Consider the following 57,039-nt stretch of genomic DNA (forward strand, 5'->3'; position numbering starts at 1 on the left):
GCGGCTCATGAAAGTGGCGGCCTGAAATATGATGTGCAGATGGGTGGCGGACCCGCGCGTTCCTACTACCAGATCGAGCCCAATACGCTGCAGGACCTGTATGACAATTACCTCGCTTACAGGCCCGAACTCCAAGCCAAGCTGGATAAATATATGCCGCCGGGCAACCCGCCGCTTGATGAGGCACTTCTCGACGTTACCTATGCTACTGCGGCGGCGCGGCTCATTTACTACCGAAAGCCCGCAAGTATTCCGGCGGTGGACGATGAAGACGGCCTTGCCAACTATTGGAAGCAATATTGGAATACGGCCCAGGGGGCCGGCACGGTTGAGCAGTTTCTGGATGATTGGGAGCGCTATAAGCCTGCGGCGTATGCCTGACCCCACAGCATATACCGGCCTTAGGGCGGGGATGGGGTAGGGCCGCACCGAACGGCGGCCCCTGGTCCCTTGAAAGGGTTGGTCAATAAGGCTTTCAGCCGTCCAGGCTGCCGATGACCAGCATGACCCGGAGGATGTCAGCGCGGGGAATCCGGATTTCTTCTGCCGGGTTATATTGCTGCAGGACCAGCGTGTCGCCGTCCCAGCGGTCAAACTGTTTGATGAAGCCCCGGTGCCCCTGCGTTTCCACGAGCACATAGCGCCCGCGTCGCGGTGTCTTGCTGGGGTGGACATAGGCCAGGTCCTTGTCCTTGTATTTCGGCACCATGGAATTGCCGGTGACATATACTGCGAAGGCGTCCCGGACGCCCTGGAGGTCAGCGGGCCTGAAGGTCCAGTCGATTGCGCCGTCTTCTATCACGATGTTGCCATCACTCCCACCTTGGGCACGGCCGAGCACGGGAAGGTCACGGCGGCCGCCGAACAATGTACTGTTGGCCGGTCTGGAACGGAAACTCCGGGTGGCCTTGATCTCTATGCTTGCTTCTGTTCGCGACAAAAGTGTGGCTCTGGTGTGGTGTAGGGAAGGCGGGGCATCGCTTTGGCCAAGGTGCCTGTCGGTTGGAAGGGGGTGGAATTCAGGTGGTTTTGCCATACTCGTTCTCCTTTTGTTCTATTATGCAGATTGGCCGACCAGAATAAAGCGTAAAAGTTGTTATTTGGAAATTTCATGGCGGTAAAACCTGCCCGGCTGCGTGTTGCGGTTGTTGCGCCCCGCTGGGCGGCCTGATACGCTCACCTTCACGCTGAGGGGCGGCTTGTATTTTTCTGAAAGAGACCATGGACGACAGGGCTTTGATCGATACGCACCGGTTATCAGGGCTGTTATCCGCTGTGGCGCCGGTTGCTTTGGAAATAGACCCGGATGACAAGGTCCTTTGGCTGCAGGGGGATCCTGCGCCGTTTCTCTCCGTCCCGGCCGAGTCCATTTCCACCCAGCGTTTTAGTGACCTTATTGATCCCACGGATATGCCGATCTGGCGGCTTCTGCGCCACCGGATGCGCCGTGCCGACAAGGCGGGTCCGGTTCCGCTGCATCTGATTCTGGATGGCACCAAGGCGGTTGCCGAGGTTCATGCCGTGCGCGTGGCGGAAGCCCCTGCGGGGACCCTGCTTCTGGCCCTCAGTCCATACCATGGTGTCTTGTCGATGGGGGATAGGCGTCGGCCTGCCTCAAGCCTGGGCCGGCAGTTCGCGCAGGAAGATTTTGCCACCCTTGCCAAACGGTTGGAGGCTTATGCCAAGACCAGCGGTATCAATGCTGCGGAAGCCCTGATCAAATTGGCAGGGCTCGATGGCGGGCGCAAGGGGGAGGCGGATGCCCAGCTTTTCGCGCTTTACCGGCTGTTGCATGATGCGGCTTCTGAAGCGGCGGCGGAGACTGAGGGCATGGAAAAACAAGCCCAGGCGCCGGTCGGGACGGACCGTCAGGGGCTGGAGTGGGCCTCCAAAGGCGCATCCCCCACCGACGTGCAGAAAGCCGTGCGCGGCGCTTATGTGCGGGGCTCGCGCGAAACCAATTATGTCACCGTTGCGGGGGAAGATGGTATTTCGGAAGCCGAAGCGGTGAAGGCGGCGGTCTATGCCATGAAGAAGGCGGCCGGGAAGGGCAACCCCCATACGATGGAGGCGCTGACCGGCGGCTATGAAAAACGGCTCGATACGGTCAAGGGCCAGCTGCGGGTCTTCAAACGCATCGTGATGCAGGAGCAGTTCCATATTGCCCTGCAGCCGATTGTCGATATTGAGACCGGGGCCTTGCATCATTTCGAAGCGCTCGCCCGTTTCGATGAGCAGCATTTTAAAGGTACGCCGTTCGAGTTCATGCGCTTCGCTGAAGATATCGGCGTGATCCATGAATTCGACCTGGCCATGACCCAGAAGGTGGTGTCGCTGATCAAGCGTCTGCGCCGGATCGGCTACCGGATTGGGGCCGCGGTCAATATCTCGGGCCATTCTATCCAGTCACCGGCGTTTCTCCGGCATTTTTTCGGCATGCTGGAGGATTGCAGCGATATCCGCGATCATCTGATGTTCGAGTTGACGGAATCGAGCCAGATCGACGACCTGGAGGCCACCAACCGCGTCCTGCGCCGCATCCGGGATTTCGGTCATAAGGTCAGCCTGGATGACTTCGGCGCGGGGGCGGCTGGGCTCCAGTATCTCCGGGTTCTCAAGGTGGATTACGTAAAGATCGATGGCGTTTATATCCGCAAGGGTATCGAAAACCCGCAAAACCGCTCCTTCCTGCGCTCGATGGCCGATCTGTGTACCGGCCTCGGTATCGAAACGGTCGGCGAATGCGTTGAGAATGAAGAACAGCGCGACTTCCTGAAGGAAATCGGTGTCAAATATGCCCAGGGCTGGCTGTATGGCAAGCCTGTGCTGGTTGAGGACCTCCTCCAGGTCCTGGAACAATAGACTGCTGCTATCGTAGGCTTCCTCTCCCCAAGATTCATCCATATGTGACGGCCTGGTCCATGGCTTGGCACGCCCTTTGCTTATTTTAGGCTGAGTAGACGCCCCGAAAATGGGTGCCGAACAGAATAAGCAAGGCGAAGAATTGCACTAAGCATATGGCAGAAAAGACAAAAAATAGAATTCTGAACGCAGCGGTCCGCCCGGTAAGGGTGTCCCTGTCGGTTGCTTTTGCCGGTGTTTGCCCTGGTGAGGCGGCACATGTTGCCGTGATGGAGGAGTGGGTCTATGTCATCGCTCAATAACATTATCTCCACGTCGCTCAGCGGCCTGTTCGCCAACCAGTCGGCCATGCGGGTGACGTCCAACAACATTGCCAACGTCAATACCGAGAACTACGCCCGCCAGCGCGTGCAGATGCAGTCGAATGTCCTGCAGGGCGAATCCATGGGGGTCAGCGTCACCGATGTGCAGCGGGTGGTCGACTCGTTCCTGGAAACGGCGCTCAGGACTGCCAGTTCCAACACGGAAGAATATTCCATTCAGCGCGAGTTCCATGACCGCCTTCAGGGTATTCTGGGTGACCCGTCGTCCAAAAGTTCACTGTCCTCGCGGCTGGACAGCGTGTTCCAGACCGTCGGCCAAATGACCACCAGCCCGGCTGATGTGCTTCTGCGCCAACAGACCCTGTCCGACCTCAACAGTTTCATGGGGCAGATGGACCAGTTCCAGACCTCGATCCAGAGCCTGCGCGGCGATGCCAGCCAGCAGGTGTCGGAGACGGTCAAGCAGGTCAATAAAGACCTGCAGCGGATTTACGAGTTGAACCCGCTCCTGATTAAACAGCATGTCACCGGCGGTGAAACAGGTGGTCTTGAAGGCCAGCTTGCTGAGACGCTGGCGGACCTGTCCAAATATATGGATATCAAAGTCAAGCGCGGCGATGATGGCAGCGTTGCCGTTTCCACCGGTTCCGGCCTGCCGCTTGTGGATACACAGCTGAGCCAGCTGTCCTATGACGCGCCGGGCGTGGTCGATTCAAGCACCGTGTTCCCGCTGGTTGAGGTATCCCGTGTTGACCCGACGACTTTGGCGCCGACGTCCAGCCCGAAGGATGCTTCCTCATACATTCAGTCCGGCAAGCTGGCTGGGCTGATCGATATGCGTGACAACCAGCTGACCAACCTTGCCCTGTCACTGGGTGAGCTTGCGGCCAATGTCGCCGACCAGTTCAATGAAGTTCAAAACAAATTTTCCTCGGTTCCGGCGCCCAGCAGCCTGACCGGCAAGACGACGCTGGTAAACGGTGCCGACCCGACCAATTTCACCGGCAAGGTGACCTTCGCCGTAACTGACAGCAGCAATAAGCTTGTTGCCTCCACCACGGTTGATTTCGACACCGCGCCACCCGCGAACTTCAATGCGCTTATCGCCCAGGTGAATGCGGGCCTTGGCGGTGCCGGGACGCTCAGCCTCACCAACGGTGTGATGTCCTTGAAGGCAGCGTCTGCAAGCAATGGCGTCGTCATCGCGGATGACCCCACGGCCCCGAGCCAGCGTGCGGGCCGCGGTTTCTCGCACTTCTTCGGGATGAACGACCTGGTGACCGCGGACGCGACCGGCATCTATGAGACCGGTATCAGCGGCACCGAAGCCCATAATATGACCGCGGGCCAGAGCATGGCGTTCCGGGTGACCGATGGCAGCGGCCGTTCGCTCGGCACCGTGACGGTTCCGGTAACGGGCACCACCTATAATGACATGGTCACCGAGCTCAATAGCGTGACCGGCCTCGGCGCCTATTTCAACTTCTCGCTCGATGCCAAGGGCAAGCTTACCTATACGCCGAACAGCAGCCATGACGGCGCCAAGCTGGAACTTGTGAGCGACACCACCAAGATCGGCTCCACGAACCTGAGCTTCTCGCATGCTTTCGGCCTTGGCGACGCCTATCATGTCAAGGCCGCCAGCAAAATGGCCGTGCGCGCCGACATTGTCGAAAACCCGAACCTGATGTCCTCGGCGTCCCTGAACCTGACCGGTGTCGTGGGGGATGTGGTGCTGACCGACGGGGAGCAGGGCGGCGCACTGGCGTTCCAGGAAATCCAGAACAAGCTGGTGAACTTCTCATCCGCCGGGGACCTGAAACTCGCGAAGCTGACCTTGCCCCAATATGTTGCCCGCTTCCTCGGCAACGCCGGGCAGCAGGCGAAACGGGCCCAGAACCTGGAAGATGACAACAAGGCGCTCCAGACCGAGATTGCCCAGCGCAACTCGGACGTGTCCGGCGTGAATATGGACGAAGAGCTCGCCAACCTGGTCGTCTACCAAAATGCTTACGGGGCCGCAGCCCGTGTTCTTTCCACCGTGCAGCAGCTGTATGACACGCTGCTGAGGGCAGTCTAAGGAGGCAGCGTTATGAGCCGTGTTTCCAGCTTTGGCCAACAGCAGGTCCTGATCACCTCGATCATGCAGAACCAGCAGCGCGTGTTCGATGCGCAGCGTCAGATATCGACCGGCAAAAAGAGCGAAGACTATGCCGGGCTCGGGGGCGATACCGGAACGGCGCTTGGGGCGCGCTCCTTTAAGTCAAGGGTGGATACCTATCAGGCGACGATCGCGACCGTGCGCGGCAAGCTCAACGCCAACGACGTACAGGTCGGCGGCATGATCGATGCCATGAGCAAGCTGAAGGAAACGATCCAGACCACGCTGGCCAACAACCAGGCGGAAGGGGTTTCGGACGTCCTGAACCAAAGCTTCAACTTCATGGTCAGCGCCCTCAATACCAACTATGACGGCACGTATCTGTTCTCGGGCGCCAAGACCGGGACCAAGCCTGTGAATGTGACAAGCCTGCAGCAGTTGGCGGCTCTGCCAGCCACGGGTGACGCCTTCGATAACGGTAAGACCCCGATGAAAGCGAAGATCGCTGACGGTGTCGACCTCCAGTTTGGTCTTCTGGCAAGTGATGTCGGGCAGGGGGCGTTCGACCAGATGCTCTCGCTCTATAATTATGATCAGGGCGCCAACGGGCCGTTCAATGGCAAGCTGACGGATGCCCAGCGCACTTTCCTGCAGGGGAAGGTCTCCGCGATGAGTACCGCCATCGAAAATATGCGCCAGTATCAGGTGAAAAATGGTCTCGCCAACGACCGGGTCGATGTTGTCGATCAGCAGCATACCGATACCTCGGTATTCCTGCAGAGCTTCATTTCCGATATCGAGGACGTCAACGTCGCCGAGGCGGTCAGCCGGCTCAATAACGACCAGACGGCGCTTGAGGCTTCCTACAAAACCATCGGGTCGCTGTCGCAGCTCACGCTTCTCAAATTCCTCTAGGCCGTGCCCGCGCTTAGGTCCCGGGTGTGGACACGCCGCGCGTGTTCGCCATTGCATTTTGGCGGGCCATGGCTAGATTGGGACTCCATTAGCCGGGGAATGTCGAATGCCGATTACGTCCGATGAATTTTGCCAGGCCATGCGCCGCCTTGGGGGTGCCGTCAATATCGTGACGGCGGCCGATGGCGATGTATGGGCGGGGCTGACCGCAACCGCGGTGACGTCGCTGTCCGCAGAACCGCCCAAGCTTCTCGCCTGCATCAACCGTCAGGGGCTGACCTATGAGACCCTCTCACATGGCCGGGTGATGGGGGTGAATGTGCTCGGGGTTTCCCACAAGGAACTGGCGATGCGGTTCGCCGGGCTTGACGGCGTTGAGGAGACGGACCGGTTCAACGATGCTGGCCTGTGGACAACGGCCCACACAGGCGCGCCGCTTCTCAAAAGCGCGCTGGTCAGCTTTGATTGCAGCGTCGAAAGCATTCTGGATGCTGGCAGCCACGGCATCGTTATCGGCAATATCGAGGCCGTGCGCATGGAAGGCGAGGCAATCGCCGACCCGCTTTGCTATCTTGACGGCAAATGGATGACGCTGGCGCCGCTGGACTGATTTGCCCGCCTTTTCGCTGCGCCGGGTCGCATTTGGCTCATTTTTTCAAAAAAAATCACATAATCGAATCGCTATATGTTGACTCTGCGAATCATTGTGATTCGATATATAGTGGTTTTACAGGGTTTTAGCGGACATCCGGTGGGGTGCTGAAACCTAAGGTGTTGATTCCTATTCAGGATTCTATATCCTTGTGAAAAATTAGCAGAAATAGGGGTGTCGGCCCTGGGGCTGGAAGACAAGTGTCGGTGAGCAAAGAACTCGAACAGTTGCTACTGTTGGCAAAGAGCAAGTCATCTGAGGCGCGTGCCCGGCTGGCGCAGAATATTACTGACCTTTTTCTGTCGGATGATGGCCGTCTGAGCGAGCATGAGCGGGCGCTGATGTCGGATATTCTCGGCAAACTCGTCGGGCAGGTGGAACGCGATATCCGGCGTGAGCTTTCGAAAGCACTGGCGACATCAGGCGTGGAACTCCCGGATATCGTCAAGATGCTGGCGAACGACGAGATCGAGATCGCCCGGCCGCTTCTGGAGAAAAGCATGCTCCTCAAGGACCCTGACCTTATTGAAATCATTCGGATGCGCACGGACGAGCACCGCATGGCCATCGCCATGCGCGAAGACGTGTCCGAGCCGGTGTCGAACGCGCTGATGGAATATGGCGGTGAGGATGTGCTTGAAACGCTCCTCAACAACCACGACGCCCAGATCTCCAAGCGCGCCATGGAATATATGGTGGCGGAATCGCGCCGGGTGGACCGGTTCCAGGAACCGCTTCTGCGCCGGGCCGACCTGCCGGGCGACTTGGCCTACCGCATGTATTGGTGGGTGTCCGCCGCGCTTCGGAAGCGCATCCTGCAGGATTATAAGGTGGACCCGCTTCTGTTCGAACAGGCGGTCAAGCGTGCCGCCAATGTAGCGATGGTGGAGCAGGGCGAGGAACAGAGCGCCTACGTCCGTGCCCAGAAGCTGGTGCGGCGCATGGCCGAAAACGGTGAGCTGACGGTCCAGTTTCTCCTGAATGCGCTTAGGCAGCAGCGGGTGGCGGTGTTTGTCGCCGGTGTGGCCGAACTTGCGGGTATCAATTTCAAGACCGCGTGGCGCATCTTCTCGGACAAGGGCGGCGAAAGCTTCGCGGTGCTTGCGAAGGCGATCGGCGTCGACCGGAACCAGTTTACCAGTATTTACCTGCTTGTTGTGCAGGCGCGCGAGGGCGGCGCGGTAAAATCGCCCGGTGTATTGAAGGATATTTTGGCGCTTTTCGATCAGACGTCGGAAGCAAATGCCAAAGGGGCGCTTCAGGTGTGGCAACGGGACAGCGCCTACCAGGAAGCGATAGAAGAATTGGATAAGGTGAGCTAGGGCTTGGGAATAATGGCCCTTCGGCCGCCTACCTGCTCGGGGGAGAGAACAGTCATGGATGCGCAAAGTTCCAAGAACGGCGGCAAGGTCGTCGATCTCGCGGATCGGCGTGGCGAAACGGCCGAGGGGGCCTTTGGTGCCAGCATCAGCCGCGGTGCTCGCCACAGGGCACCTGCCAACGAACAGGTGCTGGGCCTGGTTGCCCGTATCCTGGTCGATGAAAGCCTGCCTTTCTATGTCGCCACGCTTGATGGCACCGTCATTCACGTCAACGACCATTATTCCACGCTGGACAAGAACCTGGGCGACATCACGCTGGCGCCGGGTGAAGCCAAGATGGCGGGCCAGCATCAGGTGCCGTCGCTCAAGCCGGTGATCGAAGATGTGTTGGCAAGCGAGACCACGGTCCGCGCCGAAGAGATCGTCGCCATCAAGGGGCGTGAACGCATTTTCCTTGGCCGTCATACGCCGGTGCGCAACGAGCGGGGTGATATTGTCGCGGTCGCGGGCACCTATGAGGACGTGACCGTCCAGGTGCGCGGGATCGAGGAAGCCAACCGCACCCAGGCCCGCTTCCAGGATTTCGCCCGCGCAAGCTCGGACTGGTTTTTCGAGTGCGATGCCGATATGCGCATCCGCTCCCTGTCGGAACGTTTCACCGCGATTGTCGGCCAGCCTGCGTCGCTGTTCATTGGCTCGAAGTTCGAGCAGTTCGGGCGCTTTGAGGAAAACCTCGAAGGCCGCATGGATGGTCCGCAGTCGATCCGCGCCAAGAAGCCGTTCCGGGAACAGCTTTTCGTTATTTCCGAGCCGTCCGGCGGTGAGCTGATGTTCCACCTGTCCGCTGTGCCGGTTTTCGACCGCCAAAGCGGGGATTTCCGCGGCTACCGCGGTGTCGGCATGGATGTTACGGTCCGCTACAAGCAGGCCGATGAAGCCGCCGATATCCGCAAGAACCTGGAAACGCTGCTAAAAGAACTGACGCGCAAGAACATGGCGCTCGATGAAGCAACCGAGCAGGCGACAACGGCGCTCCGGGCCAAGAACGAATTCCTCGCGGCCATGAGCCATGAGCTCAGGACGCCGCTCAATGCCATCATCGGCTTTGCCGAGGCGTTTGAGCAGGAAACCTTTGGCCGCCTTGAGGGCGCCTATCAGTCCTACGCCACCGATATCCGCAAGTCCGGCCAGCACCTTCTGGGGCTGATCAACGATATTCTCGATGTCGCGGTGATCGAAAGCGGCGGGCTGAGCCTGCAGGTGGATGATCTGTCGCTCGAGCAGGTGATCAGCAAGGCTGTTCATATGAATATGGATGCCGCGCACAAGAAGGGCCTGGATACCAAGGCGCTCGCGGTGACCTCCGACCTTTGGGTGCGCGCAGATGACCGGCGTACGACGCAGATTTTCGTCAACCTGCTGTCGAATGCCATCAAGTTCACGCCTGAAGGCGGCCAGATCGGCATCGAGATCAGCCACAAGCCGGATGACGCGCAGGTCCAAGTCACCGTCTGGGATACCGGCATCGGCATTTCGGAGGAACATCAGGGCGCTGTTTTCGTCAAGTTCCATCAGGTGACGGAACATATCTATTCACGCAAGCAGGAAGGCACCGGCCTTGGTCTCCATATCTCGCGGGAACTGGCCCGCAAGATGGAAGGCGACATTCTGCTGGAAAGTGCTGAAGGCGAAGGCAGCCGTTTCACCGTGCTTCTGCCGGTGGCGGACGGTTCCGCGCTTGAAGGTGATTTTATCTAAAGAATAAAAAGCCCCAGATAAGGGACGGGAGTTGGGCCCCACGCCGCACAAGACGGCGAGGGGCCCAATTTTATTGGGGCTTATTTGTTGCCCAGCGTCTTCTTGATGAAGGCGCGGATGTTGGTGAGGAGCTTCTCGCGTGAAGGCTCATGCACATACATCATATGGCCGGCATCATAATAGCTGAAGGACACACGGCTGGTGTCGATGCCGTTGGAATTGAACGTGTTTTCCGCGGCGAAGAAGGGCGTGGCGAAATCGTAGTAGCCGCAGGCCACCATGACATCCAGGTCCTTGTTCTCCCGCATCGCGGTGCCGACATAAGGCGCTACGTTCGGGTACCCGGCGGCATAGAAGGGCTTCTTCTCGGTCCAGTTCCGGCCAGGCTTGTCCGACAGGACATCATAATTGCGGGTGAAGGTCACACCCAGGCCCTGGTGGAGATACTGGTTGATCGCAGCCGTGTAAGCGGCGTTGATGCCGTAGCCCGACGGGTCGTTGTCGAAGGTGGCACCGGTGCCGTCATAGTCCTTGCCCATGTAGCGGCTATCGAGGCGGCCAAGCGTGACACCGTCATTGCGCATCAGTTCTTTCAGGTAGCGCATGTAATGAACGCGCAGGTTGGCGTTGATCACATACTGCTTGCTGAGGCCGGTATAGGCCGCCACTTTGCCGGCGATCTCATCGAACTTGGCCTTGGTGAGGCGGTTGCCCTGACGGAGCGCAGTGGCATATTCGCCGTTCGCGAAGGCGCGGACATCGTCCATATAGGCCTCAAGCGTGCGGCCTTTCTTGTCCACCTTGCCGTGGTACCAGGCGGTTGCGGCCATGGTCGGCAGGTAGGAAATGTAAGGCGCATCGTTGCCCGGTTCGGCAATCGCGGTGCGGAAATCCAGGATCGACGAGATGAAAACAACGCCGTTGATGGAAATGTTGGTCCAGCCACCCTGAAGCGCGTTCAGGAGCGCCGCCGCCCGCGTGGTGCCGTAGCTTTCGCCCGACAAGAACTTGGGTGAATTCCAGCGCTGGTGCTTCACAAGCCACAGGCGGATAAATTCAGCGACCGATTTGGCATCCTTGTCGATGCCCCAGAAGTCCTTGCCCTTGCCTTCGCCGATGGCGTGGCTGTAGCCGGTGCCGACGGGGTCGATGAACACCAGATCGGCCACATCGAGGATCGACTGCGGGTTGGCGGTGATGTCATAGGGCGCTGCGCCGTCATCGGTGGCGTCAGACGGGACAACCACGCGTTCCGGGCCATAAAGCCCGAGGTGCAGCCACAGGGAGGCTGAGCCAGGGCCGCCGTTGAAAATGAAGAAGACCGGGCGGTGCCTGGTGTCCTTCTCGCCTTCCCGGATATAGCTGACCGAGAAGATGGACGCGACCGGTTTCTGGTCTTCATTCTTGATGTAGGTTTCTTCGGCGATGGCTTTATATTTGAGCTTAACGCCCCCGAAAGTGCCGGTCTTTTCGGAAACGAAACTTTTTGGTTCTGGTACTGGTGCTGCCTTGTCCTTCGGCGCATCGGCGGCGAAGGTCGGCAGGCTGACGGCGAGAACCGCCAACCCCGGTATGAGCTTCTTGAGGAATGTCATCCCTTATCTCCCCTTACTGTGACGTGTAGGTTCATTGTCCCCCCAAATTCAGGACTCGAACTGTTCGGTAAAGATCCGTTCAGCGAGAGAATGCTCGGCATCGAAAAGAAGGTTCAGCGATACGTCGCGCGCTTCTTCGATGAATACATGGCGCACATCGCGCACTTCATGCATGTCGGCCACGGCGGACACCGGGCGCTTCTGCGGGTGAATGACGGTCAGCTCCACATTGACGCTGCTGGGCAGCAGCGCGCCGCGCCAGCGCCGGGGACGGAAGGCCGACAGCGGCGTCAGCGCCAGCAGGTCCGCCCCCATCGGGATGATCGGCCCGTGGGCGGACAGGTTATAGGCCGTGCTGCCCGCCGGGGTCGCCACAAGGACGCCGTCGCCCACCAGTTCGGGCAGGCGGACCTTGCCGTCGATGGCGATGCGGATTTTCGCGGCCTGGCGCGTTTCACGGAGGAGTGAGACTTCATTCACCGCCAGATATTCGACAATCTCGCCGTCGCAGCGGGTGGCGCGCATCCGCAACGGGTGCAGCGTGAAGCGTTCGGCCTGGCCGATGCGGGCGATGAGGTCGTCATCCTGATATTCATTCATCAGGAAGCCGACGGTACCCTTGTTCATGCCGAAGATCGGTACATTCTGGCCCATATAGGTGTGAAGCGTCTGCAGCATGAAGCCGTCGCCACCGAGCGCGACAATAACGTCGGCTTCGCTGGTCGGGACCGCCTTATAGCGGCTTCTCAGCACCTTTGCGGCCTGGGCTGCTTCCCCGAACTCGCTGGCGATGATGGCAATTTTCATCGGTCGTCTTCTCCCTGTGGGCCACGCAGTATAGGCAAAAATCAAGGTAGGGCGAGTAGTTATTTGGTTTGGAAAGGGGCGCAGGCAAGGGCGCGGGAAGGGAACAGGCCAAAGTTTGGGAAAGGGTGCGTCAGCCCCCGGTCTGGCTCATGTGACGGCCGAGGCTGCCAACCATGCGGCCGTCTTCCATCGCGAAATCGTGACCTTTAGGTTTCTGGCCGATCGCGCGGTCGAGCGCATTCATCAGCGTGGTATGCGGCGTGTCTGACCGGAGCGCAGCACGCAGGTCGACATGGTCATCCTGACCCAGGCACATATAGATACGGCCGGTGCAGGTCACCCGCACGCGGTTGCAGCCGTCACAGAAATTGCCCGTGAGTGGCGTGATAAACCCAAGCCGGTTTTCGGTGCCTTTGATGTCGAAATAGCGCGCGGGGCCGCCGGTCCTGTGGGGGCTGGGGCTCAGTTGCCAGCGCTCGGCATAGGCCGGGAAGATGGTCGTCAGCGGCAGGTAATGGTCCTCCCGCGCGTCTTCCACCTCGCCGAGCGGCATGGTCTCAATCAGCGTGTGGTCGAGCCCTTCTGCCACGCACCAGGCGGTAATGTCCGTGAGCTCATCTGCGTTGATGCCCTTGAGCGCCACGGTGTTGACCTTCACCTTAAGGCCTGCCGATTTGGCGGCCTGAATGCCTTCAAGCACCTGTTCCAGCCGGTCCCGGCGGGTGATCTGGCTGAACAGGTCGGTGCTCAGCGTGTCGAGCGAGACATTGATGCGCCGCACACCCGCGGCATACAGGTCGTCGGCCATGGCGCCAAGCTGGGTGCCGTTGGTGGTCAGCGTCACTTCATCGAGCGTGCCACGCTTCACATGGTCACCGAGCGCGCGGATCAGCCACAGGATATTCTTGCGGACAAGCGGCTCGCCGCCGGTCAGCCGGATACGTCTGACCCCGCGTTCCATGAAGGCTTCCGAGAGCGCGAGCAGTTCCTCAAGCGTCAGCACATCGGGCTTGGGCAGGAAGGTCATATGCTCGGCCATGCAGTAGCTGCAGCGGAGGTCGCACCGGTCAGTCACCGACAGGCGCAGATAGGTGATCCGGCGCCCGAACGGGTCCCGAAGCGGTTTTTCGGCGATATGTGTGGTGCTGTCCGGCATGGCGCTATTGTGACTGGCGTGCGCGCACGGTCAAGTCATTCGTTCGTGAGAAAATGCGACTGAGAGAGAAGGTGGCTGCTCAGCCTTCGGCGTCGAGGAAGCTGCCGAGCGTGTCTTCGGTGGTCTTGAACACCTTGGCGTTGGCCTTGAAGGCGATTTCGCTGGCTTTGAGGTCTGCCATCTGCTGGATCAGGTCACCGCCAAAACCGCCGCCGGGAAGGACGGTTTGCGCGCCAGTGGCCGTCGGGCCTGTGGGCGCCGGGGTCGCACCGGTCGCGGCATCTTCAAGTTTGAAGTTCGCGGCTTCCGAGGTGGATTTCAGGATATTGCGCGCAACATCGTTCGCCCGGCTTTCAGCCTTGAGCATTCCTTGTGCGGCAATGTGAAGAGCGTTGATCACGACTTTCCCCTGACGATCTGTGCGCTAGTATGCGGGAAGAGTTTGAAAAAGGCACTAAGAATTGATTCCAATTTTAGCTATTGCTGCGGCACCATAGGCCGGAAAGGAAATCTCATGGAACTGGATGTGGTTATCGATGTGGTCTGCCCCTGGTGTTTCGTCGGCAAGCGCCAGCTGGACCGGGCGCTGGAAATGCGGCCGGGCGTGGTTACAGCGGTGCGCTGGCACCCGTACCAGCTTGCGCCCGACGCGCCGGTCGAAGGTGTGGACCGCACCACTTATTATGAGAACAAGTTCGGTAACAGCCCCCAGTTCCAGGCCGCGCGGGAGCATCTGAAGTCCCTTGGCCCCACGCTTGGCATAAAGTGGGATTTCGAAAGCCCGTGCCTGATCGCCAACACGCTTGATGCTCACCGTGTCATCCGCTGGGCCAGTTCGCCGGGGGTGCAGGCCGAAGTGGTCGACGCCCTCATGCGCCGCTATTTCGAGGACTGCCAATTCCTGGGTGACCCGGATGTGCTGGTCTCCGCAGCTGAAGAAGCGGGGATGGACGGCGCGCTGGTGCGGGAGCTTCTCGCGTCCGACGCCGACAAGGACACGGTCCGCGCGGAAGTTACGCAGGCGCAGGCCATGGGCATCCAGGGCGTGCCCATGTTCATCTTCAACCGGCAGTCGGCGGTTTCCGGTGCGCAGGAGGCCGATGTGCTCGCCGGTGTCATCGATAAGCTCGCGGCGGCATAAGACTTCACTTTCTTCAAAAAGTCAGAAGGTGCCCGGTGGGGCCAAAAAGCCCACAAGCGGACACCTTCCTTACGCACGACTAGGGGTACTCAGAACATAGGCTCAGGGTGCCTGTGGCCGGTCCCGTCCCGGGGGAATGTAGGGGAGGGGAGAGGGAGGTCAGGACCGGCCGTTCGTCTGGTCTTGGTGCGTAAACTCTTCTTAGAAGCGGGCGATCAGGCCTGCCTTGGTTTGCCAGGACTTCACGCCTTCGCCGTAGGTGGTGTAATCCCCACCTAGTCGGAGGCTGAGGCCGTTCGAGAGCGCGCGCTCATAGCCCGCGCCGAAGCGCCAGCCACCGTTCCGGAACGTGCCGCCCGCGGCATTGGCCGTGGCATCGAACTTGGTTTCGACATAGCCGACCTTGCCGTAGAACAGGTTGTCGCCGTAGGCCTGGCCGAGGATGCCGGAAATGCCCCATTCATAGTCGGTGTTCATGCCGGTGGCGCCGTTCTTGTAACCGGTGTCGCCGAACGTGCCTTCCAGGCCAACAACCATGTCATTCTCGGCCTGCCGGCGCATGCCGATGACACCGCCATAATAGAGGCTGCTGTCATATTTTTGCCCGGCGAGCTTGGTCCAGTCGACGCCGACTTCGGCACCGGCATAGACGCCGTCGAACGGCTTCTGGTCATCGGCGGCCGAAGCAGCGCCCGAAAGAAGCGCGGTGGCGGTAAAGCCCGCCAGAAGCATTTTGGTGATCGTCATCGTGTGTCCTCCGTCTCTGTCATTCCATATGACCCATTCCCGGGCCTTCGGTCGGGCTTGTTTTCGTCGTCCCGATGAACAGAAGGTGGCGCCGGAAAAAGGCAATGAAAGGTACGGTCTAAGGCGGAAAAAAGAACAATTATGGCTTTGTGTGGCGCCCCGATGAACAGCCGTTCAGATAGACGGCGAACGACCTCTCATTGTCATGCTGAACTTGTTTGGCCAAGGCCAGCTTCGCAAACAGCATCCATTCCGCGTGTGATGCGGCAATGGGCCATCCGCCATCTTCTGGGCCCTGAACCAAGTTCAGGGTGACGGTGGGGGCTAGGCGCTAGGCATAAAAAAAACGGCCCCGGAAAGGGCCGTTCAGTTTGGGTAGGAAAGGGTAGGGGGGGCTGACAGGTCAGTCCAGGAAACCGCCTTTGGGGCGTTGGCGGCTGAGGATCACCCAGCCGAGGACGGCGGAAAGCACGCTCGCGCCCAACACGCCGACACGCACGGCGGCAAGCTGGTCCGCGCCCGCGTAGGCGAGGCCACCGATAAAGAGGCTCATGGTGAAGCCGATCCCCGCAAGGTGGCCCGCGCCCCAGATATGGCCGAAGCGCGTGCCCTTGGGCAGCTTGGCTTTAAAGAGGAACATGGCCGCCAGCACGCCGAGGATAACCCCGATTGGCTTGCCGAGGGTCAGGCCCGCAAGTGCGCCGAAGCTGATCGGCTCCATGAGCGAGTTAAGGCCAAGTCCGCTTAAGGAAACACCGGCGTTTGCGAAGGCAAACAGCGGCAGGATCATCAAGGACACCGGCGTATGGAGGTTATGCTCCAGGTCATTGAGCGGCGAATGGCCTTCCTCATCCTTGGTGGCGGGCATGGCAAGGCCAACCGCGACACCGGCCAGCGTGGCATGCACGCCGGATTTCAGCACGGCAATCCAGATGAGCGCGCCGACGAACAGGTAGGCGGAGCTGTTGCGGACGCCCATCCGGTTCATGACAAACAGCGCCACCACGCCCACAAGCGCAAGGCCGAGCGAAATCATCGAAAGGTCGGACGTATAGAAAGCGGCAATGATCACCACCGCGCCAAGGTCATCGAGGATGGCGAGCGTCAGCAGGAATAGTTTCAGCGCGGGCGGAATGCGGTTCGGCCCCATCAGCGCCATGATGCCGACGGCAAAGGCGATATCGGTCGCCGTGGGCACCGCCCAGCCGGCGATATTGGCGCTGTGGCCGTTGTTGACAATCCAGAAAATGAGCGCCGGTACGGCCATGCCGCCAATGGCGGCAAACCCCGGCAAGGTCAGGTTCTTGTGGTCGGAGAGTGCGCCGTCCGTCATCTCGCGCTTGATCTCCAGCCCGACGAGCAGGAAGAAGATGGCCATCAGGCCCTCGTTGATCCAAAGGAGGATCGGTTTCGACAGGCCATATGAGCCCACGGCGATGGTGGCCTTGGTGCTCAGAAGCGCGCCATAGTGCGCGGAAAACGGCGAATTATCGAGCAGGATCGCAAACGCAGCGGCGGCGATGAGCAGCAGTCCGCTTACGGCCTCGGACGATAGTTTGAACGGCATTCTTATCTCCCATGGGTTAGCCCCTATGTGGGTCTGTTTCGTGGGGATACAATAGCAAATCGGACAGGCGCTGTCGCTTTTTTGCGCGGGGCGCGGGGCTCAAGCGGCAGGCACGTCTTCCTCGGCGAGTTGTGCGAGTTTACGGGCGACGGAGGCCACGGTTTTCAGGCGGAGGCTGATCTTGTCCATCGCCGCGAAGCACACCAGCTTGTGGTCAGGCCGGAGCTTGGCCTTCATGCCGGAAGACGAGATAAACTGGACGAGGCCGGACGGGTTGGCGAACCGGTCATCCTTGAAGCTCAGCGTCAGGCCCTTGGCGCCGGCTTCCAGCTTCTCGATACCCGCGCGTTTTGAGTGGCCCTTGATGATCATGATGGCGGCAAGCTGCTTCACCTCACCCGGCAGTGGGCCGAAACGGTCGATCAGCTCGGCACAGAAGGCGTCCACATCCTCACGGCTCGTGAGGTCGGCGAGGCGGCGATAAAGCGCCATCCGCTGCGTGAGGTCCGGCACATAGCTTTCCGGGATCATGACGGTGGCGCCGAGGTTGATCTGCGGCGACCAGTCGGTATCGGCGAAATCTTCCTCGCCCTTGCCTGCGCGGGCTTCCGCCACCGCTTCCTCAAGCATTTTCTGGTAAAGCTCGACCCCGACTTCCTTGATATGGCCGGACTGTTCGTCTCCGAGCAGGTTGCCGGCACCGCGGATGTCCATGTCGTGGCTGGCGATGGTGAAGCCTGCGCCGAGGGTATCCAGCGCCTGCAAGACCTGCAGTCTTTTGTCCGCGCCCTGTGTCAGCACGCGGTTCGCCGGTGTGGTGAGGTAGGCGTAGGCCCGGGTTTTCGAGCGCCCGACCCGGCCCCTGAGCTGGTAAAGCTGGGCAAGGCCGAACATATCAGCCCGGTGCACCACCATGGTGTTGGCGGTGGGGATGTCGATCCCGCTTTCGATGATGGTGGTGGACAGAAGCACATCATAGCGGCCGTCATAGAAGGCGGTCATCACGTCTTCGATGGTGCTGGGTGTCATCTGGCCGTGGGCGACGACGAACTTCACCTCCGGCACATGGTCCTTGAGGAAAGTCTGGATTTCCGCGAGATCGGAAATACGCGGGCAGACGTAGAAGCTCTGGCCGCCGCGGTAATGTTCGCGCAAGAGCGCCTCCCGCACCACAACCGGGTCCATCGGCAGCACGAAGGTGCGCACGGCCAAGCGGTCCACCGGCGGGGTGGCAATGATCGAAAGGTCGCGAAGGCCGCTCATCGCCATCTGCAGCGTGCGCGGGATCGGCGTGGCCGTCAGCGTCAGCACATGGACGTTGGCCTTCAGCGCCTTCAGCTTTTCTTTGTGGGCGACACCGAAATGCTGCTCCTCATCGACGATCAGCATCCCCATGTCCTTGAACTCGATGCCCTTGCCGAGAAGCGCGTGGGTGCCGATGACGATATCCACCGTGCCCTTGCGCATTTCTTCCTTGGTCGCCTTGACGTCCTTGGCGCTCACCAGCCGCGAAAGCTGGGCGATGCGCACGGGCAGGCCCTTGAAGCGTTCGGTGAAATTGAGGAAATGCTGGCGTGCGAGCAGGGTGGTGGGCGCAACCACCGCCACCTGGTGCCCGCCCATGACGGCGAGGAAGGCGGCCCTAAGTGCCACTTCGGTCTTGCCGAAGCCGACATCACCGCAGATCAGCCGGTCCATCGGGCGGCCGGAGGCAAGGTCGGTCGCCACATCGGCGATGGCGCGGAGCTGGTCATCGGTTTCAGTGAAGGGGAAGCGGGCGCAGAATTCTTCATACATGCCATCGGCGGCGGTGATGCGCTGGCCCTGCCTCAGTTCGCGCTCGGCCGCCAGCTTGATCAGCTGGCCCGCCATCTCGCGGATGCGCTCTTTGGCTTTCGCCTTGCGGGCCTGCCACGCGACACCGCCCAGCTTATCCAGCTGCGCGGTGGCATCCTCACCGCCGAAGCGGGACAGCACCTCGATATTCTCGACCGGGACATACAGCTTGTCACCGCCCAAGTAGGTCAGCAGGAGACAGTCGTGCGCCGCGCCGGATACCGTGACGGTCTCCAGCCCCATGAAGCGGCCGATGCCGTGGCTCGCGTGGACGACCAGGTCGCCGGGCGCGAGCGCGCTGGCTTCCTTGAGGAAATTGTCGGCGCGTTTGCTGCGGCGGGCGCGGCTGACCAGCCGGTCCCCCAGAACGTCCTGCTCGGCGATGACGGCGAGGTCTTTGGTTTCAAAGCCATTTTCGAGCGGCAGCACGGTGACGGCAATCGCCGCTTTGGCGGTGTGGCGGATGTCTTCCCATGTGTCAGCGACGCCGACGGGCTTGACCTCATGGTCCTCCAGCACGCCTTTCATGCGGTCGGCGGCGCCTGCGGAGTAGCTCGCGAATACCACGCGCTTGCCCGCGGCGCGCATGGCTTTCACATGCTCCCGCACCGCGTCATAAACATTGACTTCCCGCTGGTTGCGTTCGGGGCCGAAGTCGCGGCCCTGGCGTGCGCCCAGGCTGACCACATGGGGCGCGGGCGGCTCCTCGAACGGGGTCAGGCGGCGGATGTTCAAATCCTCCAGCGTCGCCTTCCAGTCGTCGGTTTCCAGATACAGGCTTTCGGGCGGCACCGGCTTATAGGGCGGGGTCGAATTATCCCGGATGCCCTGTGCGATCTTCCAAGCTTCCTGGCGGGCGTCATAATAATCGCGGATCGCGGTGAAGCGTTCCTCCGCCGCGTCATCGGCCTGATGGTCGAGCGTCAGCACAGGCTCGGTCAGGTAATCGAACAGCGTCGCCAGCTCATCATGGAAGAAGGGCAGCCAGTGTTCGGCGCCCTGATATTTGCGGCCTTCGCTGATGGCCTCATACAGCAGATCGTCGCCCTTCGCGGGCCCGAACGTGTTTACGTAATTGCGCCGGAAACGGTCGATGCCTTCCTTGGCGAGCGAAAACTCGCTCGCGGGCATCAGGTGCAGGTGCGGGGTGGTGCCGGTGGTGCGCTGGTCCAAAGGGTCAAACGTGCGGATGGTATCCAGCTCGTCGCCGAAGAAATCCAGCCGCGCAGGGCAGTCCGCGCCGGAAGGGTACAGGTCCAGAAGTCCGCCGCGGACCGCGAACTCGCCCGGCTCCATCACCTGGCCCGAGCGGGTGTAACCGTTGGCGCTCAGAAACGCGATGACACTATCCATCGCGAGCGTGTCACCGGGGCTCGCCATCAGGGTGGCGTTCTTGACCGCACTGATGGCGGGCACGCGCTGCACGGCGGCGTTGACGGTGGTCAGCACCACGAGGGGCGCGGTCATGCGCCGGGTGCTGAGTTCGGCGAGCGCGGCCATGCGCTGGGCCACGATGTCGGCTTGCGGGCTCACGCGGTCATAGGGCAGGCAGTCCCACGCCGGGAAGGTGATGATGTCCAGCTTGGGCGCGAAAAAGCGGATCGCGGCGGCAAGCGCGGTCAGGCGCTGGCTGTCCCGCGCGATATGCATGACCGCACGCTTGCCGTCCCCAAAAGCCCGCGCCGCCAGGTCAGCCAGCAGCATGGCGTCATAGCCGCCGGGCACGCCGGATGCCAGCATCGGCGTCTTCGCGTTTACAAGCTGATCGAGCGGGTCGAAGGACATAGGGGCGGGGTCCGTTATTCTGCCGGGCTTAGCGGGCCTGCAGGGTCATGAAGTCAAGCTTTTGCAAGCGGTCCATCATCTCACCCTGGAAGGCTTCGGGGACATTCTCACCCTTCGTCACCCAGGCCAGGATTTCATGGTCCTGCTCCTCGAAGATGCGCTCGAACCAGGCGCAGTCGTCTTCCGAAAAGCCTGCGACATTGGCTTCGACAAAATTGCCGAAGATCAGGTCCAGTTCCTTGATGCCCCGGTGCCAGGCGCGGAAGGTCAGCCTGCGGCGGCGATTCTCCAGGTCCAGGTCCTTGTGCGGGTCATAGGTGAGATCGGTCATCGTGGTACCTTTTTTACGCGGTCTTCTTACACGGCCCATTGTCCGGGCGGCACACCATAAGCTATGGTCTCCATCCGATAAAGGGAAACTTCAGGATCGACCGAGGGGGAGTGGCCAGATGCGGCCGGAAGCGCTGTTCCGCTATTTTGCCGACATTGAAAGCCTGCCGGGAATCGGCAAGCGCAACCGACAGGCTTTGGAAAAGCTGGCCGGGCCGCGGCTGATGGACCTGCTGTTTCATCTGCCGACCGGGCTCATCGACCGGCGCTACCGCCCGAAGATCAGCGAGGCCGCGCCAGGTTCCATCGCGACGCTCGAGGTTACCGTCACCGACCACCGCCCCGCGCCGAGCAAGCGCGCGCCCTACAGGGTCCATGCCCGTGATGAAACGGGGGAGATCACGCTGGTCTTTTTCCATGCCCGTGCCGATTGGCTTCAGAAGCAATTGCCGGAAGGCGAAGTGCGGCTGATCAGCGGCAAGGTCGAGCATTATCAGAACCAGGTGCAGATGACGCATCCGGATTATATGGTCGCGCCTGACGCGGTGGATGAGCTGCCACTGCTGGAGGTGGTCTACCCCCTAAGTGCTGGTCTTTCCGGCAAGATACTCCGGAAAGCCATAAGTGTTGCACTTGCAACAGTGCCGGAACTGCCGGAGTGGCATGACCGTGGCGTAGTTGACCGGGACGACTGGCCGTCATTTTTGGAAGCCCTCAAGGCCGTCCACCACCCGGACGGCGCTGATGTCATGGCGCCCGCGCACCCCGCGCGCCGCAGGTTGGCCGCCGATGAACTGCTGGCGACCCAACTCGCGCTCGCGATCGTGCGGGACCATACCCGGCGCAAACGTGGGCGAATCCTCAAGGGCGACGGGCACTTGCGCGCAAAAATCCGCGAGCATCTGCCGTATCAGCTCACCGGCGATCAGGAACGTACGCTCCATGAAATCATCGCCGACCTTGAAAGTGACAAGGCCATGCTGCGCCTCGTACAGGGCGATGTCGGCAGCGGCAAGACTGTAGTCGCGCTCCTCGCCATGGCGGCGGCAGTGGAGGCGGGCGTGCAGTGCGCGCTCCTCAGTCCCACGGAAATCCTTGCGAAACAACACCTTGCCAGCATCACGCCGTTCGCCGAAGCCGCGGGGATGCGCGTCGCGCTCCTGACCGGGCGCACCAAGGGCAAGGCGCGGTCAGCGCTTCTTGAAGCCGTCGCGGCAGGCGAGATCGACATTCTCGTCGGTACCCACGCCATCATCCAGGGCGACGTGGAATTCAAGGACCTCGGCCTCGCCATCATCGATGAGCAGCACCGCTTTGGGGTTCAGCAGCGCCTCGCGCTCGCGGGCAAAGCCAAGGTCGGTATCGATGCGCTCGGCATGACCGCGACCCCCATCCCGCGCACGCTGACGTTGACGATCTATGGCGACATGGATGTCTCGCAGATCCGGGAAAAACCGCCGGGCCGCAAGCCGGTGGATACCCGCGTGGTCGCGCTCGACCGGCTCGCGGACGTTGCCGCCGGTATCGGGCGCGCCGTGAACGCAGGCGCGCGCGCCTACTGGGTGTGTCCGCTGGTGGAGGAAAGCGAACAGCTTGATCTCGCCGCGGCGGAGGAACGTTACGCTAGCCTGAAACAGCTTCTCGGCCCCAAGGTCGGCCTCGTCCACGGCAAGATGAAGGGGCCGGAGAAGGACACGGTCATGGCTGCGTTCCAGAAAGGCGAGACTTCAGTCCTCGTCTCCACCACGGTGATCGAGGTCGGCGTCGATGTGCCCGAAGCCACGATCATGGTGATCGAACATGCCGAACGCTTCGGCCTCGCCCAGCTTCATCAGCTTCGTGGCCGCGTTGGCCGGGGCTCGGACAAGTCCAGCTGTATCCTTCTGCGCGCCAACGAAATCGGTGAGGTCGCCCGCGCGCGCCTCAAGGTCATGCGCGACACCGAAGACGGCTTCCTGATCGCGGAGGAGGACCTGCGCTTGCGCGGTGGCGGTGAAATCCTCGGCACCAAGCAAAGCGGCCTGCCGGAATTCAAGCTGGTCGATTTCGCCGAGCACGCCGACCTCATCGAACTTGCCCGCGACGACGCCCGCCTTATTGTCATGCGGGACCCCAAGCTCGAAAGCGACCGAGGCGAGGCGCTCCGCCATCTCCTCTATCTGTTCGAGCGCGACGAAGGGGTCCGGCTGATGCAATCGGGGTAGGGACGCACGTATGGCGTGGGAAAAAGAGCTTGGGGAAAAGAAGGCGCGTGAGGCCTTCGCCGAGGAAATGGGCGGCGCGGACAAGGTGGCGCGCCAGCACGCCCGCGGCAAGCTGGACGTGCGTGAACGCCTACGCCGCATGGCGGACCCCGGCTCCTTCCGGGAAATCGGCAAGCTCGCGGGCAAGGCGTCGTATGACGAAAACGGCGATGTCGCCGGCTTTTCCCCCGCCAACTTCCTGTTCGGGAAGGCGACGGTGGACCGCAGGCCGGTGGTGCTGGCGGCGGATGATTTCACCGTGCGTGGCGGCGCGGCCGACGCCGCCATTTACCACAAGTCGGTGCTGGCCGAGCAGATGGCGCACGAATATGGCCTGCCGCTCATCCGGCTGATTGACGGCACCGGCGGCGGTGGCTCGGTCAAGACGCTTGAGGACATGGGCCTCACCTACGTGCCGTGGCTGCCGGGGTGGGAGCATGTGGTGGGGAATTTGGAAAGTGTGCCGGTTGTCTCCCTCGCGCTCGGGTCGGTCGCGGGGCTCGGGGCCGCGCGCGTGGTGGCCAGCCACTATAGCGTGATGGTCAAGGGGCTATCGCACATGTTCACGGCAGGGCCCGCCGTGGTGGCGGCGCTCGGTGAAACCCTCGATAAGGAACAGCTGGGCGGGGCTGAAATCCATGCCCGTAATGGTGCGGTGGATGACCTGGTCGACAGCGAAGACGAAGCCTTCGCCGCCGCGCGCAAGTTCCTGTCTTACCTGCCCAGCCGGGCAGGGGAGGCCGCGGCCCGGGGTGATACCTCAGACGGTGTCGAGCGCCGGGATGAGGCGCTGTTGAATGCGGTGCCGGAGGACAAGCGCACGGCTTATTCCATGCGCAAAATCCTTGAGCGGGTGATGGACAAGGGCAGCCTGTTCGAAATGGGCCGCCGCTGGGGACAATCGGCGATCACCGCGTTCGCGCGGCTGGATGGCTGGCCGGTGGCGGTGCTGGCGTCCGACCCCGCCTTCCTCGGCGGCTCCTGGACCGCTGATGCCGCGCGCAAAGTGGAGCGTTTCATAAAGCTCGCCGATCTGTTCCGCCTGCCGGTGGTGCATTTTGTTGATAATCCGGGCTTCATGATCGGGCTTGAAGCCGAAAAGGCGGCGACCATCCGCTTCGGCGTCGATGCGCTCAATGGCGTTTACCGCGCCAGCGTGCCGTGGGCGAGTGTGATCGTGCGTAAGGCTTACGGTGTCGCCGGTGCCGCGATGAGCGACCATACCAAGTTCCAGTACCGCTTCGCCTGGCCGTCGGGCGACTGGGGCAGCCTGCCGCTGGATGGCGGCATCGAAGTCGCCTACAAGGCCGAGCTTGAGGCCGCCGAGGACCCGGAAGCGCACCTCGCGGCCATCCGCGCCCGGCTCGACAAGGTCCGCAGCCCCTTCCGCACGGCGGAGGCCTTCCTGGTCGAAGACATCATCGACCCGCGTGACACCCGCCCGCTGCTGTGCGAGTTCGCCAATCTGGCGCAGGGGAAGCTTTAGAGGGGCGACTTTCCTACTCCCTTAACCGTCACCCTGAACTTGTTTCAGGGTCCATGTGAAAGATGGGTGATAATCCTCTTTGCTTCAAATACACAATGGATGCTGAAACAAGTTCAGCATGACGAGGGGGAGACTGGCGCGTTGACCTTGGGGCTGTGGCGCGTAAAGTAACCGCAGCCAGGGGAGGCATGTATGGTTACTTTAACGAGCGACGCGCCGGTTATCGCGGCTTTTCACAAGCATAAACGCACGGTGAGGAGCCGGGTTCTCAGCCTGTCCCTCTCCCTCCTTATCCTGATCGGCTTTGTGGTGTTCGACACTGTCCTGCGCCCCGGCCAGTCACTGCTCGCCAGTGATCGCTACCACGTGGTGATCTGGGGCTTGGTCATCTATGGGGTTTATCTGGCGCTGGAGCTATCCGGCCTCATCCGCAGGCGCGCCTATGTGGAATTTACCGCCGACCAGTTTCGTTTCGGAACCGCAACGGGTGAGCCCGACCCCTGGTGGCGGGATGTCAAAGCCATTGAGGAACTTGGCGACGGCGACGGGCCGAAGACGGTCCTCATCAACATGACCAACGGCCGCAGCTACCGCATCGACCCGCAGCTCGTTGATTTCGCCGACACCAACATTGCCGCACTTGCCCGCAACTGTTGGAAAGAGGCTGTAGAGAAGGCTAAGGCTTAAGCGATTTAATTTGCTACATCTAATATATATTGGAAGAAGGACCTCACGGGCTGCTTCTGGCGACTTCCAATGATGATATCCGAACCACCCTTGGCAAAAAGCTTGCCAAGCTGACTGTCGGTTAGGTCAGAATGAATGATATCCGTGAGATATCTCTTGAGTGCTTTTCGGTCTTCTGGAGCCATGCCTGAAAGCATGCTTTGGAGCTCTTCTTCGAAGGAAAGCCCTAGAAATCCAAAATCCTGATGGAACCCGCGGCAAAACCGGAACCATACCTCAGGTGCTTTAGTAATCGGGTCTTTCGCCGTCACGCAATCGCCTTCTCATAAACCCGGTAGGTTTTATAGACCTTGCAGCCGATTTCTTCGAGGATGGCGTTCATGCCGTCATTGTCTTCGAGGATCCAGCCGAGCTCGCCGAAGGTGGCGCCGCGGTCGACGACGTTTTTCTGGCTGACCTGGATCATCCACATGGCCATGGCCGCACCCAAGGGGCCTTTCTGGAAGCGCTTGCGCACGCCCATCAGCGGCACGCGGCAGCGGTCTTCCTTGCCGTTCAGCATCCGGTACAGCAGTTTGACCAGCTTGATCGGGCCGATCTTGCCGTCGAGGTCGCGGATCTTGTGGTTCACGTCCGGGATGGTCAGCATGAAGGCGACCGGTTCGCCGTCATATTCGCACAGCATGGTGCGGTAGGGCTTCACCACCGGTTTCAGCGCCTTGGCGCCGTGTTCTACCTCGGCCTCAGTGAAGGGCACATAGCCCCAGTTGTCCGACCAGGCTTCGTTATAGATGTCGAGGACGGTTTTCACTTCCTCGTCGAAATTCTTCATGTCGATCTCACGCAGGGTGAGGCGCTTGTTCTTCTCCGCCATCTTGACGATGCGGCCCGCGCGTTCCGGCGCGGGTTTCAGGAGGTCCAGCTCATAGGCGAACATGTCCTTGGCTTTATCGAAGCCTTGCGCCTTGATCCAGCCGTCATACTGCGGGCGGCCGTGGGGCATCATGAACACAGGCGGGGTGTTGAAGCCGTCCACCAGCGTGCCGACTTCCTCAGCGGATGAGAAGGACCACGGCCCCTGCATCCGAACCATGCCGCGCTCCTTGAGCCAGGCTTCCGCGGTTTCGAGGAGCGCGTCGGCCACTTCCTCATCCAGCGCTTCGAAGTGACCGAAATGACCGAGGTTGGGGCCCCACTTTTCCTGCGCGAGGCTGTCGATCTGTGCCGAGATGCGGCCGACGGGCACGCCGTCCCGCTCCGCGACCCACATCTGCACCTCAGCGTGCTGGAAGTAGGGGTTTTTGCTGGCCTGCAGCACATCCATCCGTTCCATCATCAAGGGCTGGATCCAGTTCGGATCGTCCTTATAGACCGCGCGGGTGGCGTTCACGAAGGCCTTGATGCCGGATTTATCGGTGACTTTACGGATGGTTACAGTACTCACGGCAGAAATTCCCCTGGTCGGATGGTGGTGTTGTCTTTGGATATACCCTTGACGCGGATTTGCAACCTATAAAAGCCGGGTGCCGTTGGGCACGGGCTTCGACGGCGTGATGAGGACGGTGCGGCCGCCTTCCTCCATGGTGGCGAGGGTCAGCACCTCGGACTTCACGCCCGCGACGCGCTTGGGCGGAAAGTTGACGACCGCGAGCACCTGCATCCCCGGCAGGCTTTCAAGGCTGTGTTCCGCCGTGATCTGGGCGGAGGTGAGCTTGGTGCCATAATCGGGGCCGAAGTCGACTTCCAGAACATAAGCCGGTTTGATCGCCTTTTCGTTGGGGCGGGCGCTCAGGATGGTGCCGACGCGGATATCCACCTTGAGGAAATCGCTGAAGTCGATTGTATCGGTCATAGTGTCAGTCTCCGGAAGGTTGGGGGCGGATGAGGCGGCCGAGCTTGCCCAGCGCCGTGGCGTCCGTGTCCGTCAGGCCATGGCGCACCACAAGCCCCAGCGTGAGCATAAGCCCAAGGAGGGCGGCAATAAGACCGTAAGGCGCCGGCCAGTGGTTGCTGGCGGGGATCAGCGCGATCATCCCGGCGGAAAGGAGCGCCGACAGCGCCAGCGGGCGCAGGGTGCCCCTGTCATAGGGCCACAGGCGGAAGAGGGCAGCAGCCTCGATAAGGCTGAGGAGCGCGGTGACATTGAGGCCAACCGCGGCGGCGATGGCGGCGCCGGTCACACCGTGCGCGGGGATCATAAGCGCGCTGACGATCAGGAGCGCTACGATACCCGCAAGGCCGTTCAGCGCGGCGAGCAGGCGGTGGCCAAGGGTTTCGATGATCGCGGACGACGGGCCGGTCGCAGCCTCGATGACCCGGCCGAGGCACAGGATGGCGATGGCGGCAGCCGCGGCCTGGAACTCCGGCCGCATGGTCGCGAGAATATCATGTCGCGCGAGCACGAGCGCGGCCCCGAACGGCAGCGCAAACGTCAGGCTGAGGCGGGTGGCGTAGGCATACATGGCGCTGAGGGCTTTATGGTCGCCTTCGCCCGCGCGTTCGGCGGCCAGGGGCGCCATGACATACTCGAACGTGGTGCGAACGACTTGAAGCGCACTCGCCACCTTGCGCGCGACGGCATAATAGCCGCCCGCGGCCGCGCCCGCAGCGCCCGGCAGCATGAAATTGAGCACCATCACCGGGAATTCGCTGAACAGCTTCTTGGTGATGGTCGCCGGCATCAGCGACAGGCCGGTGGTGCGCAGCTCCTTGGTTGTGGCCCCTGTGATCGGCGCTTTCAGGACTGCTGAGAGGTCGTAATAGCGGGCGATAAGCCGGAGCGCGAGCAGGGCGGCGAGAATGACGCTGACCAGATGCGCGGCGAACAGGCCGTAGGTGCGGGCACCCAAAAGGCCAAGCGAGACGGCGACGATAAGCCTCAGCCCCTGCTCATAGAAGATGCGCACCTTGATCTCCGGCCCGAAGGTGCGGCGCGCGCGGATCGCGGCGGTCGCCACCTCCACAAACGTCCAGAAGGGCAGCACCCAGACATAAAGCCGGATCACGCTGATGAGGTGGGCTTCGTCGGCCTTGGCGGCATTCAGGTGCGGCGCGATCATGGGGGCGAGAAGTGTGGTCACCAGCGCGATCAGGCAGGATGCCAGAAAGCTGGATTTGAGCGCGGTACCGGTGATGCGACTGGCTTCCGCCTCTCCCGCACGCGGGATGAAGCGCTGGAGGCTCATCCCCATGCCCAGGTCGGTCACCGTGGTGGCGACGCGGACATAGCTCCACAGCACCGCGAACAGGCCGAAGGTGGCGCTGCCGTAAACCCAGGTGAAGGCGATGACCGAGCCGACCTCAATGAGCGCGCCCAACCGGCCGAGGAACGCATAGCCCGCGCCACCCGCGACCCGCGCGGTATGGTGGGCGTGGTCCGGCTGGTTGGCCTCCTCCGTCATGGCGGCGGGACTTCCGCGGGCCTCGCGTGCCGGGGTGGTGGCTTACCGCCTTCCTCGGTGTTGAAGAGGACGGCATAGCCGAGCAGCATGAACAGGAAGAAGGGCGCCCAGGCGGCCAGGAACGGCGGCGCGACGCCAAATTCGCCCATCGCCAGCATGAAATTGTCGGCGACGAAGAAGCTGAAGCCTAGCGCCATCCCGAACACCAGGCGGATCGCCAGGCTGCCGGCGCGGTGCACCCCGAAAGCGGCCACAGCGGCCAGAAGCGGCATCAGGAGCGTGGAGGCGGGCCCAGCGAGCTTCTGCCAGAAGGCGGCCATCAGCTTCTCGGTCGGCTGGCCCTGCGCCTTCAACTGTTTGATCACGCCCCACAGCTTGAAGAAGGAGACATAGTTCGGGTTGACGTTCAGGGTCAGGAAGCGTTCCGGCTTAATCGGCGTGTTCCAGTCGGCGATCGGGATGATCGTCACCTTGTGGGTCGCCAAATCCAGGCGCCGCATTTCATGGAGCGTCCATTTGCCGTCCTGATACCAGGCGAAATCGGCCTTCTCGATGGAGGTGAGCTTGCCTTCACCATTGCGCATGAACAGCGAGACTTTATCCAGCACCACACGGTTCCTGAGCTGGTTCACCGCTTCGACCAGCACCAGCGTGTTGCCTTCCTTCAGCCACACCCGGCCGGTGAGGTTGTTGTTGGGCGGCAGGTCGACGGCATAGTCATTGTCCTGCCAGTATTTCAGGTCAGCTGCGGCCTTGACCACCACGGTTTCGTTGAAGGCGAAATGCGCGATGGCGATCAGGAACGAGGCGAGCCCGAGCGGCAGCAGGATACGGTGCGCCGACAAGCCGATCGCCTTCATCACCACCACTTCGCTGTGCTGGTTGAGGGTCGCGAGCGTTAGCAAGGTCGCGAGAAGCGCGGTGAAGGGCGCGAACTGGCTGATAAATTCAGGCGCGCGCATGCTGACGTAGGAGACCAGTGAAACCCATGTCGCCCCCTGGGCTTTCATGATGTCATCGGTATGGGCCAAGAGGTCCAGAAGCTGGAGCACGGTGATCACCCCGACCAGAATGCCGAGAAAACGCCCGACATGCAGCCGCACCATATAACGCGCGAGCGTGCGTGACGGCACGACCAGACGGCGGAGCTGGCGTAAAGTTTCCCTCACAGGCGGGCCTCCCGGGTGGGAAGGGTAACGTGCGTTGGTTCGGTGTGATGCGTAAAATAGACCATAGGATGGCGCTACACTGGTTCCGGGACGGTTTCAAGGGGCATTTGCCTGCGCCTAGGCGTATCGGCGACTTCACGCTTGCGGAGACCTGTGGGTCTCTCTCATGGCGGCGGTGAGGCGGCAGGGGCTTCGAAATCGGTGGGGCAACATAATTTTGCCACCATCCCCGGGCAAGCAGAGGGGGAGGCCGGGCTCACCCCTAATTGGCGTTTTTCCGACGCTAGGGTTTGAGAAATTGGCCATTTGCCGCTATGAAGGGGGCATCGTTGCAATAATGTGACGACGTGGCCCCTCATGGGCCTGTTTGTTTATGTGTGGAGCAACACCCGTCATGCAACTCGATAGGACCAGCATAAAGACCGGCGCGGCCGTTCCGCTTGTCGCTATCATTTCGAATCCGTTGAGCACCAGCAACACGGACCGGATGGAGGGCATCCGCCGTGTCATCGACGAAAGCGCGAATGTCGTGCATTTCGAGCTGGACGGCATGGAGACGGTTGATGAGGCGCTGCAGCTTTTTGCGCGCGCGAACCCCGCAATTCTGATCATCAACGGTGGCGACGGAACCATCGGCGCCGTGCTTGCCGCTATTTTGCACCGCAACCCGTTTGACGTGGTACCGCCGATCGCGTTCCTGCCCGGCGGCAAAACCAACATGACGGCGGCTGATCTCGGCTATCGCGGCAAGCCCGAAAGGGTGCTCAGGCGTCTTCTGGATATCGCGCAGCGCGGCACCATCGCCAAGCAACTGGCGACCCGTCATCTGGTGGAGCTTGACCTTGGGGACGGCTCCAACCCGCGCGTCGGCACCTTCTTCGGCACCGCCGGTGTGGTCAAAGGCATCCATTGGTGCCGCCAGAATGCCTATTCCCGTGGCCTGCCGAACGGTGTGGCCCATTTGGCTGTCGTCGGGAAGCTGCTTTTGTCGGCCTTCGGGGTTGGGCGGCCGCTGATGGTTTCCGACCCGATGACGGTGACGGTTTTGGGCGGCGGCCGCTTCACAGGCCAGTTTTCCGCGGTGATCAGTACGACGCTCGACCGGCTTATCCTCGGCCTTAAACCTTACGGCCGTGAAGGCGCGGGCGGTTTGCGCTTTTCCGCGGTGGAAGCGGGCGGCAGCAACCTGATGCGGGCGCTGAAAGGCCTCGTGACCGGGGCTTACGGCAAGAAAACCATCGACGGCGTTCATGTCCGCCGGGCCAATGAAATCCGCATTGAGGGCACAGACCCGGTTACGCTCGATGGCGAAATCTATCATCCCAAACCCGGCCGTGCGCTGACGCTCCGGGGTGACCGTCAGCTGACCTTTGTCTCGCTGAAGTAAGGGGAGACGGGAATGTCGGACCCCACGGCGGCGCTTCACCGCTTTATCCTTCATGAGTGGCAGCGGGATGTCGCGCACGAGGTGATGGCGGCAGCACAGGACATCGCTGCCCGGTATGAGGGCAGTGTCGCCGGTATCCTGTTTTACGGTTCGTGCCTGCGCACAGGCCAGATCGCCGACAAGATTCTCGATTTTTACGTGATTGTGGACAGCTACCGCGCAGCATATGCAAGCAGATGGTTGCGTATAGCTAACCGCCTTATTCCGCCTAACGTTTTCTATCATGAAATCGACGCGGGTGGGGTGACTGTGCGGTCCAAATATGCGGTGCTGTCGCGCGCGGACCTTGCGTTCCGTACGGGGCCTGAATGCCTGAATGTGTCCGTTTGGGCGCGCTTCTGCCAGCCATGCCTGCTTCTGCTGCCGCGCGATGAGGCAACCAAAGAGGCCATCGCGGGGGATGTGGCGCAGGCGGCTGTCACGATGATTGGCAACCTGGTTGATCTGAAACCTTCGCTGAGGCTTTCGCGCCAGCTATGGGTGGCGGCGTTTGAACAGACCTATGCGGCCGAGTTGCGCTCAGAACGCGGCGGCAAGGGCTTGGAAATCTATCTGCTTGACCAGGACCGCTATGACCGCATGACGCCCCTGGTGCTTGATGCCCTTGGGCTTGCCCCTGCGGCGGAGAAGAGCGCGAAGCAGCCTGCAAGGCTGAAGCTTATCGGTCCGCGCCTTACATGGGCCGCGCGGCGGATCAATGGCAAGGTCATCAGTTTCCTGCGGCTGGTGAAGGCCTCGATGACCTTTGACGGTGGCATCGACTATCTGGCCTGGAAGATCCGCCGTCATTCGGGGGTGGAGATTGCTATCACCCCCTGGATGCGGCGCCACCCGGTGCTGGCGGGTGTCAGCCTGTTCTGGGGCCTTCGTAAAAAAGGCGCGTTCAAATAAAAAAGGCGACCGTCAGGCCGCCTTTTCTTCATTCATTATAATCGCTTACGCTTCCGGCTTTAGTTCCAGACCAACCTTGTTGGCAGTGATGACGAAGCGCTTGATGATCTCGTCGATCTGCTCGGGCGTATGCAGGGCGTTAATGCTCACGCGCATCAGGAACATGCCAGCAGGTGTCGCGGGCGGGGCTGCCATATTGGTGTAAACACCTTCCATAAGAAGGTTCTCCCAGAAATGGGTGCCCAGCATGATATCCGGCATATAGACCGCGATGATCGGGCTTTGGGCTTCCGGCGTCGCCAGGTCGAACCCGGCCTTCTTGAGGCCTGCGTGCAACCGGCGGGCATTTTCCCACAGGTGGGCACGGCGGTTGCCGCTGCGCTTGATGGCCTCGATCGCCTTGATGGCTGAGGCCACGATGCTCGGCGGCGGGCTCGCGGTAAAGATATAGGGACGGGAGATGAAGCGGAGCACGTCGAATTTCGGATGGTTCGACACGGCAAAACCGCCAACTGTCCCCACCGATTTCGAGAAGGTACCGACATAGAAGTCGACCAAATGCTCAACGCCCAGCGCTTCGGCGACGCCGCGGCCGTTTTCACCGCAGAAGCCCATGGAATGCGCTTCGTCAACCAGCGTCATGCAGCCGTATTTCTTGGCGACTTCAAGGAGTTCCTTGAGGGGCGCCGCATCACCGAGCATTGAATAGATGCCTTCGACGACAACCAGCTTGCCGGCGTCTTCGGGCAGACGCTTCAGCCGGCGTTCCATCTGCTCGACGTTATTATGCTTGAAGCGGACAATGGTGGCATTGCCCATGGAGCAGCCGTCATAGATGGAGGCGTGGCTGTCGGCATCGATGATGACATAGTCGTCTTTGCCGCCCAGCGCCGAGATCATGCCCAGGTTGGCCTGATAGCCGGTCGAGAAGACCATGCAGTGTTCCATGCCGTAAAAGTCGGCGATGGTCGCTTCGAGAAGCTTATGGTCGGCATAGGTGCCGTTGAGAGAACGCGAACCGGTGGTGCCGGTGCCGAACCTGTCGATGGCATCCTTGGCAGCGGCCATGGCCTCTTCATTGAAGGTCATGCCCATATAGTTGTTGGTACCGGCCAAAATGGTCCGGCGTCCGTCGATCATGGCCTCGGTTTCGGAGAGGATTTCATCCATCACCACCGTGAAGGGGTCGGCTTTTTCAAACGGCAGCGACGCACGCAGCGCCACCATGGAATCAAATTTGTCCAATAAATCCACGATACTCAGCCTTCGTTGACGATTTTCTCGACGGCGTCCGCCACATGCTCGATGGTTTCAAGGTCGGGCAGCATATTCAGCGGCAGGACGATGTCGAACTCGTCCTCGATTTCGGCCACAAGGTCCATGACGGTAAGCGAATCCAACTGCAGGTCAGACGCAAATGTAGTCTGCGGGCCCAATTCTACGCTGCGCTTGTTAAGCGGCGCAATTAATTCGTAAATCTTTTCAAGGGTCTGGGTGCTGGCCATCGTGTCCGCCTATCTGTTTGCTGCTAGCCTACTGGATTAATCACTCGTCTTATATCGGGCTGGACGCCATCATAAAAGCCCGTTTTTTCGGTACCAATCCATGGTGTCCTTTAAACCGGTCTTGAGGTCGAATTGCGGCGACCAGTTGGCGAGGATGGGGCGGCGTGCGCTCCTGACGGTCCAGTCATTATGGCACAGGTAGCGCGCGGTCGGCAGCGTCAGCATCGCCGGGCGCCGGATCATGCTGGCGAAAAGCCCGTTGATGGCGCCGAGCGTGCCAAGCACGGGGAAGGGCACCGGCAGGATACGTGGCCGCCTGTCTTCCTTGCTGCCGAGGGCTTCGGCGACGTCCTTAAGCTGATAGCCGCTGGGCTTCATGTCGTCGATTTCATAGGTCGCGGTGCCGTGTCCGCCTTCGGCCAGAATGGTAAGCGCGCGGGCGAGGTCCTGCGCATGGATCATCGAGAAGCGATTTTTGCTACTGCCGGGCGCGGGCAGCAGGCCAAGCTTGCTGGCCTTCAGAAGCTTCAGGATTTCCTTGTCGCCTGGGCCGTAAATGGCGGGCGGGCGCACATTGACCCACGAGAAGGGCCAGCGGCGGGCGCTGAGCGCCAGTTCCGCGGCGGCCTTGCTGGCGCCATAGTGGGACAGACGCGGTTCGCGGGCGGCAAGGCTGGAGACATTGACCACATGGCGGACGCCGTTCTCGGCGGCTGCTTCCAGGACCAGCTTGGTCCCGCCCAGGTTCACATCGAAGAAGGTATCGCGGTTGAGCGCTTTGGTGAGCCCTGCCACATGCATGAGCGTGTCGGCGTCGCGGGTGAGTTCCAGAAGCGCGATCTTGTCGGAAAGGTCCCCAGGCACCCAGGTGACGCCGTCGCGGGCTTCCTGCGGGCGGCGGGTCAGCGCACGGACTTCATGGCCTGCGTCCAGGAGGCTGTCGATGACATGCCCGCCCAGGAAACCCGTAGCGCCCGTAAGGGCAATGACCTTAGCGGGCGCTTGAGAGGTGTTTTTGTCGCTCATGGTGCTAACTGGCTAAAGCCTGCAAATGACCGGAAAGATACTGGATGCGGGCCTTCGAACGGCTCAGCTTGCCGGAAGACGTGCGCGGCAGCGACCGTGGCGACACCAGTTCGACCATGCAGGTGATGCCGGTCGATTTCTGGATATGCTTGCGCAAATCGTCGACAAACTTGGCGCGCTCGGCCAGGTCCGACAGGCGGCACTGGGCCAGGATAAGCGGAACTTCCTCAGCATTCTCACCGGGGATCGAAATCGCGGCAATGTCACCGTTCTTGACGCCGGGGAGCTGCTCGGCAGCCCACTCGATGTCCTGCGGCCAGTGGTTGCGGCCGTTGACGATGATCATGTCCTTGGCGCGGCCGACGATGAAGATGCAGCCGTCTTTCATGTAACCCATGTCACCGGTGTCCAGCCAGCCTTCGGGGCTGAGGACAGCGCGGGTGGTTTCCGGGTCATTGAAATATTCGCGCATGACCGACGTGCCGCGCACATAAACGCGGCCGACTTTGCCCTCAGTGAGAGCAACATCGTCTTCATTGCGGATTTCAATGTCATACTCTGGCAAGGGACGGCCACAGTTGACCACCTCGCGCAGGCGGGCGTCGCCGCCTTCGGCCTTGTTCACCAGGACGTGGCGGTCACCGACCAGAAGCGCTTCTTCGACCATGTCGATCTGGACGCCTTTGCCTATTTCGCCAAAGCTGACGCCCAGGGTACATTCAGCCAGGCCGTAGCTTGGCAGGAAGGCGGTCTCTTTGAAGCCGATTTCCTTGAACGTGTTGTGGAAGGCGCGCAGGACGTCCGGGCGGATCATGTCACCGCCGATACCGGCAACACGCCAGCTCGACAGGTCCAGGTCTTCCAGTGCGTTGGCGCGCAGGGACGCGCGGCGCGTGCAGATGTCGAAGCCGAAGGTCGGGCTGTAGGCTACCGTGCCTTTGTTCTGGCTCATCACCCGGAGCCAGCTTAAGGGGCGGCGGGCGAATTCCTCAGTCGGGATAAAATCGACCGACACCTGACAGGTCAGGGTGGTCAGGAACGTGCCGACAAGGCCCATGTCATGGTAGAAGGGCAGCCAGGAAACGCAGCGGTCGGTTTCCTGCATGCGGACACCGTGATAGCCCATGCCATGCGTGTTGGCCAGGAGCGACCGGTGGGTTACGGCGACGCCGTGCGGGAAGCGGGTGCTGCCTGACGAATATTGCAGGTAAGCAAGGTCGTCCGGTTCAGGCAGGCGCAGGTCGCCATTGCCTTTCGCTGCCAGGAAGTCGGCGCAGGAACCGGTGAAGCGCAGGTCAAGGTCCTGCGTTGCTTCATCAACGATGTCTTTCATGAAAGAAGGTGCCATCAGGCCGCCGGCGAGACAGCTTTGCATCTGCATGCGAAGCTGCGAGACATAGCCTTCCTTGCCACCGAAGGAGGTCGGCAGGGGCAGTGGTACCGGCAGGACGCTGGCATATTGGCAGCCAACGAAGAAAGTCGCGAAATCGGCGCTGGTTTCGGCGATGAGGGCGATCCGGTCGCCTTTTTCAAAGCCCATGCCCACCAATTTACGGCCGATTGCTTCAGCACGATCACGCAGTTTTGCCCACGGCAGTGCCTCAACGAGGTCGCCACGGGCATTATAAAAGTTAGCACCGCGTACGCCCTTCGCGGCATACTCGATGGCATCAACAAGCGTATCAAAATCCGAGAACCGCCGAGGCAGCGTCGGATCAAGCGTAGGAGTCACTATAGTCATTGCGTCGGCTTCAACCATATTTGCCCCGGCACAGGATAGCCGGACCCTACAAAAACAACAACAAAAAGCCCTGATTTCTCCGGGCTTCCACTAAATCACACCAGCAGCATGTAAAGGCTACGGTCAAAATTCACTTGCCTTTGACCATCTGTAGCCTGTTCACTCGCGAACAGATACATGCCGGAATATAAAGGCTGAATTACAGTCTGCTGTCTAGTGACGCAAGCGAATTCTGGCCCCGATAACTTGGTGAAACTCGGAATATGTGAGGATTGCGGCCAAAAAATGACACCTGACAGCGCTCTCATCATCGACCAGGACCTTGACCGGCTGCGCGCGGAAACGCCGGGCGTCAGCGGGCGTCTGCATCTGGACAATTGCGGCGCCTCCTTGATGCCGACACCGGTTGTCGAGGCCATGACCGCACATTTGAGGCGCGAAGTCGAACTTGGCGGCTATGTTGCGCAGGAGCAACAGTCGGATGCCCACGCGGCGGTTTATGCGTCGCTCGCCAAACTGACAGGCGGCAAGCCGGAGGATTATGCCCTCACCAGCAGTGCGGTCGATGCCTGGAACAAGGCCTTCTATTCGGTGCCTTTCGAGGCGGGCGACAATCTCATCACCGCCTTCAATGAATATTGCAGCAATTTCGTCGCCATCCTGCACCGGGGCAAGGCGGCGGGGGTGGAGGTGCGCGTGGCGCGTGCGGGCGCAGATGGTGCGCTCGATCTTGCCCATCTCGAATCCCTTGTCGACGGCCGGACCAAGCTTATCGCCATTTCGGAAGTGCCGTCCTCAAGCGGGCAGGTGAACCCGGTGAAAGCGGTGGGGGATATCGCCCGGGCCCATGACATCCTGTATCTCTTGGATGCCTGTCAGGCGGTCGGCCAGATGGCGGTGAAGGTGGAAGACATCGGCTGTGACATGCTGACGGCGACGTCCCGCAAGTTCCTGCGCGGGCCTCGGGGTGTCGGCTTCCTCTATGCGAGCGCCCGGGCGCGGGACAGGCTCACCCCGGTGATGCTGACGAACCAGGCCGCGGCCTGGGTTGCCGCAGACCATTATGAACTCCGGCATGATACCCGCCTGTTCGAGGCGTGGGAGCGCAGCATGGTGAATGAGCTCGGCTTCGGCGCGGCGCTCGATTATCTGTTGGGGCTTGGCCCTGACCGTGCCTTTGGGCGGACGCAGAAGATGGCGGCTTATCTGCGCGCCGGCCTGTCGCGCCTCAAAGGCGTGACGATGACCTGCCCGGCGGACGCACAGGCGGCGATCATCACCTTCAATAAGGAAGGATTCGATGCGGCCGAGGTGAAGGCGCGCATGAATGCCATGGGGGTTGGGGTGCAGATCGCCAGTGTGGTCCATACCCGGCTCGACCTTGAACCCCGCGGCATCGACAGCGCGGTCCGGGTTTCCCCGCACTATTATAATACGGTCCAGGAGCTTGACCGTTTCCTTGAGCTTGTTGACGCGCTCAAATGAGCGGGGACGACCAAAAAAGCGGGTCTGCACGCCGCGAACCGCGCCGCAAGGGCAAGGTCAGTGAGGCCTGGCTCGAACGGGCGGCAATTCATTATCTCGGCCGCTACGCCGCCACCGAGGAACGCCTGCGCGATGTGCTCAGCCGTAAGGTCAGGCGCCGCAATGAAGAGGGTGTGCCCCCAAGTGAGGAGCAGCAGGGCTGGATCGATGCGGTTGTCGCCAAATGTGTCGGCTATGGCTATGTCGACGATACGACCTATGCCACCCAGCGAACGCAAAGCCTGCTCAGGAAAGGCAAACCGCCTCGGACCATCCTGCAGGATCTTCGCCACAAGGGGGTCTCGGCGGAGACGGCGGCGGGTGTCCTTGAGGATGCCGAGGAAAGGGCCGATGAAAGCCTGGTTCTGCAAGCTGCGGCCGCGTTCGTGAAGCGCCGCCGTTTTGGCGTGTTCAGGCGACCGGGCAAGGATGCCGACGATCAGCGTCAGAAGGAACTGGCCTCGCTCATGCGGGCTGGGTTCCCTTACGGCATCGCGCAGGAAGTCCTCCAGATGGAGGAAGATGCGCTTATGGCGCTTCTGCCGTAATCCCGTGGCGGGCCATGGCCTCGGGCGTGTCCAGGTCGATCAGGATACCAGGGTCCATCACCGGCACTTCAGACACCAGGGCGGGGTTGTCACGGATGATGGCGCGGCCGCCCCGGTCGCCTTCAATGCCCAGAAGCGCCGGCGCCTGCGTGCGGCGCCACAAGATAGGATGGCCGCGGACCCCTTCGTGAACCGGGATGAATATGTCGATGTCCGGAGCGTTTTCTGCCGCCGTCAGCAACCGCCGGTAGGTGTCGGGGGTGACGAAAGGCATATCGCCGAGGCTGACGAAAAACAGGCTGGTGTCGTCGTGCAGTGCCTCGATCCCCGCCACCAGGCTTGTGGCCATCCCGTCGGCATAGGCGGCATTATGCAAAAAGCTGACATGGCATCTGTTGAGGGCCGTCTGCACCTTTTCGTTTTCATGGCCGGTGACAATAAGCGGCGGTGTTCCGGTACCTTCAAGGGCGGCTTCGGCGGCATGGCAAATGACCGGCCTGCCGTCAAGCGTGGCCAGAAGCTTGTTCACGCTTCCCGCCCGGCGTGACCGGCCCGCCGCCAGCATGATGACCTGTACGCTCCCGGTCATGATGCCCGCCTCACCTGGGTGATTTCAGCCAAAATGGAGATGGCGATCTCCGCCGGGGTTTTTGCGCCGATATTAAGCCCGACAGGCCCGTGAATGCGGGTCAGGCTGTCGTCAGTAGCCCCTTTCCCAGCCAGCCGTTCCAGCCGGGCTGCGTGGGTCTTGCGGCTACCGAGCGCGCCAATATAGAAGGCCGGGCTATGCAGCGCTGCCAGAAGCGCCGCGTCATCAAGCTTTGGATCGTGTGTGAGCGCAACGACGGCGGTTTCCTTGTCCGGCGCGAAGACGCCGAAATAATCGTCGGGCCAGTCCTCGACCGTATTCGCATCGCCAAAGTCGCGGCTTTCGATAAAGGCGGCGCGGGGGTCGATGACGGTAACATCATAGCCGCAACTGCTGGCCATGGGCGCAAGCGTCTGCGCGATATGGACGGCACCGATAATATCGAGTCTCGGTTTGGGCCGAACGGGCAGGAGGAATCGGTCTCCCTCAAGGGTCGGGCGTTCGGGCAGGGCGGTGCCGTTAGCAATTGAAATGGCGTCGAACAGGATGCTGCCGTCTGTGAAGTCGAACGTCAAAAGGCCCATCTGGCGATTACGGCGGGCCTCCAGGGCCGCGGTCAGCGCGGGCATGGCATCGGGGGTGATGGCGAGGACACCGACTTGGATTTCCCCGCCGCAGGCCAGGCCCACGGACCAGGCGTCTTCTTCCGAAACCTTGAAACAGAGCTGGCGCGCGCCGCCCTTGGCCATCTGGTTCACCGCTTCGGCGATCACAGTGCCTTCGACACAGCCGCCCGAGACCGAGCCCTCGAACGTGCCGTCAGCACGGATCGTCATCAGGCTGCCGACCATCCTGGGGGCTGAGCCCCACGTCGCCAGCACCAACGCAAGCGCGGTCTTGTAGCCAGCAGCTTGCCAGCGGATCAAGCTTTCCAGTTCGGTTTGCATTCGGCCCCCGTGTCCGATGCCTCAATGGCGTTTCATGCTGGGACAGACGGTACCTGTAGCGGGGACCGCCCGCAAGGGTATCTATCGTCAGTAGGTGGCTGACAGGCAGTTTGTCTTGATTTGAAGTCTGACGGGCGATACAAGCGTGCCTTGATATTGCCACCTTTTCGGGGGGCGACTTGTAAATGAGGGAACCGCTATGTCGCTGTTTGCGAATCCGGCAGGGAGGAATTTCCTAGGGAATTCAGCCGAGTGGTACAAATACACCATCCTCGGCTTCCTTATTCTGAACCCGCTGCTGTTTTTCTTTGTCGATCCGTTCATCGCCGGCTGGGTGCTGGTGATCGAATTCATCTTCACCCTGGCGATGGCACTGAAATGCTATCCGCTGCAACCGGGCGGTCTGTTGGCGCTCGAAGCCATCATGATCGGCATGACATCGCCGGCCAAGGTGCTGCACGAGGTTGAAGGTGGTCTTGAGGTTATCCTGCTGCTGGTCTTCATGGTTGCAGGTATCTACTTCATGAAGCCGATGCTGCTCTTCGTCTTCACCAAACTGGTGGTGAAGGTCCGCAGCAAGGTCGTGCTGTCGCTGATGTTCTCCATCGCAGGGGCCGTGCTTTCGGCCTTCCTGGATGCGCTCACGGTGACTGCGGTGGTGATTGCCATTTCTGTTGGCTTCTACTCGATCTACCACAAGGTGGCATCGGGCAAGCACTTCAGTCATGAACATGACCATCAGGATGATGAGCTGCTCGAGCCGCTGAGCGGCAACGACCTGGAAGGCTTCCGGGCTTTCCTGCGTAGCCTGATGATGCACGCTGCCGTCGGTACCGCGCTCGGTGGTGTCATGACCCTGGTGGGTGAGCCGCAGAACCTGATGATCGGTAGCCATGCGCACTGGAACTTTACCGAGTTCTTCTTCCGCATGTCACCGGTTACCGTTCCGGTCCTCTTCACCGGTCTTGCAACCTGTATTGCTCTGGAGATGACCGGCTGGTTCGGCTATGGCGCCAAGCTGCCGGATCGGGTCCTGAATATTCTGAAAGAATATGACGAGTATGAAGAATCCCGCCTGACCAAGCGTGACCGTGTCTCGCTCGCGACGCAGGCCGTGGTTGCTGTGTGGCTCGTTGTCTGCCTCATCATGCATATGCCGCCGGGCCTTGTCGGTCTGTCGGTTATCGTGCTGGCTTCCTCGCTGACCGGGGTTACCGAAGAGCACCAGATCGGCCATGCTTTCCAGGAAGCGCTGCCGTTCACCTCGCTCCTCGTGGTGTTCCTGGCCATTGTCGGCGTGATTGGCGATCAGCAGTTGTTCCACCCGATCATCCATTGGGTGCTGAGCCTCAGCGGTCATGGCCAGATCACGGCTTTCTATGTGGCAAACGGCGTTCTATCCTCAATCTCGGATAACGTGTTTGTTGCAACCGTTTACATCAGTGAGGCCATTAAGGCCCTTGAGAATGGCGTCATTACCCGTGACGTGTTCGACCTGATGGCCGTAGCGATCAACACCGGGACCAACATTCCGTCTGTGGCAACGCCGAACGGTCAGGCTGCGTTCCTGTTCCTGCTGACCAGTGCGCTCGCCCCGCTGATCCGTCTCAGCTACATGCGGATGGTTGTCATGGCATTGCCGTACACCATCACCATGTCGGTCGTTGGTTACCTTGCGGTCGCACACCTGTTGCTTCCTGTGTCGGCAAAGTTGTATGATGCTCACTTAATCGGGCATCACCACGATATGCCGACGGACTTTGGTGAGAGCGAAGGTCACTAAAAAACCTGTCCTCTTACAAAGAGTTGGACCGACGCGCCCGTGACAAAACTGTTGCGGGCGCGTCTTTTTGTGACTAGCATTATCAAAATTAGATTATTTTGTGTGCGTGTTTTGAGTGGTTTCCAAAGGGGGGAATGGTATGGACGGCCGTAATACGATCTGTTCTGAGGAACGGCCCGAGGAAATTTGCCGGGAAATTGTGGGCCGGGTCAAATGGTTTGACGCGGTTAAGGGCTACGGGTTTGTCGTCCCGGATGACGACGATGGTGATGTCCTTCTGCATTTTTCCGTCCTGCGGGATGTTGGCCGCCGGTCCGTGCCTGAAGGCACGACCGTTATTTGTGATGCCGTGGCACGCATGAAGGGCCGCCAGGCCACCAAAGTGCATTCACTGGATCTCTCGACCGCTGTCGCGCCGGAAGACCTTGGGCGGTCTTCTTTCTCGCATCCGGGCATGGACATTGATGTCTCGCCGGATTTTGAAGACGTGATCGTCAAATGGTTCAACCGCACCAAGGGCTATGGCTTCGTCTCCAGGGGCGAAGGCACGCAGGATATCTTCGTGCATATTGAAACGCTCCGCCGCGCGGGGCTGACTGATCTTGAACCGGCCCAGGCCGTGCGCGTGCGCATCGGTACCGGTGAACGGGGGCCGCTTGTTGCGCAAATCGCCCTGCCGGGCGATGCCTGAGGAATGACATCTATGTCTCTGTTTGAAGTTTCCAAAAGGGCGGGCGTGAAGCTCGCCCTCATTGCATTCATGGCCCTCATGGGGCTTAGGTCCGCTTATGCCGCAGGGGAAGCGTCCCCGCTTGACGTGGAAAGCGCAGATGGCACCAAGCATCACTTCACCGTGGAGCTGGCGCTTAACTGGGAAGATCAGGCGAAGGGCCTGATGTACCGGAAGCATCTGGACCCCAACAAGGGGATGCTGTTCGTATTCGATGAGCCGGATCATCTGTCCTTCTGGATGCGCAACTGCCTGATCCCGCTTGATATGCTTTTCATCCGCGCGAACGGCACGATTGCCAATATCGTGGCCAACGCAGAGCCGGGTACCGACACACCGCGTAAGAGCCGGGGGCGGGCAATTGCGGTTCTGGAAATTCCCGGTGGCCGCGCGGCCGAACTTGGCATCAAGCCGGGCGATATCGTCAGGCATCCGCTCCTCGGGACCGCGGAAAAGAACTGATGGCACGCGCGCCCTCTTTGGGGCCGCGCACGGCCACCCCTGACATGGTGGCCGCCGCCAACCCGCCCGAGGGCTATGTTCCCATCCAGTCCAACTCGGCCTTCGGTTGGGAAAACGGGCCGATCTTCCATAAATCCGACCCCGAACGTTACTTGCGCGGTTTCCGTGTGGCGGAGCGCCATATCAACGCCGGCGGCGTCTGCCACGGCGGCATGGTGATGACCTTCGCCGATGTGCTTCTGGCCTCCGCCGCGCTCAAGCTCGTTGACCCGCCGATGGTGACCGTGCGCATGACCACCGATTTTATCGGCCCCGCCTACCTGGGGGACTGGGTGGAGGGGGAGGCAAGCGCGGAACTGATGGACGATAACCTGATTGCCGTGCGCGGTGATGTCCGGGTCGGGGATAGGGCTGTCGCGGCTATAAGCGGTCTTTTCAAAAAGCTCAACCGTCGCCCTGACGGGAAATGACGCGCATACCCCGGTGGCGGAAACCCGGGGTTTAGCGGGGTTGATCGGTCGAAAGTTCATTTTCTCTCTTGCCAAGGGCGGCGTTAAACTCTACCAACACCGCCGTCGGGGAGTGGCGCAGCCTGGTAGCGCATCTGTTTTGGGAACAGAGGGTCGCAGGTTCGAATCCTGTCTCCCCGACCATTTTAAGAAAAGGGACTGGACCGGTTAATCGGTCCGTCCCTTTTTTTGTCTGTGTTTTGTCTCTGGGCAAAATGCCTCTTGGAAGATTAGCAGTTCGGTTGCGTGTCAATTTGTGCTGTATTGCAACTCTACAAAGAAATCCGATGCGTGAGAGAGTTTGGAGCCCTCGCCCTCGAGGGCCTGTCTGACGCACCGGGCTAGAGGTTTATCTTTTCAAGGATCATATCAATGTCCCAGTCGCAGAAGCTGCTGCCGCCCTGGCTTTTGGCCTTCGGCAACTTGCCGCTTGGCATCAACAGTGCCGTTTGCTTGATCACCATCCCGGATATGCTGGCCGCCGCCCATGTGCCGGAGGGCCAGATCGCCACGGCGACCTCGCTGTTCCTCTCGACCGGTTTCATCTCCATCCTGTTGGCGCCGCTCCTCGACTGGCGTCTGCCCCGGCGGACCTATGCGATCGGTTTCGCGGTCCTCAATGCCGTGTGCAACTTTTTCATCCCGCTGGCGGTGTCCAACATTCCGCTCCTGACCGTCCTGATGTTCCTGTCCGGTATGGCCAACGCCATGTGCATCAGCGCCATGGGCGGCTGGTTCTCCGACCTGGTGCCCAAGGAAAAGAAAGACGCGCTGGGGGCCTGGTTCACGGTAATCAATTTCGGTGCCGGGGGCATCCTGGCCGCGCTGATCATGTATCTCCTGCATGAGCTGCCGTCGCCGCTCGGTGAGGCTGCCACTGCTGTGTTGAGCCTCCTGGTCGTGATACTTTTCTATGTCACCCCGTGCCCGCCGGCCGACAAGACGCTGGCATCGGAAAGCTTCCGCAACTTCGCCCGCGATGTCTCAGGCCTGTTCCGCCGCAAGGAAGTGCTGTGGGTGATGCTGATCTTCATCGCACCGTCCGCCTCCTTTGCGCTCACTAACACCTTGTCCGGCTTTGGCCATATCTACCATATCTCCGATGAGATGGTCGGGGTGCTCGGCGGGGCTGGCGTGGCCGTGGCCGGGGTTGCCGGTGCGCTTCTGGTGCCCTTGATCACCAAGCGCCTGTCGCCGGTCGCGACCTATCTGCTGGTCGGGCTGATTGGCGCGGTCTTCACCCTTACCCTGATCCCGGCGCCGAAGGACCCGACCTTCTTCGGGGTTGCCATCCTCGGACAGAATCTGTTCCAGGCTGCCGCCTTCGCCGCCGCCAATGTCATCACCCTGCGCGCGATCGGGCATGACAACCCGCTGGCTGCGACCCAATATAGCGTGCTGATCGGCGTGACGATGATCCCGCTCACCTATATGCAGATGGCGGACGGCCATGCCTTTGACTTCGGCGGCCTTGCCGGAACCTTCGCCACCGACGCGCTGGTCAGCGGCGCGGCCTGCCTGATTTTGGGCCTTCTGTACTGGCGCTTTGGCCGCCGGTCTATGCCGGACGTGGAGACGGCTGCGCCGGTACCCGCAAGCCCGGCCGAGTGATGGATTTTTCGATTTCCTTCCTCGCCCGATTGGGATAGGGTGCGCAACCGCCGGAAGCGCCTGATCCGCAGGCCCGGCATAGGATAATCACCAAGCCTGACAGGCCCTATGGCCGTCAGGCCTTTGTTGGAGGATGAGGGCCCGTGAAAGCGCGCATTTACCAACCCGCTAAAAACGCAATGCAGTCCGGCACCGGCAAAACCCACAAGTGGGTGCTGGAGTTCGAACCGGAAACGCCGAAGAAGATCGACCCTGTCATGGGCTGGACCGGCTCGTCCGACATGCGCGGCCAGGTCAAGCTGAAGTTCGAGACGCTCGATGAAGCGCAAGGCTATGCCGACCGCAACGGTATCCCGTTCGAGGTGCTGCCGACCCACAAGAAGAAGCGCCACATCCAGGCCTACGCCGACAACTTCAAATAAGGGCAGGGGTGCCCAAGGCGCCCGCCCCCGGCACGGCCCCGTAGCTCAACTGGATAGAGCACCGGACTTCTAATCCGACGGTTGCAGGTTCGAATCCTGCCGGGGTCGCCACTTTCCGAACGTCAAAATATGAGGGCGGTGCCGTTTGGCAGCGCCCTTTGTCATTTCCGTCCCTTGCAGATCAAGGCGATTTGAACACCCCACCGTTTGACAATGTCCCCCACCATCGTATTCTCGCCGCAGCTTATGGGGAGAAATATATGCTGGTTCTTTTGGCGATTGCCGTTCTGGTCATCGGGCTCGTGCTGCGGCTCAATCCGCTGGCCGTGGTGCTGGCCTCGGCCGCGACGGCGGGGTTTGCGGCGGGCCTTGACCCGGTCGAGCTTCTGGAAAAGTTCGGCCACGCCTTCAACGCCAATAAATATGTCACAGCGGTCTTCCTGGTCATCCCGATGATCGGCATGCTCGAAGACCATGGCCTGCAGGAGCGGGCGCGGGGGGTTATCCTCGGCTTCCGCAACGTGACCCTCGGGCGGCTCTTGCTTCTGTACATGCTGTTCCGTCAGGTGGTGTCGGCAATCGGCCTGACCCAACTGGGTGGCCACCCGACCATGGTGCGCCCGATGCTGGCGCCGATGGCGGAAGCCGCGGCTGAGCGGGACGACAGCAAATTGAGTGACGATGAGGTCAAGGCGCTGAGTGCTGCGACCGACAATATCGGCCTGTTTTTCGGCGAAGATATCTTTCTCGCGATCGGCTCGATCCTCTTGATGAAAGGCATATTGGACAGCTACGGTATCCATGTGGAGCCGTTCGAGCTTTCCCTGTGGGCCATCCCGACGGCGATCGCCGCTTTCCTCATCCACGGTTTCCGGCTGCTGATGCTGGATCGGCACCGCCGTAAAGCGGGCCTCAAGTCCGAGGAGGCGGCGGAATGATCGGGCTCGAACAAGTCTACCAGCTTGCGGGGCTGATGTTCGCGGGCTTTGCCATCCTCAGCCTGAAGGACAGGACCGACAAGCGCCGCTGGTTCAATATGATGCTATGGGCGCTTATCGCCTTCAGCTTCCTGTTCGGGGACTATATCGGCGGGGTCGCCAACGCTTTTCTGGCCATCGCCATTGTCGTGGTCGCCGCCTCGGGGCGCACGGGGGCGGCACCTGACGCCTCGGTTGATGAAACCACCCGGATCGCCGGCGCGAAACGGTTCGGCAACTGGCTGTTCCTGCCCGCACTCATGGTGCCCTTCATTGCGCTGGCCGGCACCATCTTCTTCAAGCTGGTGCCCGGCATTGTCGTCGGGTCTGAGGCGACGCTGGTGTCGCTTGCCCTGGGGGCGCTCCTGGCGGCGCTCGTTTGCGTGCTCTGGTTCCGGGCGGGGGCGGTCGCGCCGTTCCGCGAAGGCGTGCGGCTGATGGACGGCATCGGCTGGGCGGTGCTTCTGCCGCAGATGCTGGCGGCGCTCGGCGTGGTGTTCGCGCTTGCCGGTATGGGCAAGGTGGTGGGTGACCTGCTCGGCTATGTCGATACCGGGGGCAGCCTCCTCGCGCAGGTGGCGCTTTATTGTTGCGGCATGGCGGCCTTCACGGTCCTGATGGGCAATGCCTTCGCTGCCTTCCCGGTGATGTTTACCGCCATTGGCGCGCCGCTCCTGATCCATGGTCATCACGGCAACCCGGCGGCGGTGGCGGCGATCGGCATGCTCGCCGGTTTCTGCGGCACGCTGGTCACGCCGATGGCGGCCAACTTCAACCTCGTGCCCGCGGCGCTTCTGGAGCTGAAGGACAGCTACGGTGTCATCCGGGCGCAACTGCCCACCGCCGCCCTTATGTTGGTGGCGAATATCCTGTTGCTTTATTTTCTGGGGTTCGGACATTGATCACACAGCTAACGCCTGATTTCGCTTCCACCTTCGTGCGCCTCACCATTGGGCATCTGACGCGCGAGTATCCCAACAAGCTCGACCATGTGATGGCGGGGCCCGCGGATGTTCAGTCGCCCTCGGCGCTGCATCCGATTTTTTACGGCAGCTTCGACTGGCACAGCTGCGTACACGGCTGGTGGCAGATCATGCGCCTTCTGCGCACTTACCCGGACCTGCCGGAAGCCGGTGCCATCCGGGACTTGGCGGACAAAATGCTGGTGCCCGAAAAGGTCGCGGGCGAATGCGCTTACCTGGAGCAGCCGAGTAGCCGTGGCTTCGAACGCACCTATGGCTGGGCGTGGCTGTTGGCCCTGCATCATGAGCTCAGCCGCCATGAGGACACCCGCTGGGCCACAGCGCTCGAGCCGCTCGCGCGCATGTTTGCCGCCCGCTTCCATGATTTCCTGCCCAAGCTGACCTATCCGATCCGCCACGGCATTCATTCCAACACCGCCTTCGCCTTCACGCTGGTCCTGGACTGGGCGCACGCCCATGACAAGCCGCTTGCGGCCTTGATGGCGGACCGGGCCATGGCGTGGTTCGAAAAGGACAGGGCGGCGCAGGCGTGGGAACCGTCAGGCGATGAATTCCTGTCACCGACGCTCATGGAAGCAATGCTGATGAGCCGCCTGATGGACGCGCCAGCCTTCGCCCAATGGTTCGCGGCTTTCCTGCCGGACATTACCGATGGGTACCCTGAATGCCTGCTGACGCCCGCCACGGTGTCGGACCGCACAGACGGCAAGATCGCGCATCTGGATGGGCTCAACCTCAGCCGTGCCTGGTGTTGGCGCGGCCTCGGGGCCAAGCTTACAGGTAATGCATCCCTGCAGGCGCTGTCGGCGGAGGCCAGCGAACGCCATTTGGCTGCTGCTTTGCCGCATCTGGCGGGCGACTATATGGGTGAACACTGGCTGGCGACCTTCGCCCTCCTGGCGCTGCAAGGGCTCTGATCGTTCATCTGCTGCTTGCTTGCCGTGTGTTTTAATCCCATCGGATTCGCTGGCCTGGAGGTGGCGCAGGCGTATCCGAATCAGCATTCGGTATGGTTAGGGCGATGTTGGCAGCAGAAGCCTCGACGTCTCTGTAGGCCTCCTTCAGTTGGGCGCACGCGGGGATGCCTGTGATCTGTCATGATTTGCGGTCACTAAACCGTATCTCATTGGAATCCCTGAATATTGGTAGACTACCCCGGTTCGTAAGGGTGGCAGGGCGCTTCTGACAGGTTGATGCTGTGCACTCTGCGGATGGGCCTTCCGCTCAATAGCTCAAGGCTTCCCGCGGCTTTCGGATGTGTATCGATTCGGGACAGACACGCGAAAATATTGCTTTTTAATTAAATTTGAGTCGATGATGTCGCCGGGATGTAATTTACCGGAGGGAAGATTTATGAAACGCCACCTCGCCATCGCTTTAAGTGTAGCAGTTGTCGCCGCTGGCGCGTCTGTGGCCAGTGATGCTGCCTACACGCCGAAATTCAATGCCGAATGCTTTGCCCCAGTTTCCGCGTTCCGCGCGGGCCTGCCGGCTGTTGCTGGTGCCGAGAAAATGTCGGCCCAGGACAAAATCGGCAAGCTGACAGACAAATTCTCAGGGGTTGTTGAAGCCGTGCAGAAGGCTCAGTCCTGCTATCAGGGCGCTTTGAAAGCTTCCGCCGGTGCCGCTGATCATGTTGCTGACATTCAGGCTGGTGCCAAGGAAGTCGGCCGGATCTTCCGCCTGAACTATGAACAGTATCAAAGTGCGATGGAGCCGCTGACGGCTGCCGCCATGGGCGAGATCGCTCCGGCTGCCGGTGGTGATGGTGATCAGGTTGGCATGGATAGCGCCATGCAGGCCGTGACCAACTCCATGTTCGTCGACGAATGGGCCAAGAAGGCACTCGACGGCCAGAAGGCTCTCGAAGAATCTGCCAATAAACCCGAATAGGCCAAACCCGACGCGGCCGTCATGGCGCTCGTGCTCCAGCGTCTGTCGGCTGTATCCGGGTTTGGCTTTGCCGAAAGGCGCAGAACCGCTCCGTCCGCCCGGAGCGGTTTTTGCTTGTTATGGCCTTAGGCCTGGATGGCGGTGATTTCAGCAGCGTGCGCCAGCCGCCAGACATCCTCGGCATGGCAAAGTTCGGTCCCCGGGGTCATTACGGCGGCTGAGCCCGCCCCGACGCCGGTGCGGAAAGCTTCCTCCACCGGCTTATTCCAGGCAAGCGCCCAGGCCATGCCTGCGGTGAAGCTGTCGCCAGCGCCGACCGCGCTCCGCGTCTCCAGGGGCAGGGGAGCTGCCCGCCAGGCGCCTTCGGGGGTTACCAGAAGGGCGCCGGCTTCACCGAGGGTTAGCGCAACATTCTCCGCCTTGCCGTCTGCGACCAGGGCCCTGCAGGCCACCAGTTGGGCGGTCTCATCAGGGAGCGCGTGGCCCACAAGGGCTTCCAGTTCCACAAGGTTGGGCTTGATCAGCCGGATACCGGGGCCGAGCGCGGCCTTGAGGGCATCATGGGTGGCATCCAGCACGAAGGGCAGATTGTGGGCGTGGGCGATAGCGGCGACGCGAGCATAAAAGTCTGACGGGACGCCGGGCGGCAGGCTGCCGCTGGCCACGATCATCGAAATATCCGCCGTTTCCGCCTCAATGCGATCCAGGCAGTTTTGCCATTCCGTCTCGCTCAGGGTCGGGCCCGGCACCACGAAACGGTACTGATCCCCCGTTGCCGTCTCGGTGGCGGTGAAATTCTCCCGCGTGTCGCCGCCGATGGGCACGATCAGCTCCTGCACGCCCTCCCGCGCGACCAGGTCCCCGAGAAGGGTGCCGATGGGGCCGCCTGCGGGGAACAGGGCGTGGACGTCACCACCCAGGCGCTTGATCACCCGTGCGACATTGATGCCGCCGCCGCCGGCATCGCGCCGGGCCATTGTGCAGCGCATCTTGCGGGTAGGCGCGACGGAGGGCGTGTCGGTCGAAATATCGACGGCCGGGTTCATGGTGATGGTCAGGATCGGTTTCATGGTCGACAGCATCCCCGCAAGTCGTTGAGAAGACATTGATAAAAATCAATGCGACGAAACGGCGGGATTGGCAAGTGTGTCCGACTATTGTTAAGCTCACCTCGCCGTACCGGTGACAGAAAGGACAGACCCGCCATGACAGCTTCCAAGCCGTATGAATTGCCGAAAAAAATGAGCCCGGAGCTGGAGCGCGTTGTCGCCTACTGGCGCAGCCTGTTGCGGGGGAGCGCGGAAATGCCGTTCGCGGATGACCTGTCGCTCGAAGCTCTGCCGGATATGGCGCCGCGTCTTGCGCTCGTCGAGGTCTTTACGCTTCCGGAACGTTTCCGGCTGAGCTTCATCGGCGGGGAGCTGGCGACCAAGCAGACCGAGCCGCTTCTCGGCAAATATCTCGATGAGGTCGAGCTTTATTTCCCGCTTGAATTCCTGCGCTCGCAGGCGAGTGCGACGGTCGAATCCGCATCCCCGACCTGCCATGCGCAAGCCGCGAGCAAGGACGGCGAACACGCCGCCTACAGCCGCCTGATGCTGCCGATGTGGGGTGATGGGCATATCAGCCTTATCCTGGTCGCGCTGGACTGGGACTGAGATTTGAGGGGGGGGAGGCTTAGCCTTCCACCAGCATTTCCTTGACCGCGACGGCCTTGATGAGCGCGAAGACGGTATCGCCTTCCTTGAGGTTTAGGGCCTTGTAGGACCGCATGGTGATCCGGCTTTTAAGCTGGACACCGTCTGCGGTTTCAAGCGCGATATCGTAACCGCTTGGGCGTTCGGTCACCCCTGCGATGCGGCATTCGATCTGGTTGAGGATGCTGACGTCCTCCAGGGCGTGTTTCGACAGCGCGACATCGCGGCCCAGCACGCGCAGACGCAACCGGCAGCCTTCCGGTTCGCCGTCATCGGGCAACATCAGCGAAGTGTTGCCGTTGCAACAGCTAATGAGCCCATCCTGTCGCCCCCCAACAGTTGCCTCGATCAGGCTGCCGGCATCGTCGATATTCAGAAGGCGGGCAGTCTCGGCGTGGGCAAGGACCGTCTCGATCGGGCCGGAGGTCACCGTGCGCGCGGGGGCCATCAGCACGGCATCGTCCGCCGCGAACAGCATTTCCTCAATCTGGTGGGTGATCAGGATCACCGGCACGCCCGAAAGCCTTGCGCTGGTGCGGATCAGCGTCATCAGGTCCCGCCGCCTGACAGGGTCGAGCCCGGTCATCGGTTCATCGAGGATCAGGAGCTTCGGCTGGGTGGCGAGCGCCCGGACGATGGCGACACGCCGGGCTTCGCCGCCGGAAAGCGTGTGCGGGCGGCGGTCCATCAGGTGGCCGATCCCCGCCTCCTCGGCATAGCGGGCAATTTCTGCTTCCGCGATCTTGGCACCAAAGCCGATGTTGGCTTTTACGCTAAGGTGCGGGAAGAGGGCGCTGTCCTGTGGGACAAGCGCGATCCCGCGTTTGTAGGCGGAGACATTTACCCCGGCGGCGCTATCATACAGCGTTTCGCCATTCACCCGGACATGACCTTCTGTCGGTTGGCTAAGGCCGGCGATCAGCCGGGCGAGTGTGCTTTTTCCCACTCCTGAAGGACCGATAAGCGCAGTCACGTCACCACCGGCGCTGAACGTTGCATTCCCCGGGTCTTCGGCGACATGCCAGCGGAGCGCGATATCGACCGCCGCACTCATGCCAGGCCCCGTTTCTTGCGCGCACGGCGGCTCAGCGTCTCGGAAATGAGAAGGCTCAGAAGCGCCGGGATCAGGCTGAGGAGCGCCAAGCGGGCGGCTGCCGCTTCCCCGCCCGGGCTTTGCGCGGCGCTATAGAGCGCGAGCGGCAGTGTCTGGGTCAGCCCCGGAATATTGGCGGCGAAGGTAATGGTGGCGCCGAATTCGCCGATGGCCCGCGCGAAGCCAAGCACGGCGCCCGACAGGATACCAGGCCAGGCAAGCGGCAGGCTGACGGCATAAAAGCGCCGCCAAGGGCCCGCGCCCAAGGTTGTGGCGACATCGCCAAAGGCCGGGCTTTCGGCCTCAAACGCTTGGCGGATGGAGCGGATCATCAACGGCAGCGCCATGATGCCGCTCGCGAGCGCAGCGCCCTGCCATTTGAAGGCGGGGCTGAGGCCGTGTGCCTGCAGCCATCCCCCGAACGCCCCAGTGGGCGCGAAGGCGATCAGCAGCAGGTAACCGACGACGACCGGCGGCACCACCAGCGGGATATGGAGAAGGACGTCGAGGATGGTCTTGCCCGGGAAACGCCAGCGGGCCAGCATAAAAGCCGCAAAAAGCGCGACAGGCAGGCCCGCGAGCGTCGCGGTGACGGCGACTTTGAAACTGAGCGCGAGCGCTGCACTTTCAAAATCGCTCAGCATCAAAGACCCGCCTTTGCCTTATAGAGATCCAGCCCTTCGGCAAGATCAGCGATCAGGTCATCCGTGTCTTCAAGGCCGATATGCAGGCGGATGAGCGGCCCTTCGGCCTTCCACGGCGTGGCGGTGCGGGCATAGGCCGGGTTCGACGGCAGGATCAGGCTTTCGAAGCCGCCCCAACTGAAGCCCATCTTGAAATATTTCCGGCCGTCGACGAGCGCGGCGGTATCGGAATAGCCGCCGCCCTTGAGGACGACGGAGAAGAGACCGCTGGAGCCCGCGAAATCCCGTTTCCAGACGTCATGGCCCGGGCAGTCCGGGAAGGCCGGGTGCAGTACGCGGGACACCATGGGGTGGTCCTTCAGCCATTTGGCGACGGTGAGCGCATTCTGTTCATGCTGCTTGAGCCGGACACCGAGGGTGCGCAAGCCACGGAGGCCGAGGAAGGCATCGTCGGGCGACACGGTCTGGCCCAGCTGGAAGGCAACGGTCTGCAGCCGCTTGAAGGCGCGTTCGTTCGCGGTGGCGCTGCCGAGCATGACGTCGGAATGGCCGCCGATATATTTGGTGCAGGCATGGACCGAGACGTCCGCGCCCATCTCCAGCGGCTTGAGGAGCAGCGGCGTCGCCCAGGTGTTGTCCACCATCACCATGATATCGCGCTTTTTGGCGGCGGCGATGATGGCGGGCAGGTCCTGAACCTCGAAGGTGAGCGAGCCCGGGCTTTCAGCGACGATCAGGCTGGTGTTCTCGCGGAACAGGTCCTCGATCCCGGCGCCGATCATCGGGTCATAATAGGTGGTCTCAACGCCCATATCCTTCATCAGGCCATTGGCGAAGGAGCGCGTGGGCTCATAGGCGCTGTCGGTGATGAGGACATGGTCGCCTGCTTTGACAAGCGCGAGCATGGCACCGGTGACGGCGGCGATTCCGCTCGGGTACAGCATGGTGCCCGCGCCGCCTTCAAGCTCGGTGATCGCTTCGGTGAGCGCCCAGTGGGTCGGTGTTCCCTTGCGGGCATAGAACAGATGCTTGGCGCCGGGGTCTTCCGCACGTTCCCTCAGCTGCGCGTAGGTTTCAAACACGCAGGTGGAGGCGCGGTAGACCGGCGGGTTGACGATCCCGTGGGTCCATTCCTTGCGGCGGCCGGCAATGACGAGCTCGGTATCGGCGTTGTTACTTTTACTCATGTTTCTCTTGGGGCTCCCTAAGCGTCTGGTCTTTGGCGGCCCCAAAAGACGCCTTAGCGCGCGGGGCCTGTCTCGATCGGCAGGCCGGGGGCTGAGCCCCAATCGGTCCAGGACCCATCATAGACCGCGACATCTTCCTTGCCGATGGTCGAGAATGCAAGCATTAGCACGCAGGCGGTGACGCCGGAGCCACAGGTGGTGACAACCGGGCGCATCATGTCCACCCCAGCGGCCATGACCTTTTCCTTGACCGTCTCAGCGGGCAGGAGGGTGCAGTCGGGGCCAAACAGGGTTGCGAACGGCAGGTTGCGGGCGCCGGGGATGTGGCCGGACTTGAGACCGGGCCGGGGTTCGGGCACGGAGCCCTCGAACCGCGCCGCGCCACGGGCATCGAGAATCTGTTCACGGCCATTTTGCAGGATCATCAGCATATCGTCCTGCGACCGGTAGAGCGACGGCTGGAACCTGGAAGTAAAGGTGCCGGGCGCGCGGACGGTCTTCTCTTTGGTGAGCGGTCGTCCTTCGGCCTTCCATTTGGCGAGGCCACCATCGAGGACATAGACATTCTTGTGCCCGAACACGCGCAGCATCCACCAGGCGCGGGCGGCGGAGCGCACATCGCTATGGTCATAGACGACGATGGTATCGTCGTTGGAGATGCCAAGCTCACGCATGGAGGTGTTGAACTGGTCCGGGTTCGGGAGCGTGTGCGGCAGCGGCGAGGCCGGATGCGAAATTTCGTCGATATCGAAAAAAGCGGCGCCGGGTATGTGGGCTGCGTCGAATTCGGCGCGGCCGTCACGCTTGCAGTCAGGCATATGCCAGCTGGCGTCGAGGGGGATGATGGCGCTGCCGCTTTCGGGCGCAGCCAACTGATCCGCGAGCCAACGGGTAGAAACAAGCGGGGATCGGATCATGTGGGGTTCCTGCGGTTTGTTCCTAAAAACACGGTCCGCCTAACCATGAGCGGACCGGCGGCAAGACTATGCCTCCGAGCGTTTCTTTTCAATCTGGCAATAGACTCAGGGCAGCTATGCACTGAGCGCAGAGCTTAGAGCGATGTTTTTGGCGGACCGGGCTGGGTCTCAGAACGGAAAATCTAAGGAGATGATAAGGAAAAAGGGCACGCGGGGGAGTGCGTGCCCTTTCCCTGCCTTGGCTCCGATACTCAAATACAATGGGGAGGCCAGTGCGTAATTCTAAGTCTATGGCTGGGCCCCGGGGGTAAGGGCCCTGGCGTCAGTTCACAATATGGCGGCTCGCGAGATCCCCGCTTTTGCGGTGCCGGAATAGTCGTTCCAGCAGGGGGTGTTCAAAGCTTTCGGTCGATGCCTCTTCGGCGCAGACCTCAAGGTTTTCTTCCGCCACATAGGTTGTGTGGGTCTCACCGTCCACAAGGACGTGATACCAGGGGCGGTCCTTCCTCGGATGCGTACTAGCCATAATGTCATACCATTCAGGAGACTGGCTGTAGACTGCGTCCACATCGAAGATCAGACCGCGGTAGCCGAACCGGCGATGGCGAACCACCGTTCCGGGGGCAAAATGTGCGACTTGAATATGTTGTGCCATCTTTCTTCTCCTCATTGTCGGCCCGTTCTTAGCCTCACTCTCTTGGGGAGCCGACACGGCCACTTCTTGGCCTCTATATTCATGACTATAAAACGGGCAAATTAATAAAACCTGAACTAATCATTCAAAAATGTTTACCTTTTGGTAATTATATTTCAAATGTGGGGTGGTCTGTTAAGAAGTTCAAGGGGGCTGGCCCGCCGCCTGCGACAAGAGGTTAACGAAAAAACTTTTGACATTTATGGGCCGGGCGTCGCATAGGCTGCACTTAGATAAACCAAGGCCCAGGTTGGGCGGCGGCCCCAAAAGAAAGCCACAGGACGGACGACCGATGAGCAAGGAAATCTATAAAGGCCTGCAGCAGCTGGGTAGCAAAAGTGCGGCCCCGCAGAGCCCCGAGGAAGCGGTTCTGGAATATGTGCCGAACCCGCGCGCGGGCACGGACTATCTGGTGCGCTTTACCTGCCCGGAATTCACCTCGCTCTGCCCGGTGACCGGCCAGCCGGATTTCGCCCATCTGGTGCTTGATTATGTCCCCGCCGACATGCTGGTCGAAAGCAAGTCGCTGAAGCTGTTCCTGCAGGCCTTCCGCAACCATGCGGCCTTCCATGAGGATTGCACCGTCGGCATTGCCGAGCGGTTGGTCGAGGAAATGAAGCCCAAGTGGTTGCGTCTCGGCGGTTATTGGTACCCGCGCGGCGGTATCCCGATCGATGTCTTCTACCAGACCGGCGAAGCCCCCGCAGGCGTGTGGATCCCGGAGCAGGGCGTCGCCAACTACCGCGGGCGCGGGTAAGATGCGCGTTGCCTTCTTCCTTGCTGTATGTGCATTGCTTTTTCCGGTTTCAGTGGATGCCGAGACATACGCATCAAGTGGCGGCTGGCAGGTTCGTAATGCTGATATAGAACAACTGGAAAGCAAATTAAGCTTGCCTAAGGAGGCATACCCCTTAGGTAGCTATCAGCGTTACTATCAGGGACAAATAGTCGCTGGGCACAAGGTTGTCTTGGGTCATTTCCTTCATACAGACCCGAGTAAATTTGGGGTCGTTATTCTCTCCAGTCAGGCCCCAATGCCCCGCATCTTTGATGGTGGCTGTATCATGGTTACAGTCAGGTGGAACTATGACGCGCAGAAAACTATTTCTGTCGCGTGTAATGGTCGCGCCTAGCATTTTCTATTCATGTTTGGTTGGCTAAATATTCCTGACATTATTTGTCAGGAGAAAACATGTATTATTCTACCGGAATAACGTGGCAGCGCAGGCCTGCTGCCGATGAGGGGAGAATACCATCATGTTTATCGTGTTTCTCACGCTTGGCGAAAATCGGGATAAGGTTCCCGACTATCTGGAAGACCACAAGGCCTGGCTCA

Annotated in this window: 55 protein-coding genes, 2 tRNA genes and 1 pseudogene (2 of these 58 only partly in view); 31 read left to right on the plus strand and 27 right to left on the minus strand. The window is 61.0% G+C overall.

Features of this window, described 5'->3' with window-relative positions; translation table 11 throughout:
* On the plus strand, positions 1-381 hold the 3' portion of the coding sequence (locus tag K6118_RS13795; RefSeq protein ID WP_247121050.1) for a hypothetical protein. It extends 99 nt beyond the left edge of the window; the window shows 381 of its 480 coding nt (coding positions 100-480); the start codon falls outside the window, past its left edge; it ends in the stop codon at positions 379-381.
* Between the two features lie 94 nt (positions 382-475).
* Here K6118_RS13795 and K6118_RS13800 read toward each other — a convergent pair whose 3' ends face one another.
* Complete coding sequence (locus tag K6118_RS13800; RefSeq protein WP_247121052.1) at positions 476-940, minus strand: S24 family peptidase; 465 nt, start codon at positions 938-940, stop codon at positions 476-478.
* Between the two features lie 281 nt (positions 941-1,221).
* Here K6118_RS13800 and K6118_RS13805 point away from each other — a divergent pair, with 281 nt between their 5' ends.
* From K6118_RS13805 to K6118_RS13830, 6 genes are all read left to right on the plus strand, one after another.
* On the plus strand, positions 1,222-2,862 hold the full coding sequence (locus tag K6118_RS13805) for an EAL domain-containing protein (RefSeq protein WP_247121053.1): 1,641 nt from the start codon (positions 1,222-1,224) through the stop codon (positions 2,860-2,862).
* A gap of 285 nt (positions 2,863-3,147) precedes the next feature.
* The gene (gene flgK, locus K6118_RS13810; RefSeq protein ID WP_247121055.1) at positions 3,148-5,265 is read left to right on the plus strand and encodes a flagellar hook-associated protein FlgK; all 2,118 of its coding nucleotides are present in this window, start codon (positions 3,148-3,150) and stop codon (positions 5,263-5,265) included.
* A gap of 12 nt (positions 5,266-5,277) precedes the next feature.
* Positions 5,278-6,201 (plus strand): flagellin N-terminal helical domain-containing protein, encoded by a 924-nt coding sequence (locus K6118_RS13815; RefSeq protein WP_247121057.1) that lies wholly within the window; start codon positions 5,278-5,280, stop codon positions 6,199-6,201.
* Between the two features lie 106 nt (positions 6,202-6,307).
* On the plus strand, positions 6,308-6,811 hold the full coding sequence (locus K6118_RS13820) for a flavin reductase family protein (RefSeq protein ID WP_247121058.1): 504 nt from the start codon (positions 6,308-6,310) through the stop codon (positions 6,809-6,811).
* Between the two features lie 248 nt (positions 6,812-7,059).
* Entirely contained in the window at positions 7,060-8,175 is a 1,116-nt protein-coding gene (locus K6118_RS13825; RefSeq protein ID WP_247121060.1) for a DUF2336 domain-containing protein, read from the plus strand.
* 54 nt (positions 8,176-8,229) lie between these two features.
* Positions 8,230-9,933, plus strand: a complete 1,704-nt coding sequence (locus K6118_RS13830) for a sensor histidine kinase (RefSeq protein WP_247121062.1) — start codon at positions 8,230-8,232, stop codon at positions 9,931-9,933.
* Between the two features lie 80 nt (positions 9,934-10,013).
* Here the strand turns inward: K6118_RS13830 and K6118_RS13835 are convergent, their stop codons facing one another.
* The 4 genes from K6118_RS13835 to K6118_RS13850 all read right to left on the minus strand — a co-directional run bounded on the left by K6118_RS13835 (position 10,014) and on the right by K6118_RS13850 (position 13,891).
* Positions 10,014-11,528, minus strand: coding sequence for a S10 family peptidase (locus tag K6118_RS13835; protein WP_247121063.1), 1,515 nt, complete (start codon positions 11,526-11,528; stop codon positions 10,014-10,016).
* A gap of 48 nt (positions 11,529-11,576) precedes the next feature.
* A complete protein-coding gene (locus K6118_RS13840; RefSeq protein WP_247121064.1) occupies positions 11,577-12,335 on the minus strand; it encodes an NAD kinase in 759 nt (252 codons plus the stop codon).
* A gap of 130 nt (positions 12,336-12,465) precedes the next feature.
* Entirely contained in the window at positions 12,466-13,491 is a 1,026-nt protein-coding gene (gene moaA, locus K6118_RS13845; RefSeq protein ID WP_247121066.1) for a GTP 3',8-cyclase MoaA, read from the minus strand.
* Between the two features lie 79 nt (positions 13,492-13,570).
* Positions 13,571-13,891: a hypothetical protein gene (locus tag K6118_RS13850; RefSeq protein WP_247121068.1), complete on the minus strand. Its 321-nt coding sequence runs from the start codon at positions 13,889-13,891 to the stop codon at positions 13,571-13,573.
* Between the two features lie 114 nt (positions 13,892-14,005).
* Between K6118_RS13850 and K6118_RS13855 the strand changes: the two genes are divergently transcribed.
* Positions 14,006-14,632 (plus strand): DsbA family oxidoreductase, encoded by a 627-nt coding sequence (locus K6118_RS13855; protein ID WP_247121069.1) that lies wholly within the window; start codon positions 14,006-14,008, stop codon positions 14,630-14,632.
* Positions 14,633-14,833: 201 nt separating this feature from the next.
* Here K6118_RS13855 and K6118_RS13860 read toward each other — a convergent pair whose 3' ends face one another.
* The 4 genes from K6118_RS13860 to K6118_RS13875 all read right to left on the minus strand — a co-directional run bounded on the left by K6118_RS13860 (position 14,834) and on the right by K6118_RS13875 (position 20,898).
* Positions 14,834-15,379 carry an outer membrane protein gene (locus tag K6118_RS13860; RefSeq protein WP_247121071.1) on the minus strand — a complete coding sequence of 182 codons (546 nt, stop codon included), beginning with the start codon at positions 15,377-15,379 and terminating at the stop codon, positions 14,834-14,836.
* Positions 15,380-15,782: 403 nt separating this feature from the next.
* Complete coding sequence (gene nhaA / locus K6118_RS13865) at positions 15,783-16,946, minus strand: Na+/H+ antiporter NhaA (protein ID WP_247121072.1); 1,164 nt, start codon at positions 16,944-16,946, stop codon at positions 15,783-15,785.
* 99 nt (positions 16,947-17,045) lie between these two features.
* The gene (gene mfd / locus K6118_RS13870; RefSeq protein WP_247121074.1) at positions 17,046-20,567 is read right to left on the minus strand and encodes a transcription-repair coupling factor; all 3,522 of its coding nucleotides are present in this window, start codon (positions 20,565-20,567) and stop codon (positions 17,046-17,048) included.
* Positions 20,568-20,595: 28 nt separating this feature from the next.
* Positions 20,596-20,898 carry an FAD assembly factor SdhE gene (locus tag K6118_RS13875; protein ID WP_247121075.1) on the minus strand — a complete coding sequence of 101 codons (303 nt, stop codon included), beginning with the start codon at positions 20,896-20,898 and terminating at the stop codon, positions 20,596-20,598.
* 118 nt (positions 20,899-21,016) lie between these two features.
* On the opposite strand from K6118_RS13875, the gene recG reads away from it, so the two are divergent.
* From recG to K6118_RS13890, 3 genes are all read left to right on the plus strand, one after another.
* Positions 21,017-23,101: an ATP-dependent DNA helicase RecG gene (gene recG, locus K6118_RS13880; RefSeq protein ID WP_247121077.1), complete on the plus strand. Its 2,085-nt coding sequence runs from the start codon at positions 21,017-21,019 to the stop codon at positions 23,099-23,101.
* A gap of 10 nt (positions 23,102-23,111) precedes the next feature.
* On the plus strand, positions 23,112-24,626 hold the full coding sequence (locus K6118_RS13885; protein ID WP_247121079.1) for an acyl-CoA carboxylase subunit beta: 1,515 nt from the start codon (positions 23,112-23,114) through the stop codon (positions 24,624-24,626).
* 192 nt (positions 24,627-24,818) lie between these two features.
* The gene (locus tag K6118_RS13890; RefSeq protein ID WP_247121081.1) at positions 24,819-25,313 is read left to right on the plus strand and encodes a hypothetical protein; all 495 of its coding nucleotides are present in this window, start codon (positions 24,819-24,821) and stop codon (positions 25,311-25,313) included.
* Between the two features lie 5 nt (positions 25,314-25,318).
* On the opposite strand, the gene K6118_RS13895 is transcribed toward K6118_RS13890, so the two are convergent.
* From K6118_RS13895 to lptG, 5 genes are all read right to left on the minus strand, one after another.
* Positions 25,319-25,624, minus strand: coding sequence for a hypothetical protein (locus K6118_RS13895; protein ID WP_247121083.1), 306 nt, complete (start codon positions 25,622-25,624; stop codon positions 25,319-25,321).
* Complete coding sequence (locus K6118_RS13900; protein ID WP_247121085.1) at positions 25,621-26,757, minus strand: GNAT family N-acetyltransferase; 1,137 nt, start codon at positions 26,755-26,757, stop codon at positions 25,621-25,623. The genes K6118_RS13895 and K6118_RS13900 overlap by 4 nt, the downstream gene beginning before the upstream one ends.
* 66 nt (positions 26,758-26,823) lie before the next feature.
* Positions 26,824-27,165, minus strand: a complete 342-nt coding sequence (locus tag K6118_RS13905) for a tRNA-binding protein (protein ID WP_247121087.1) — start codon at positions 27,163-27,165, stop codon at positions 26,824-26,826.
* 4 nt (positions 27,166-27,169) lie between these two features.
* Complete coding sequence (locus tag K6118_RS13910; protein WP_247121089.1) at positions 27,170-28,714, minus strand: lipopolysaccharide biosynthesis protein; 1,545 nt, start codon at positions 28,712-28,714, stop codon at positions 27,170-27,172.
* A complete protein-coding gene (lptG, locus tag K6118_RS13915) occupies positions 28,711-29,883 on the minus strand; it encodes an LPS export ABC transporter permease LptG (protein WP_247121091.1) in 1,173 nt (390 codons plus the stop codon). The genes K6118_RS13910 and lptG overlap by 4 nt, the downstream gene beginning before the upstream one ends.
* A gap of 394 nt (positions 29,884-30,277) precedes the next feature.
* Here lptG and K6118_RS13920 point away from each other — a divergent pair, with 394 nt between their 5' ends.
* The gene (locus tag K6118_RS13920) at positions 30,278-31,270 is read left to right on the plus strand and encodes a diacylglycerol/lipid kinase family protein (RefSeq protein ID WP_247121093.1); all 993 of its coding nucleotides are present in this window, start codon (positions 30,278-30,280) and stop codon (positions 31,268-31,270) included.
* Positions 31,271-31,282: 12 nt separating this feature from the next.
* Complete coding sequence (locus tag K6118_RS13925) at positions 31,283-32,221, plus strand: hypothetical protein (RefSeq protein ID WP_247121095.1); 939 nt, start codon at positions 31,283-31,285, stop codon at positions 32,219-32,221.
* 45 nt (positions 32,222-32,266) lie between these two features.
* Here K6118_RS13925 and spt read toward each other — a convergent pair whose 3' ends face one another.
* The 4 genes from spt to K6118_RS13945 all read right to left on the minus strand — a co-directional run bounded on the left by spt (position 32,267) and on the right by K6118_RS13945 (position 36,493).
* Positions 32,267-33,478 (minus strand): serine palmitoyltransferase, encoded by a 1,212-nt coding sequence (spt, locus tag K6118_RS13930; RefSeq protein WP_343269984.1) that lies wholly within the window; start codon positions 33,476-33,478, stop codon positions 32,267-32,269.
* Positions 33,479-33,480: 2 nt separating this feature from the next.
* Positions 33,481-33,726: an acyl carrier protein gene (locus K6118_RS13935; protein ID WP_247121098.1), complete on the minus strand. Its 246-nt coding sequence runs from the start codon at positions 33,724-33,726 to the stop codon at positions 33,481-33,483.
* 69 nt (positions 33,727-33,795) lie between these two features.
* A complete protein-coding gene (locus K6118_RS13940; protein WP_247121099.1) occupies positions 33,796-34,752 on the minus strand; it encodes an NAD-dependent epimerase/dehydratase family protein in 957 nt (318 codons plus the stop codon).
* A 4-nt stretch (positions 34,753-34,756) separates the two neighbouring features.
* Entirely contained in the window at positions 34,757-36,493 is a 1,737-nt protein-coding gene (locus tag K6118_RS13945) for a fatty acyl-AMP ligase (RefSeq protein WP_247121100.1), read from the minus strand.
* A 285-nt stretch (positions 36,494-36,778) separates the two neighbouring features.
* Between K6118_RS13945 and K6118_RS13950 the strand changes: the two genes are divergently transcribed.
* Entirely contained in the window at positions 36,779-37,978 is a 1,200-nt protein-coding gene (locus K6118_RS13950; protein ID WP_247121101.1) for an aminotransferase class V-fold PLP-dependent enzyme, read from the plus strand.
* Positions 37,975-38,565: a regulatory protein RecX gene (locus K6118_RS13955; RefSeq protein ID WP_247121102.1), complete on the plus strand. Its 591-nt coding sequence runs from the start codon at positions 37,975-37,977 to the stop codon at positions 38,563-38,565. Before K6118_RS13950 ends, K6118_RS13955 begins: the two co-directional genes overlap by 4 nt.
* Here the strand turns inward: K6118_RS13955 and K6118_RS13960 are convergent.
* Both K6118_RS13960 and K6118_RS13965 read right to left on the minus strand, forming a co-directional pair.
* Positions 38,546-39,154 (minus strand): nucleotidyltransferase family protein, encoded by a 609-nt coding sequence (locus K6118_RS13960; protein ID WP_247121103.1) that lies wholly within the window; start codon positions 39,152-39,154, stop codon positions 38,546-38,548. The genes K6118_RS13955 and K6118_RS13960 overlap by 20 nt on opposite strands.
* Positions 39,151-40,101 (minus strand): XdhC family protein, encoded by a 951-nt coding sequence (locus tag K6118_RS13965; RefSeq protein ID WP_247121104.1) that lies wholly within the window; start codon positions 40,099-40,101, stop codon positions 39,151-39,153. The genes K6118_RS13960 and K6118_RS13965 overlap by 4 nt, the downstream gene beginning before the upstream one ends.
* 199 nt (positions 40,102-40,300) lie before the next feature.
* Between K6118_RS13965 and nhaB the strand changes: the two genes are divergently transcribed.
* The 12 genes from nhaB to K6118_RS14025 all read left to right on the plus strand — a co-directional run bounded on the left by nhaB (position 40,301) and on the right by K6118_RS14025 (position 49,471).
* The gene (gene nhaB, locus K6118_RS13970) at positions 40,301-41,884 is read left to right on the plus strand and encodes a sodium/proton antiporter NhaB (protein WP_247121105.1); all 1,584 of its coding nucleotides are present in this window, start codon (positions 40,301-40,303) and stop codon (positions 41,882-41,884) included.
* Between the two features lie 139 nt (positions 41,885-42,023).
* Positions 42,024-42,575 carry a cold-shock protein gene (locus tag K6118_RS13975; protein ID WP_247121106.1) on the plus strand — a complete coding sequence of 184 codons (552 nt, stop codon included), beginning with the start codon at positions 42,024-42,026 and terminating at the stop codon, positions 42,573-42,575.
* 12 nt (positions 42,576-42,587) lie between these two features.
* Positions 42,588-43,076: a DUF192 domain-containing protein gene (locus K6118_RS13980; protein ID WP_247121107.1), complete on the plus strand. Its 489-nt coding sequence runs from the start codon at positions 42,588-42,590 to the stop codon at positions 43,074-43,076.
* Positions 43,076-43,546 (plus strand): PaaI family thioesterase, encoded by a 471-nt coding sequence (locus K6118_RS13985; protein ID WP_247121108.1) that lies wholly within the window; start codon positions 43,076-43,078, stop codon positions 43,544-43,546. The genes K6118_RS13980 and K6118_RS13985 overlap by 1 nt, the downstream gene beginning before the upstream one ends.
* 106 nt (positions 43,547-43,652) lie before the next feature.
* Positions 43,653-43,729, plus strand: a tRNA-Pro gene (locus K6118_RS13990).
* A 228-nt stretch (positions 43,730-43,957) separates the two neighbouring features.
* A complete protein-coding gene (locus tag K6118_RS13995; protein ID WP_247121109.1) occupies positions 43,958-45,196 on the plus strand; it encodes an MFS transporter in 1,239 nt (412 codons plus the stop codon).
* 143 nt (positions 45,197-45,339) lie between these two features.
* On the plus strand, positions 45,340-45,618 hold the full coding sequence (locus tag K6118_RS14000; protein WP_247121110.1) for an ETC complex I subunit: 279 nt from the start codon (positions 45,340-45,342) through the stop codon (positions 45,616-45,618).
* 34 nt (positions 45,619-45,652) lie between these two features.
* Positions 45,653-45,729, plus strand: a tRNA-Arg gene (locus tag K6118_RS14005).
* A gap of 149 nt (positions 45,730-45,878) precedes the next feature.
* Positions 45,879-46,556 (plus strand): DUF969 domain-containing protein, encoded by a 678-nt coding sequence (locus K6118_RS14010; RefSeq protein ID WP_247121111.1) that lies wholly within the window; start codon positions 45,879-45,881, stop codon positions 46,554-46,556.
* The gene (locus K6118_RS14015; protein ID WP_247121112.1) at positions 46,553-47,497 is read left to right on the plus strand and encodes a DUF979 domain-containing protein; all 945 of its coding nucleotides are present in this window, start codon (positions 46,553-46,555) and stop codon (positions 47,495-47,497) included. The genes K6118_RS14010 and K6118_RS14015 overlap by 4 nt, the downstream gene beginning before the upstream one ends.
* The gene (locus K6118_RS14020) at positions 47,497-48,495 is read left to right on the plus strand and encodes a DUF2891 domain-containing protein (RefSeq protein ID WP_343269985.1); all 999 of its coding nucleotides are present in this window, start codon (positions 47,497-47,499) and stop codon (positions 48,493-48,495) included. The genes K6118_RS14015 and K6118_RS14020 overlap by 1 nt, the downstream gene beginning before the upstream one ends.
* 436 nt (positions 48,496-48,931) lie before the next feature.
* Complete coding sequence (locus K6118_RS14025) at positions 48,932-49,471, plus strand: hypothetical protein (RefSeq protein WP_247121114.1); 540 nt, start codon at positions 48,932-48,934, stop codon at positions 49,469-49,471.
* Positions 49,472-49,596: 125 nt separating this feature from the next.
* Here the strand turns inward: K6118_RS14025 and K6118_RS14030 are convergent, their stop codons facing one another.
* Positions 49,597-50,577, minus strand: coding sequence for a 1-phosphofructokinase family hexose kinase (locus K6118_RS14030; RefSeq protein ID WP_247121115.1), 981 nt, complete (start codon positions 50,575-50,577; stop codon positions 49,597-49,599).
* Positions 50,578-50,676: 99 nt separating this feature from the next.
* On the opposite strand from K6118_RS14030, the gene K6118_RS14035 reads away from it, so the two are divergent.
* A complete protein-coding gene (locus K6118_RS14035) occupies positions 50,677-51,129 on the plus strand; it encodes a PAS domain-containing protein (RefSeq protein ID WP_247121116.1) in 453 nt (150 codons plus the stop codon).
* Positions 51,130-51,148: 19 nt separating this feature from the next.
* Here the strand turns inward: K6118_RS14035 and K6118_RS17645 are convergent, their stop codons facing one another.
* The 6 genes and pseudogenes from K6118_RS17645 to hspQ form a co-directional block, all read right to left on the minus strand.
* Positions 51,149-51,754 (minus strand): TOBE domain-containing protein, encoded by a 606-nt coding sequence (locus K6118_RS17645; protein ID WP_425531555.1) that lies wholly within the window; start codon positions 51,752-51,754, stop codon positions 51,149-51,151.
* Positions 51,755-51,811: 57 nt separating this feature from the next.
* Positions 51,812-52,150: pseudogene (locus K6118_RS17650) on the minus strand (ATP-binding cassette domain-containing protein); the annotation flags it as partial.
* 68 nt (positions 52,151-52,218) lie between these two features.
* Positions 52,219-52,908, minus strand: coding sequence for a molybdate ABC transporter permease subunit (gene modB / locus K6118_RS14045; protein WP_343269976.1), 690 nt, complete (start codon positions 52,906-52,908; stop codon positions 52,219-52,221).
* On the minus strand, positions 52,905-54,092 hold the full coding sequence (metC, locus tag K6118_RS14050; protein WP_247121119.1) for a cystathionine beta-lyase: 1,188 nt from the start codon (positions 54,090-54,092) through the stop codon (positions 52,905-52,907). Before metC ends, modB begins: the two co-directional genes overlap by 4 nt.
* A gap of 53 nt (positions 54,093-54,145) precedes the next feature.
* Positions 54,146-55,009: a 3-mercaptopyruvate sulfurtransferase gene (sseA, locus tag K6118_RS14055; RefSeq protein ID WP_247121120.1), complete on the minus strand. Its 864-nt coding sequence runs from the start codon at positions 55,007-55,009 to the stop codon at positions 54,146-54,148.
* Positions 55,010-55,331: 322 nt separating this feature from the next.
* A complete protein-coding gene (gene hspQ, locus K6118_RS14060; protein WP_247121121.1) occupies positions 55,332-55,664 on the minus strand; it encodes a heat shock protein HspQ in 333 nt (110 codons plus the stop codon).
* 331 nt (positions 55,665-55,995) lie between these two features.
* Here hspQ and queF point away from each other — a divergent pair, with 331 nt between their 5' ends.
* From queF to K6118_RS14075, 3 genes are all read left to right on the plus strand, one after another.
* A complete protein-coding gene (gene queF / locus K6118_RS14065) occupies positions 55,996-56,460 on the plus strand; it encodes a preQ(1) synthase (RefSeq protein ID WP_247121122.1) in 465 nt (154 codons plus the stop codon).
* A gap of 1 nt (position 56,461) precedes the next feature.
* On the plus strand, positions 56,462-56,836 hold the full coding sequence (locus K6118_RS14070) for a hypothetical protein (protein WP_247121123.1): 375 nt from the start codon (positions 56,462-56,464) through the stop codon (positions 56,834-56,836).
* 124 nt (positions 56,837-56,960) lie between these two features.
* A protein-coding gene (locus K6118_RS14075) for a YciI family protein (protein WP_247121124.1) crosses the window boundary here: on the plus strand, positions 56,961-57,039 show its 5' portion. 209 nt of this gene lie beyond the right edge of the window; the window shows 79 of its 288 coding nt (coding positions 1-79); the start codon lies at positions 56,961-56,963; its stop codon lies beyond the right edge, outside the window.

This window comes from Kordiimonas marina (genome assembly GCF_023006325.1).
GTDB lineage: Bacteria > Pseudomonadota > Alphaproteobacteria > Sphingomonadales > Kordiimonadaceae > Kordiimonas > Kordiimonas marina.

Coding starts and splice junctions, on each gene's coding strand:
- K6118_RS13925 (WP_247121095.1), top strand. CDS start 31,283: ATGTCGGACCCCACGGCGGCGCTTCACCGCTTTATCCTTCATGAGTGG.
- queF (WP_247121122.1), top strand. CDS start 55,996: ATGAGCAAGGAAATCTATAAAGGCCTGCAGCAGCTGGGTAGCAAAAGT.
- K6118_RS13945 (WP_247121100.1), bottom strand. CDS start 36,493: ATGACTATAGTGACTCCTACGCTTGATCCGACGCTGCCTCGGCGGTTC.
- recG (WP_247121077.1), top strand. CDS start 21,017: ATGCGGCCGGAAGCGCTGTTCCGCTATTTTGCCGACATTGAAAGCCTG.
- K6118_RS13815 (WP_247121057.1), top strand. CDS start 5,278: ATGAGCCGTGTTTCCAGCTTTGGCCAACAGCAGGTCCTGATCACCTCG.
- nhaA (WP_247121072.1), bottom strand. CDS start 16,946: ATGCCGTTCAAACTATCGTCCGAGGCCGTAAGCGGACTGCTGCTCATC.
- K6118_RS13980 (WP_247121107.1), top strand. CDS start 42,588: ATGTCTCTGTTTGAAGTTTCCAAAAGGGCGGGCGTGAAGCTCGCCCTC.
- flgK (WP_247121055.1), top strand. CDS start 3,148: ATGTCATCGCTCAATAACATTATCTCCACGTCGCTCAGCGGCCTGTTC.
- K6118_RS13985 (WP_247121108.1), top strand. CDS start 43,076: ATGGCACGCGCGCCCTCTTTGGGGCCGCGCACGGCCACCCCTGACATG.
- K6118_RS13950 (WP_247121101.1), top strand. CDS start 36,779: ATGACACCTGACAGCGCTCTCATCATCGACCAGGACCTTGACCGGCTG.
- K6118_RS13885 (WP_247121079.1), top strand. CDS start 23,112: ATGGCGTGGGAAAAAGAGCTTGGGGAAAAGAAGGCGCGTGAGGCCTTC.
- sseA (WP_247121120.1), bottom strand. CDS start 55,009: ATGATCCGATCCCCGCTTGTTTCTACCCGTTGGCTCGCGGATCAGTTG.
- hspQ (WP_247121121.1), bottom strand. CDS start 55,664: ATGGCACAACATATTCAAGTCGCACATTTTGCCCCCGGAACGGTGGTT.
- K6118_RS14035 (WP_247121116.1), top strand. CDS start 50,677: ATGACAGCTTCCAAGCCGTATGAATTGCCGAAAAAAATGAGCCCGGAG.
- K6118_RS13965 (WP_247121104.1), bottom strand. CDS start 40,101: ATGCAAACCGAACTGGAAAGCTTGATCCGCTGGCAAGCTGCTGGCTAC.
- K6118_RS13820 (WP_247121058.1), top strand. CDS start 6,308: ATGCCGATTACGTCCGATGAATTTTGCCAGGCCATGCGCCGCCTTGGG.
- K6118_RS13805 (WP_247121053.1), top strand. CDS start 1,222: ATGGACGACAGGGCTTTGATCGATACGCACCGGTTATCAGGGCTGTTA.
- K6118_RS13905 (WP_247121087.1), bottom strand. CDS start 27,165: ATGACCGATACAATCGACTTCAGCGATTTCCTCAAGGTGGATATCCGC.
- K6118_RS14010 (WP_247121111.1), top strand. CDS start 45,879: ATGCTGGTTCTTTTGGCGATTGCCGTTCTGGTCATCGGGCTCGTGCTG.
- K6118_RS13910 (WP_247121089.1), bottom strand. CDS start 28,714: ATGACGGAGGAGGCCAACCAGCCGGACCACGCCCACCATACCGCGCGG.
- K6118_RS13920 (WP_247121093.1), top strand. CDS start 30,278: ATGCAACTCGATAGGACCAGCATAAAGACCGGCGCGGCCGTTCCGCTT.
- K6118_RS13830 (WP_247121062.1), top strand. CDS start 8,230: ATGGATGCGCAAAGTTCCAAGAACGGCGGCAAGGTCGTCGATCTCGCG.
- K6118_RS13875 (WP_247121075.1), bottom strand. CDS start 20,898: ATGACCGATCTCACCTATGACCCGCACAAGGACCTGGACCTGGAGAAT.
- K6118_RS13840 (WP_247121064.1), bottom strand. CDS start 12,335: ATGAAAATTGCCATCATCGCCAGCGAGTTCGGGGAAGCAGCCCAGGCC.
- moaA (WP_247121066.1), bottom strand. CDS start 13,491: ATGCCGGACAGCACCACACATATCGCCGAAAAACCGCTTCGGGACCCG.
- K6118_RS13860 (WP_247121071.1), bottom strand. CDS start 15,379: ATGACGATCACCAAAATGCTTCTGGCGGGCTTTACCGCCACCGCGCTT.
- K6118_RS13935 (WP_247121098.1), bottom strand. CDS start 33,726: ATGGCCAGCACCCAGACCCTTGAAAAGATTTACGAATTAATTGCGCCG.
- K6118_RS13995 (WP_247121109.1), top strand. CDS start 43,958: ATGTCCCAGTCGCAGAAGCTGCTGCCGCCCTGGCTTTTGGCCTTCGGC.
- K6118_RS13960 (WP_247121103.1), bottom strand. CDS start 39,154: ATGACCGGGAGCGTACAGGTCATCATGCTGGCGGCGGGCCGGTCACGC.
- K6118_RS14015 (WP_247121112.1), top strand. CDS start 46,553: ATGATCGGGCTCGAACAAGTCTACCAGCTTGCGGGGCTGATGTTCGCG.
- mfd (WP_247121074.1), bottom strand. CDS start 20,567: ATGTCCTTCGACCCGCTCGATCAGCTTGTAAACGCGAAGACGCCGATG.
- K6118_RS13940 (WP_247121099.1), bottom strand. CDS start 34,752: ATGAGCGACAAAAACACCTCTCAAGCGCCCGCTAAGGTCATTGCCCTT.
- K6118_RS13955 (WP_247121102.1), top strand. CDS start 37,975: ATGAGCGGGGACGACCAAAAAAGCGGGTCTGCACGCCGCGAACCGCGC.
- K6118_RS13890 (WP_247121081.1), top strand. CDS start 24,819: ATGGTTACTTTAACGAGCGACGCGCCGGTTATCGCGGCTTTTCACAAG.
- K6118_RS13855 (WP_247121069.1), top strand. CDS start 14,006: ATGGAACTGGATGTGGTTATCGATGTGGTCTGCCCCTGGTGTTTCGTC.
- K6118_RS13975 (WP_247121106.1), top strand. CDS start 42,024: ATGGACGGCCGTAATACGATCTGTTCTGAGGAACGGCCCGAGGAAATT.
- metC (WP_247121119.1), bottom strand. CDS start 54,092: ATGAGTAAAAGTAACAACGCCGATACCGAGCTCGTCATTGCCGGCCGC.
- K6118_RS13835 (WP_247121063.1), bottom strand. CDS start 11,528: ATGACATTCCTCAAGAAGCTCATACCGGGGTTGGCGGTTCTCGCCGTC.
- K6118_RS14025 (WP_247121114.1), top strand. CDS start 48,932: ATGAAACGCCACCTCGCCATCGCTTTAAGTGTAGCAGTTGTCGCCGCT.
- K6118_RS14030 (WP_247121115.1), bottom strand. CDS start 50,577: ATGTCTTCTCAACGACTTGCGGGGATGCTGTCGACCATGAAACCGATC.
- K6118_RS14070 (WP_247121123.1), top strand. CDS start 56,462: ATGCGCGTTGCCTTCTTCCTTGCTGTATGTGCATTGCTTTTTCCGGTT.
- nhaB (WP_247121105.1), top strand. CDS start 40,301: ATGTCGCTGTTTGCGAATCCGGCAGGGAGGAATTTCCTAGGGAATTCA.
- K6118_RS17645 (WP_425531555.1), bottom strand. CDS start 51,754: ATGACCGGGCTCGACCCTGTCAGGCGGCGGGACCTGATGACGCTGATC.